General features: G+C 71.2%; 44 protein-coding genes (1 of these 44 cut by a window edge). 20 read left to right on the top strand and 24 right to left on the bottom strand.

The window, feature by feature from the left end:
- Both WJM95_RS08840 and WJM95_RS08835 read left to right on the top strand, forming a co-directional pair.
- A protein-coding gene (locus WJM95_RS08840) for an endonuclease/exonuclease/phosphatase family protein (RefSeq protein WP_339129028.1) crosses the window boundary here: on the top strand, positions 1 to 984 show its 3' portion. Its footprint begins 54 nt before the window's first position; 984 of the gene's 1,038 nt are visible here — the last part of the coding sequence; its start codon lies off the left edge, out of view; its stop codon occupies positions 982 to 984.
- Positions 985 to 1,189: 205 nt separating this feature from the next.
- Positions 1,190 to 2,410, top strand: coding sequence for an MFS transporter (locus WJM95_RS08835; protein ID WP_339129027.1), 1,221 nt, complete (start codon positions 1,190 to 1,192; stop codon positions 2,408 to 2,410).
- 46 nt (positions 2,411 to 2,456) lie between these two features.
- Here the strand turns inward: WJM95_RS08835 and WJM95_RS08830 are convergent, their stop codons facing one another.
- A complete protein-coding gene (locus tag WJM95_RS08830; RefSeq protein WP_339129026.1) occupies positions 2,457 to 4,550 on the bottom strand; it encodes an NAD(+) synthase in 2,094 nt (697 codons plus the stop codon).
- Between the two features lie 220 nt (positions 4,551 to 4,770).
- Positions 4,771 to 6,723 (bottom strand): S53 family peptidase, encoded by a 1,953-nt coding sequence (locus tag WJM95_RS08825; RefSeq protein WP_339129025.1) that lies wholly within the window; start codon positions 6,721 to 6,723, stop codon positions 4,771 to 4,773.
- A 303-nt stretch (positions 6,724 to 7,026) separates the two neighbouring features.
- On the opposite strand from WJM95_RS08825, the gene WJM95_RS08820 reads away from it, so the two are divergent.
- Together WJM95_RS08820 and WJM95_RS08815 are read left to right on the top strand one after the other, a co-directional pair.
- Positions 7,027 to 7,527 (top strand): sigma-70 family RNA polymerase sigma factor, encoded by a 501-nt coding sequence (locus WJM95_RS08820; RefSeq protein WP_339129024.1) that lies wholly within the window; start codon positions 7,027 to 7,029, stop codon positions 7,525 to 7,527.
- A complete protein-coding gene (locus WJM95_RS08815) occupies positions 7,524 to 8,162 on the top strand; it encodes a hypothetical protein (RefSeq protein WP_339129023.1) in 639 nt (212 codons plus the stop codon). Before WJM95_RS08820 ends, WJM95_RS08815 begins: the two co-directional genes overlap by 4 nt.
- A gap of 57 nt (positions 8,163 to 8,219) precedes the next feature.
- Here WJM95_RS08815 and WJM95_RS08810 read toward each other — a convergent pair whose 3' ends face one another.
- Positions 8,220 to 8,855, bottom strand: coding sequence for a DUF305 domain-containing protein (locus tag WJM95_RS08810; protein WP_339129022.1), 636 nt, complete (start codon positions 8,853 to 8,855; stop codon positions 8,220 to 8,222).
- Entirely contained in the window at positions 8,852 to 9,523 is a 672-nt protein-coding gene (locus WJM95_RS08805) for a DUF3105 domain-containing protein (RefSeq protein ID WP_339129021.1), read from the bottom strand. The genes WJM95_RS08810 and WJM95_RS08805 overlap by 4 nt, the downstream gene beginning before the upstream one ends.
- Positions 9,524 to 9,723: 200 nt before the next feature.
- Between WJM95_RS08805 and WJM95_RS08800 the strand changes: the two genes are divergently transcribed.
- Positions 9,724 to 10,158: an Rrf2 family transcriptional regulator gene (locus WJM95_RS08800; protein ID WP_339129020.1), complete on the top strand. Its 435-nt coding sequence runs from the start codon at positions 9,724 to 9,726 to the stop codon at positions 10,156 to 10,158.
- 24 nt (positions 10,159 to 10,182) lie between these two features.
- On the opposite strand, the gene WJM95_RS08795 is transcribed toward WJM95_RS08800, so the two are convergent.
- Positions 10,183 to 11,388, bottom strand: coding sequence for a globin domain-containing protein (locus tag WJM95_RS08795; protein ID WP_339129019.1), 1,206 nt, complete (start codon positions 11,386 to 11,388; stop codon positions 10,183 to 10,185).
- A 327-nt stretch (positions 11,389 to 11,715) separates the two neighbouring features.
- Between WJM95_RS08795 and glnA the strand changes: the two genes are divergently transcribed.
- The 3 genes from glnA to WJM95_RS08780 all read left to right on the top strand — a co-directional run bounded on the left by glnA (position 11,716) and on the right by WJM95_RS08780 (position 15,976).
- The gene (gene glnA / locus WJM95_RS08790) at positions 11,716 to 13,077 is read left to right on the top strand and encodes a type I glutamate--ammonia ligase (protein WP_339129018.1); all 1,362 of its coding nucleotides are present in this window, start codon (positions 11,716 to 11,718) and stop codon (positions 13,075 to 13,077) included.
- An 893-nt stretch (positions 13,078 to 13,970) separates the two neighbouring features.
- Positions 13,971 to 14,516 carry an RDD family protein gene (locus WJM95_RS08785; RefSeq protein WP_339129017.1) on the top strand — a complete coding sequence of 182 codons (546 nt, stop codon included), beginning with the start codon at positions 13,971 to 13,973 and terminating at the stop codon, positions 14,514 to 14,516.
- A gap of 224 nt (positions 14,517 to 14,740) precedes the next feature.
- Complete coding sequence (locus WJM95_RS08780; protein ID WP_339129016.1) at positions 14,741 to 15,976, top strand: hypothetical protein; 1,236 nt, start codon at positions 14,741 to 14,743, stop codon at positions 15,974 to 15,976.
- A gap of 45 nt (positions 15,977 to 16,021) precedes the next feature.
- Here WJM95_RS08780 and WJM95_RS08775 read toward each other — a convergent pair whose 3' ends face one another.
- From WJM95_RS08775 to WJM95_RS08765, 3 genes are read right to left on the bottom strand one after another with little or no spacing between them, the layout of a single operon-like run.
- Positions 16,022 to 17,041, bottom strand: coding sequence for a TolB-like translocation protein (locus WJM95_RS08775; protein ID WP_339129015.1), 1,020 nt, complete (start codon positions 17,039 to 17,041; stop codon positions 16,022 to 16,024).
- Positions 17,038 to 18,381 carry an MFS transporter gene (locus tag WJM95_RS08770; protein ID WP_339129014.1) on the bottom strand — a complete coding sequence of 448 codons (1,344 nt, stop codon included), beginning with the start codon at positions 18,379 to 18,381 and terminating at the stop codon, positions 17,038 to 17,040. Before WJM95_RS08770 ends, WJM95_RS08775 begins: the two co-directional genes overlap by 4 nt.
- Position 18,382: 1 nt before the next feature.
- Positions 18,383 to 19,273 carry an alkaline phosphatase family protein gene (locus tag WJM95_RS08765; RefSeq protein ID WP_339129013.1) on the bottom strand — a complete coding sequence of 297 codons (891 nt, stop codon included), beginning with the start codon at positions 19,271 to 19,273 and terminating at the stop codon, positions 18,383 to 18,385.
- A 264-nt stretch (positions 19,274 to 19,537) separates the two neighbouring features.
- On the opposite strand from WJM95_RS08765, the gene WJM95_RS08760 reads away from it, so the two are divergent.
- Positions 19,538 to 22,546, top strand: coding sequence for a bifunctional [glutamine synthetase] adenylyltransferase/[glutamine synthetase]-adenylyl-L-tyrosine phosphorylase (locus tag WJM95_RS08760; protein WP_339129012.1), 3,009 nt, complete (start codon positions 19,538 to 19,540; stop codon positions 22,544 to 22,546).
- A gap of 19 nt (positions 22,547 to 22,565) precedes the next feature.
- Here WJM95_RS08760 and WJM95_RS08755 read toward each other — a convergent pair whose 3' ends face one another.
- Both WJM95_RS08755 and WJM95_RS08750 read right to left on the bottom strand, forming a co-directional pair.
- A complete protein-coding gene (locus tag WJM95_RS08755; protein ID WP_339129011.1) occupies positions 22,566 to 23,420 on the bottom strand; it encodes a phosphatase PAP2 family protein in 855 nt (284 codons plus the stop codon).
- Positions 23,421 to 23,528: 108 nt separating this feature from the next.
- Positions 23,529 to 24,563 (bottom strand): LacI family DNA-binding transcriptional regulator, encoded by a 1,035-nt coding sequence (locus WJM95_RS08750; RefSeq protein ID WP_339129010.1) that lies wholly within the window; start codon positions 24,561 to 24,563, stop codon positions 23,529 to 23,531.
- A gap of 472 nt (positions 24,564 to 25,035) precedes the next feature.
- Here WJM95_RS08750 and WJM95_RS08745 point away from each other — a divergent pair, with 472 nt between their 5' ends.
- The 4 genes from WJM95_RS08745 to WJM95_RS08730 all read left to right on the top strand — a co-directional run bounded on the left by WJM95_RS08745 (position 25,036) and on the right by WJM95_RS08730 (position 30,289).
- The gene (locus WJM95_RS08745; RefSeq protein ID WP_339129009.1) at positions 25,036 to 26,313 is read left to right on the top strand and encodes an extracellular solute-binding protein; all 1,278 of its coding nucleotides are present in this window, start codon (positions 25,036 to 25,038) and stop codon (positions 26,311 to 26,313) included.
- Positions 26,314 to 26,446: 133 nt separating this feature from the next.
- Positions 26,447 to 27,451 (top strand): sugar ABC transporter permease, encoded by a 1,005-nt coding sequence (locus WJM95_RS08740; protein WP_339129008.1) that lies wholly within the window; start codon positions 26,447 to 26,449, stop codon positions 27,449 to 27,451.
- Positions 27,452 to 27,464: 13 nt separating this feature from the next.
- Positions 27,465 to 28,373 (top strand): carbohydrate ABC transporter permease, encoded by a 909-nt coding sequence (locus WJM95_RS08735; protein WP_339129007.1) that lies wholly within the window; start codon positions 27,465 to 27,467, stop codon positions 28,371 to 28,373.
- 236 nt (positions 28,374 to 28,609) lie between these two features.
- Entirely contained in the window at positions 28,610 to 30,289 is a 1,680-nt protein-coding gene (locus tag WJM95_RS08730; protein ID WP_339129006.1) for a glycoside hydrolase family 13 protein, read from the top strand.
- 106 nt (positions 30,290 to 30,395) lie between these two features.
- Here the strand turns inward: WJM95_RS08730 and WJM95_RS08725 are convergent, their stop codons facing one another.
- Positions 30,396 to 32,444, bottom strand: coding sequence for a carbohydrate-binding module family 20 domain-containing protein (locus WJM95_RS08725; protein WP_339129005.1), 2,049 nt, complete (start codon positions 32,442 to 32,444; stop codon positions 30,396 to 30,398).
- 194 nt (positions 32,445 to 32,638) lie between these two features.
- Between WJM95_RS08725 and WJM95_RS08720 the strand changes: the two genes are divergently transcribed.
- The 3 genes from WJM95_RS08720 (at position 32,639) to WJM95_RS08710 (ending at position 40,073) form a co-directional block, all read left to right on the top strand.
- Positions 32,639 to 34,021, top strand: a complete 1,383-nt coding sequence (locus tag WJM95_RS08720) for an alpha-amylase family protein (RefSeq protein ID WP_339129004.1) — start codon at positions 32,639 to 32,641, stop codon at positions 34,019 to 34,021.
- 138 nt (positions 34,022 to 34,159) lie between these two features.
- On the top strand, positions 34,160 to 39,565 hold the full coding sequence (gene pulA / locus WJM95_RS08715) for a pullulanase-type alpha-1,6-glucosidase (protein WP_339129003.1): 5,406 nt from the start codon (positions 34,160 to 34,162) through the stop codon (positions 39,563 to 39,565).
- Between the two features lie 145 nt (positions 39,566 to 39,710).
- Positions 39,711 to 40,073 carry an isomerase gene (locus tag WJM95_RS08710; RefSeq protein WP_339129002.1) on the top strand — a complete coding sequence of 121 codons (363 nt, stop codon included), beginning with the start codon at positions 39,711 to 39,713 and terminating at the stop codon, positions 40,071 to 40,073.
- A gap of 9 nt (positions 40,074 to 40,082) precedes the next feature.
- Here WJM95_RS08710 and WJM95_RS08705 read toward each other — a convergent pair whose 3' ends face one another.
- The 5 genes from WJM95_RS08705 to WJM95_RS08685 all read right to left on the bottom strand — a co-directional run bounded on the left by WJM95_RS08705 (position 40,083) and on the right by WJM95_RS08685 (position 45,439).
- Positions 40,083 to 40,784 (bottom strand): TetR/AcrR family transcriptional regulator, encoded by a 702-nt coding sequence (locus WJM95_RS08705; RefSeq protein ID WP_339129001.1) that lies wholly within the window; start codon positions 40,782 to 40,784, stop codon positions 40,083 to 40,085.
- A 9-nt stretch (positions 40,785 to 40,793) separates the two neighbouring features.
- A complete protein-coding gene (locus WJM95_RS08700) occupies positions 40,794 to 41,894 on the bottom strand; it encodes a PDR/VanB family oxidoreductase (protein ID WP_339129000.1) in 1,101 nt (366 codons plus the stop codon).
- Positions 41,891 to 42,811: a metal-dependent hydrolase gene (locus WJM95_RS08695; RefSeq protein ID WP_339128999.1), complete on the bottom strand. Its 921-nt coding sequence runs from the start codon at positions 42,809 to 42,811 to the stop codon at positions 41,891 to 41,893. Before WJM95_RS08695 ends, WJM95_RS08700 begins: the two co-directional genes overlap by 4 nt.
- A gap of 139 nt (positions 42,812 to 42,950) precedes the next feature.
- Positions 42,951 to 44,879 carry a hypothetical protein gene (locus WJM95_RS08690; protein ID WP_339128998.1) on the bottom strand — a complete coding sequence of 643 codons (1,929 nt, stop codon included), beginning with the start codon at positions 44,877 to 44,879 and terminating at the stop codon, positions 42,951 to 42,953.
- A gap of 50 nt (positions 44,880 to 44,929) precedes the next feature.
- The gene (locus WJM95_RS08685) at positions 44,930 to 45,439 is read right to left on the bottom strand and encodes a tetratricopeptide repeat protein (RefSeq protein WP_339128997.1); all 510 of its coding nucleotides are present in this window, start codon (positions 45,437 to 45,439) and stop codon (positions 44,930 to 44,932) included.
- 153 nt (positions 45,440 to 45,592) lie between these two features.
- On the opposite strand from WJM95_RS08685, the gene WJM95_RS08680 reads away from it, so the two are divergent.
- Positions 45,593 to 46,024, top strand: coding sequence for a hypothetical protein (locus WJM95_RS08680; protein ID WP_339128996.1), 432 nt, complete (start codon positions 45,593 to 45,595; stop codon positions 46,022 to 46,024).
- Positions 46,025 to 46,096: 72 nt separating this feature from the next.
- Here the strand turns inward: WJM95_RS08680 and WJM95_RS08675 are convergent, their stop codons facing one another.
- The 6 genes from WJM95_RS08675 to WJM95_RS08650 all read right to left on the bottom strand — a co-directional run bounded on the left by WJM95_RS08675 (position 46,097) and on the right by WJM95_RS08650 (position 52,792).
- Positions 46,097 to 47,650 carry a DUF1996 domain-containing protein gene (locus WJM95_RS08675; protein WP_339128995.1) on the bottom strand — a complete coding sequence of 518 codons (1,554 nt, stop codon included), beginning with the start codon at positions 47,648 to 47,650 and terminating at the stop codon, positions 46,097 to 46,099.
- 349 nt (positions 47,651 to 47,999) lie between these two features.
- Positions 48,000 to 49,004 carry an NAD-dependent epimerase/dehydratase family protein gene (locus tag WJM95_RS08670; RefSeq protein ID WP_339128994.1) on the bottom strand — a complete coding sequence of 335 codons (1,005 nt, stop codon included), beginning with the start codon at positions 49,002 to 49,004 and terminating at the stop codon, positions 48,000 to 48,002.
- Positions 49,005 to 49,116: 112 nt separating this feature from the next.
- Positions 49,117 to 49,713 (bottom strand): winged helix-turn-helix domain-containing protein, encoded by a 597-nt coding sequence (locus tag WJM95_RS08665; RefSeq protein ID WP_339128993.1) that lies wholly within the window; start codon positions 49,711 to 49,713, stop codon positions 49,117 to 49,119.
- Between the two features lie 402 nt (positions 49,714 to 50,115).
- The gene (gene glnII, locus WJM95_RS08660; protein ID WP_339128992.1) at positions 50,116 to 51,144 is read right to left on the bottom strand and encodes a glutamine synthetase; all 1,029 of its coding nucleotides are present in this window, start codon (positions 51,142 to 51,144) and stop codon (positions 50,116 to 50,118) included.
- A 437-nt stretch (positions 51,145 to 51,581) separates the two neighbouring features.
- On the bottom strand, positions 51,582 to 52,259 hold the full coding sequence (locus tag WJM95_RS08655) for a hypothetical protein (protein ID WP_339128991.1): 678 nt from the start codon (positions 52,257 to 52,259) through the stop codon (positions 51,582 to 51,584).
- A 173-nt stretch (positions 52,260 to 52,432) separates the two neighbouring features.
- Positions 52,433 to 52,792 carry an arsenate reductase family protein gene (locus WJM95_RS08650; RefSeq protein ID WP_339128990.1) on the bottom strand — a complete coding sequence of 120 codons (360 nt, stop codon included), beginning with the start codon at positions 52,790 to 52,792 and terminating at the stop codon, positions 52,433 to 52,435.
- 164 nt (positions 52,793 to 52,956) lie between these two features.
- Here WJM95_RS08650 and WJM95_RS08645 point away from each other — a divergent pair, with 164 nt between their 5' ends.
- On the top strand, positions 52,957 to 53,265 hold the full coding sequence (locus WJM95_RS08645; RefSeq protein ID WP_339128989.1) for a hypothetical protein: 309 nt from the start codon (positions 52,957 to 52,959) through the stop codon (positions 53,263 to 53,265).
- A gap of 160 nt (positions 53,266 to 53,425) precedes the next feature.
- Here WJM95_RS08645 and WJM95_RS08640 read toward each other — a convergent pair whose 3' ends face one another.
- Positions 53,426 to 54,622, bottom strand: coding sequence for a winged helix DNA-binding domain-containing protein (locus tag WJM95_RS08640; RefSeq protein ID WP_339128988.1), 1,197 nt, complete (start codon positions 54,620 to 54,622; stop codon positions 53,426 to 53,428).
- A gap of 189 nt (positions 54,623 to 54,811) precedes the next feature.
- On the opposite strand from WJM95_RS08640, the gene WJM95_RS08635 reads away from it, so the two are divergent.
- Positions 54,812 to 55,342 (top strand): FxLYD domain-containing protein, encoded by a 531-nt coding sequence (locus tag WJM95_RS08635; RefSeq protein WP_339128987.1) that lies wholly within the window; start codon positions 54,812 to 54,814, stop codon positions 55,340 to 55,342.
- A gap of 5 nt (positions 55,343 to 55,347) precedes the next feature.
- Positions 55,348 to 56,715, top strand: coding sequence for a DUF2252 domain-containing protein (locus WJM95_RS08630; RefSeq protein WP_339128986.1), 1,368 nt, complete (start codon positions 55,348 to 55,350; stop codon positions 56,713 to 56,715).
- Between the two features lie 75 nt (positions 56,716 to 56,790).
- Here the strand turns inward: WJM95_RS08630 and WJM95_RS08625 are convergent, their stop codons facing one another.
- On the bottom strand, positions 56,791 to 57,645 hold the full coding sequence (locus WJM95_RS08625) for an alpha/beta fold hydrolase (RefSeq protein WP_339128985.1): 855 nt from the start codon (positions 57,643 to 57,645) through the stop codon (positions 56,791 to 56,793).
- Positions 57,646 to 57,671 lie beyond the last annotated feature (26 nt).

Below are 57,671 nucleotides of genomic sequence, written 5' to 3'. Positions count from 1 at the left end.
AGAGAGTCCCGGCTCCGGCGCCTGCTCGACGGCTGGCGCGGCGACCGGGGCATCTGGCGGCGCGGACTGGTGCTGGCCGCCCTCGCGCTGCTGCTCGCCCTGGTGATGCTGACCCACGGGCGGATCCCGAACCGGATCGGCAACCTCGGCAGTCTCACCGAGACGTTCCTGCCGTGGCTCGGCGTGTTCATCCCGGTCCTGCTGGTCCTCGCCTTCGTGCGCAGGTCCGCCAGCGCCCTGATCGCCGTGGTGCTGACCGGCGCGGTCTGGCTGAACCTCTTCGGCGGACTGCTGACCGACAAGACGGCACCGGGCGGCGATCTGACCGTCGCCACCCACAACGTCAACGCCGACAACGCGAACCCGTCCGGCACCGCCCGGGACGTGGCCGCCTCGGGCGCCGACGTGCTCGCCCTGGAGGAGCTGACCGCGTCGGCGGTGCCGGTGTACGAGAAGGCGCTCGCGTCGACGTACAAGTACCACTCGGTGCAGGGAACGGTCGGGCTGTGGAGCAAGTACCCGCTCGGTGACGTCCGGCCGGTGGACATCAAGCTGGGCTGGACGCGCGCCATGCGGGCGACGGTGTCGGCGCCGGCCGGCCGCGTCGCGGTGTACGTGGCCCATCTGCCCTCGGTGCGGGTGAAGATGAAGGCCGGGTTCACCGCCCGGCAGCGCGACAAGAGCGCCAACGCGCTGGGCGAGGCGATCGCCGGCGAGCCCCTGAAGCAGGTCGTCCTGCTCGGTGACCTCAACGGCACGATGAACGACCGGGCCCTGAACGCGGTCACCGCGCAGATGCGTTCCACTCAGGGCGCGGTGGGCAACGGCTTCGGGTTCAGCTGGCCCGCCTCGTTCCCGATGGCCCGGATCGACCAGATCATGGTCAAGGGCATCGAGCCGGTGACCTCCTGGACCCTGCCAGCCACCGGCAGCGACCACCTCCCGATCGCCGCCCGCGTCAAGGTGGACGCCACCGCGTCTTGACCCGCCCGTCATCGCCTTTCAACCTCCTGGAATACTGGGCCCGGCAGACTTTGTTCACCGGCTAAACTTAATAGGCCGGTGCCCGACCGACCGCGTCCCGCGCACATCGCCGTGCGCGGGCGTGCCCGTACCCGCGTGCCTTCCCGCAGGCGACCGCGCCGCTACGGACTCCCGCCTCGCCCCAGCTCCCCCCGAAAGGCCCCTCATGCCTCTGGCCCTGCTCGCCCTCGCCGTGGGCGCCTTCGGCATCGGCACCACCGAGTTCGCCATGATGGGCCTGCTGCCCGACGTCGCAGGCGACCTCGGCATATCCATCCCGTCCGCCGGGCATCTCGTCTCCGCCTACGCGCTCGGCGTCGTCATCGGCGCCCCGCTGCTCGCCGCGGCCACCGCCCGCATGCCCCGACGCACCGTCCTCATGGCCCTCATGGGCCTGTTCGTCGCGGGCAACGCGCTCTCCGCGCTCGCGCCCGACGAGAACTGGCTGCTCGCCGCCCGCTTCCTCAGCGGACTGCCGCACGGCGCCTTCTTCGGGGTCGGAGCCGTCGTGGCCACCGGCCTGGTCGCGCCCGAACGCAAGGCCCGCTCCGTGTCGCTGATGTTCCTCGGCCTGACCGTCGCGAACATCGCCGGTGTCCCGGCCGCCACCCTCGTGGGACAGCACCTGGGCTGGCGGGCCACGTTCCTCGGGGTGAGCGCGATCGGCGTGGCCGCCGTGGCCGCGCTGTTCCTGCTGATCCCGCGGACCCCCGCGCACGCCCCCGCCGGCGGTCTGCGCGGTGAACTTGCCGCCCTGCGCCCGCTGCCCGTCTGGCTCGCCCTCGGCACGACGGTCGCGGGCTTCGCGGCCCTGTTCTCCGCGTACAGCTACATCGCGCCCATGCTCACCGACGCCGCCGGATACACCGAGGGCAGTGTCACGCCGCTGCTCGCGCTGTTCGGTGTCGGCGCCACGGCGGGCAACCTGCTCGGCGGGCGGCTCGCGGACCAGGCCATGCGCGGAACCCTGTTCGGCGGTCTGGCCTCGCTGGTGGTCGTACTGGCCGCCTTCCCGCTGCTGATGCGCACCGAGTGGAGCGCCGCGCTCGCGGTGGTGCTGCTCGGCACGGCCGCGTTCGTCACCGGCTCGCCCCTCCAGCTGATGGTCATGGAGAAGGCCGCCGCCGCTCCTTCCCTGGCGTCCTCCGCCAACCAGGCCGCGTTCAACCTGGCCAACGCGGGCGGCGCGTGGATCGGCGGCCTCGCGCTGGCGGCGGGCCTCGGCGCGACCTCTCCGGCCCTCGCCGGAGCGGGACTCGCGGTGCTGGGCCTCGCGGTGGCCGCGGTGGCCCACGCGGTGGACCGCCACCGGGCGGCCCCGGCCGCCACCCACGAACGGGTGGTCGCCACCCACGTCCCGGAACGGCCGGGTGCGCTCCGGGGGTGAAGGACCGGCCGCCGGCGGCCGTACGCCGACGGCGGCCGGTGCGTCGTCAGCCCCCGGAACCGGGCTTCTGCTCGGCCTGCTCCGGCTGTTCGGCTGATTCCGGGACGTCGAAGCGGGACAGGTCGCGCAGCCAGGTGCGGGCCGAGCCGTCGGAGGGGGCGCGCCAGTCGCCGCGCGGCGAGAGCGAACCGCCGGCCGAGACCTTCGGTCCGTTCGGCATGGCCGAGCGCTTGAACTGCGCGAACCCGAAGAAGCGGCGGCAGAACACGTCCAGCCAGCGCCGGATCTCCGGCAGGTCGTACGCGACCCGCTCGGCCTCGGGGAAGCCGGGCGGCCAGGCGCCCGCGTCCGGGTCGTGCCAGGCGTGCCAGGCCAGGAAGGCGATCTTCGACGGGCGGAAGCCGTAGCGCAGCACGTGGAAGAGGGTGAAGTCGTGCAGCGCGTACGGGCCGATCTTCGACTCGGTGGACTGCAACTCCTCGCCCGGCACCAGCTCGGGGCTGATCTCCGTGTCGAGGATGGCGGCCAGCGTCCGGTTCGTGTCCTCGCCGAACTGGTGGCTGCCGATGACCCAGCGGATCAGATGCTGGATCAGCGTCTTCGGTACCCCCGAGTTGACGTTGTAGTGGCTCATCTGGTCGCCCACGCCGTACGTGGACCAGCCGAGCGCCAGCTCCGACAGGTCGCCGGTCCCGAGCACGATGCCGTCGCGCTGGTTGGCGAGCCGGAACAGATAGTCGGTGCGCAGCCCGGCCTGCACGTTTTCGAAGGTGACGTCGTAGACCGGCTCGCCCGAGGCGAAGGGGTGGTCCATCTCCTTGAGCATCAGCCGCGCGGTCGGCGTGATGTCCAGCTCGGCCGCGGTGACCCCGAGGGAGCGCATCAGCTCGTGCGCGTTGCCCTTGGTGTGGTCGCTGGTGGCGAAGCCCGGCAGTGTGAAGGCGAGGATGTCGCCGCGCGGGCGGCCCGCCCGGTCCATCGCGCGGGCGGCGACGATCAGCGCGTGCGTGGAGTCGAGACCGCCCGACACCCCGATGACGACCTTCGGGCCACCGATCGCCGCGAGCCGCTGCTGGAGCCCCGCGACCTGGATGTTGTAGGCCTCGTAGCAGTCCTGGGCCAGCCGGTCGGGGTCGGCCGGCACGAACGGGAAACGCTCGACACGGCGCCGCAGGCCCAGGTCACCCGTCGGCGGGTCCAGCCGGAACGCCACCGTCCGGAAGTCGGCGGTGCGGGCCGCGTGCGTGCGCCGGTTGTCGTCGAAGCTGCCGGTCCGCAGCCGCTCCTGGCGCAGCAGGTCGAGATCGACGTCCGCCACGGCGAACTGGTCGCCGAGCGGGAAGCGGCCGGACTCGGCCAGCAGCGCCCCGTTCTCGTAGATCATGGTCTGGCCGTCCCACGACAGGTCGGTCGTCGACTCGCCGAGACCGGCCGCCGCGTAGACGTAGGCGGCGATCCCGCGTGAGGACGCCGAGCGGCACATCAGCTTGCGGTCCTCGGCCCGGCCGACCGTGATCGGGCTGCCGGAGAGGTTGGCGAGGACGGTGGCGCCCGCCAGGGCCGCCTCGGCGCTCGGCGGCACCGGCACCCACATGTCCTCGCAGATCTCCGCGTGCAGCACCAGACCCGGCACGTCCTCGGCGGCGAACAGGAGGTCGACCCCGAACGGCGCGGACTCGCCGCCCGCCCGGATCGTGCCGCCGCGCTCGTCGTCGCCCGCGGCGATCTGCCGGCGCTCGTAGAACTCGCGGTAGTTCGGCGGGTACGACTTGGGCACGACACCGAGGATCCGGCCGCGGTGCACGATCACCGCGCAGTTGTAGACCCGGTTGCGGTGCCGCAGCGGGGCGCCCACGACCAGGACCGGCAGGAGTTCCGCCGACCCCGCCACCACCGTACGGAGCGCCTCGTCGACCTGGTCGAGCAGCGCGTCCTGGAGGAGCAGGTCCTCGATCGAGTAGCCGCACAGGCCCAGCTCCGGGAAGACGGCGACGGCGACACCTTCCTCGGCGCAGCTGCGCGCCTGGCGCAGGACCGCCTCGGCGTTGGCGGGCGGGTCCGCGATGACGGTGTGGCCCGTGCAGGCGGCGACGCGTGCGAAGCCGTGCTGATAGAGCGACCGGAAGTTCAGAGGAGGCACCGGGCCAGTGTAATCGTCAGAGCGACGCGATGGGGTGGTGGGCCGACGCCGGACACCCCGGCCGACGGCCGTCGGGCGAGCACCCCGGCCGCCGCACGTCCCGCGCACCCCGGCCGCCGCACGTCAGGCCCGCGCCCCGCCCCCGTACGCGTCCCGCACGCGCGAACGCGCCCGCTCCCGAAGGGGCGGGCGCGCTCGACGGACGGCCGTGGAACGGACGTCAGTGGTGGTGCTTGGTGGTGACGTACGACTCGACGTAGCCGGGGGCGGGCGAACCCACACCGGTGACGTCGTCGTAGCCCTTGACCGCCTTCAGCGAGCTGTCCTGACCGAGGCTGCGGACCGAGGTCGCCAGGCCGTCGGCCGCGTCGAAGCCGTTGAGGAAGTCGATGCGGGCCACGGCGTACTGCTTGCCGCCGGGCGTGTCGGTGACGTCGTGGTACGTCTTCGAACCGGCCTTGGCGTAGATCGACGGGTTGGCGAAACCGATCGCCTTGCCGCCCTTGGCCTCCTGCGCCAGGGCCTGGACCGCCGCGATCACCGGAGCGGCGAGCGAGGTGCCGCCGATGCGGTACTCGCTGTACTGCTCGGTCCCGTCCGGGAAGGTCTGCGTCTGGCCGACCTTGAATCCGGTGTTGGGGTCGGCGATCGCCGAGATGTCCGGGACGACGCGGTTGCCCGCGGCGTTGTTGGCCTTGGCCAGCGCGTCCGGGACGACGCCCTTCTGGTAGTAGGGCTGCGCCACGGTCTTGCTGGTGCCGCCGCCGGCACCCGAGGTGAACGCGCCCGGGAACCCGGTCCAGCTCTTGCCGTCCGTGGACAGCGTGGCCTTCTCGGTGCCCCAGCCGGTCTCCCACAGGTACTTGTCGCCCTTGCCGACCGCCAGCGAGGTACCGCCGACCGCCGTCACCCAGGCCGAGTTGGCCGGGGTGTCGACCTGCTTCGTACCGGTATTGGCGACCTCGTCGCCGTTGTCACCGGAGGAGAAGTAGAAGCCGATGCCCTCGACCGCTCCGAACTGGAACGTCTGGTCGTAGGCCGCGGCCAGGTCCGGGGTCTGGTTGGCCTCGATGTCGCCCCACGAGTTGGAGACGATGTCGGCCAGGTGCCCGTCGACGACCTTGTTGAGCGAGGCGAGCAGGTCGTCGTCGTAGCAGGAGGCGGCACCCACGTACGTGATGCTCGCGCCCGGCGCGACGGCGTGCACGGCCTCGACGTCGAGGGTCTCCTCGCCGTACCAGCCGGCCGCCCCGCACTCCTCGGTCTTCGTGTACGACGCGGGCAGCACCTGACGGAGCTGACCGCTGGTGTACTTGGCGTCGCCGTGCTTGCCGGCGTAGGTGGCCGCGTCGAAGGCGATGGTCGGCGAGGCGTAGGCGTCGGTGATGGCGACGCGCACGTTCTTGCCGGTGCGCTTGCCCGCGCCGTACGCCGCACGCAGCTGCTTGCCGGTGTACCCCTGGACGGCGTACGGGATCTTCGTTCCGTACGCGGACGGCAGGGTGCTCGCGGTGTTCGAGCCGTAGTACGAGGAGAACGGCCCGGAGTTCTTGAACACCGCGTCCGGAGGCGGCAGTTGATCGGCGTGCTGCGCCTTGTGCGGAGCGTTGTCCAGGCCGGTGACGGTCAGGACGGCGCCGTTCAGGGAGGCGGGCGCGGAAGCCGTCTTCGACGGCGCCCGGTACGTCTTGCCGCCCTTGGCGTAGTTGTGCAGCTGCGTGTTGAACGCCTTCTCGGCGGCGGCCACGTCACCGGTGACGGTGACGTAGTGCCGCGTCGTCCCGGTGACCGTCAGGCCCGCCGACTTCAGCCAGTGGGTCACCGCGGCGACCTGGGCCTTGGTGGCACCGAAACGCGCCTGCGCCTTCTTGGCGCTGAGGTACTTCCCGTACGAAGCCGAGTGCGGGTCGGACACGGCCCTGGCGTACGCCGCCAGGCCCTTGGCGTCCCGTCCGGCGAAGTACACCCGGGCCGAGAGCCGGGAGCTGTCGGAAGCCGCCCCCTTGTCCGCGTGGGCGGTCGCCCACGCGGGCTTGGTGCCCGCGAGCGTGACCCGGCTCGGGCCGTCCGCGGCGTGGGCCGCGGGTATGCCGAGCGCCAGCGCGCCGGCGAGCAGAGGCAGCGTCGCCGCCAGGCTCACTCCGGCGCGCGCGGTGGCGCGGTTGGATCTCATAGAACCCCCTGCGATGCGATTCGTCGCATGTAGTGGTTGCGGTGATCCATGCGAGACCTCCGCGTTCCTGTCGGAGCGTGAGGAATGGATCACAGATGGGGGCAACTCTTACGGTGAACCGTTCATGCCAGGGGAATGAAAAACCCAAGGAAAGACCAAGTGAAGGCAATTGACGATCATTTGGGGTGGTTTGACGTGCACCCTCGCTCATAGTCAAGGGTTTTCCCTCTATGCCGGTCCTGGCTCTGTAAAGAGGTCCCCGTTTTCCGTAAGCGGATCGAGTCCCCGGGGCGTGTCAGTGGTGTGAAGCAGCTGGAGTTCGAAGACTTCTACCGGAGCGGACGGGACGTCTGCCTGCGGGCGGTCCTCGCCGCGGTGAGCGACCGTCAGCTGGCCGAGGACCTCGTGGCCGAGGCGTTCGCCCGGGCCTGGGCCGCCTGGCCCCGGGTCCGCGGCCATCCCGCCCCCCGCGCCTGGATCGTCCGGACCGCGCTCAACACCCGTGTCTCGTGGTGGCGTCGGCGCCGCCGCGAGGTCGCGTACGGCGACCACGACGGGCGGGAGGCCGCGGCCGCGGAGTCCGGCGGCGCCGGACTCGACCCCGCGCTGCTGGCCCTGCTGCGCGAACTCCCGCGCAGACAGCGGGAGGTCGTGGCCCTGCGGGTCTTCCTCGACCTCGACACCGCGACCACGGCACGGACGCTCGGGATCGCCCCCGGGACCGTGACCGCCCATCTGGCACGGGCCGTCGGGACACTCCGCGGCCAACTCGTCACCCTCGACACACCGGAGGCAGGATCATGAACGCCACCCACGACGACCGGGACGTCCTGGACGTCCTCAGGGGCTCCCTCGACGACATCACGATGACGGTGCCCGTGGAACGGATCGTGGCCGAGGGCCGCGCGGTCCGCCGCCGGCGACGGCGCCTGGCCGTCGCCGCCGTCGGAGTCACCGCGGCCGCGGGCCTCGCGCTCGGCGCGCCCGGCTACGGCCACCCGCCGACCGCGCCGCCCACGGGCGGCGGCACCGAGGCCGTCGCGTTCACCGTCGCCAAGCGGCCGGACGGGAAGGTCGCGGTGACCTGGACCAAGGAGCAGTACTTCAAGAACCCCGCGGGTCTCCAGAAGGCGCTGCGCGCGGCCGGATTCCCCGTCCTGGTGAAGACCGGGGTGTTCTGCAAGGGCCCGGACGACCGCACACGGGTCGACCGTCACGGCTCGGGACCGGGGGTCGAGCGGGTCGTCGAGCGGGAGCGGCGCGCCGACGGCACCGTCGTCTTCGTGTACGACCCGGCGGCCATGCCCGCCCGCACCCAGCTCTTCATCGGCTACCTGGACAAGGCCCAGCTCGCCGTCACCCAGGGCCGGCCCGGCTCGATGGAGCGGCTCGTCCCCACCGGGGTCGCCCTCACGTGCGGTACGGACTGGCGCGGCTGACCGTACGCCGGACAGGCCGAGGGGGTCCGGGGCGGCCACCCCGGACCCCCTCGGGACCTAGGCGCGCGGCTTCGCGCCGCGTGCCTTCAGCATGTCGGCCATCATCGTGATCTCCGACTGCTGGGCGTCGACCATGCCCTGCGCCAGCCGCTTCTCCACGCCGACCGTGCACTTGGCGACACAGCCCTCGGCCATGTGGATACCGCCCTTGTGGTGGTCGGTCATCAGCTGGAGGTAGAAGACCTCGGCCTGCTTCCCGTCGAGCGTGCCGAGCCGCTTCATCTCGGCGTTCGTGGCCATGCCCGGCATCAGCGAGCCGTCCTTGCCCGACGCCATGTCACCCATGCCCATCCAGGTCATCGGCGCGTCCGGGGACACCTTGGGCAGATCCCACAGATCGAGCCAGCCGAGCAGCATGCCCCGCTGATTGGCCTGCGTCTGCGCGATGTCGTACGCGAGACGCCGTACCTCCGTGTCCTTGGTGCGGTCCCGCACGATGTACGACATCTCGACGGCCTGCTGATGGTGGACGGCCATGTCCCGGGCGAAGCCCGCGTCCGCGGAGTCGGCGGCGGGCGTCCGCGTCCCGGAACCGGATCCGGAGTCGGAGCCGTCGGCGACCGCGTACGTGATCGCGCCCGCCGCGACGAGCGCGGCCGCCGCGGCGCCCGCGATCCACCCGGCGCGCCTCACTGGGAGAGACCGTTGGTGCAGGCGGCGCCCGGCTCGGGGGTCTGCTTGCCCTGGACGAACTCGGCGAGGAACGCGTCCACGTTCTTGTCGTTCGCGCCGGTCACCGTGCGCTGCTTGCCCCAGGCGCTCATCATGATCGGGTCCTTCTGGTCCTCGACCGGGCTCATCAGCGTGTACGGGGTCTTCCTGACCTTGGCCGCGAGGGCCTTCACGTCGGCCTGGGACGCCTTGCTGTTGTACGTCACCCAGACCGCGCCGTGCTCCAGGGAGTGCACGGCGTTCATGTTGTTCACGGCCTTGGTGTAGACGTCGCCGTTGCAGTTCATCCAGACCTGGAGGTGGTCACCGCCGACCGGCGGCTCCATCGCGTACGTGACGGTCTTCGTGACGTGGTTGCGGGTCAGCGTGCCCTTCCACGTCTTCACCCCGTCCGCGCCCGTGACGAAATGCCCCGACGCCTGCTTGGAGTCGCTCGCCGTGCTCTTCTTCGCGTCGTCCGACTGTGACTGGACGAGCACGACGGCACCGGCGACGAGACCGGCGACGACGACCGTGGAGGCCGCTATCACCAGGAAGCGATTGCGCCGCTCACGGGCACGCTCGGCACGGCGCAGCTCCTCGATGCGCTCCTTGCGCGATCCGGTGCTGGTGTTCTTGGCGGAACCCATGGTGATCCTTATGAGGGACGGGACGGTCGAGTCCGCCGATCGTAGACGGAAAGGGAACGGCGTCGGCAGGGAGGGCACGGGATTGGCGCGGAGTGCGCGGTGACGGCCGGGGGAGGGGCCGGAGGCGAAGGGGGAGGGGGACGGACGGGATCCGGGAAGAAAATTTGAACCGGAGATGCGCATTACCTACCCTGGCGGGTATGCGGTTGCTGCGCTCCACCGACCTGGCCCTTCGCGTCCTGATGCGACTGGCCGTCGCCGGCGACTCGACGCCCACCACGCGCGAGGTCGCGGAGGACATGCGGGTCCCGTACACGCACGCGGCCAAGGTCGTCGCCGAGCTCCAGCACCTCGGCCTGCTCGACGCCCGGCGCGGCAGGGGAGGCGGCCTCACGCTCACGGAGAAAGGGCGCGGGGAGTCCGTCGGCGCGATCGTGCGCTCCTTCGAGGGGGAGGGCGACGTCGTCGAGTGCGAGGGCGACACACCGTGCCCGCTCGTCTCCGCGTGCCGGCTGCGGGGCGCCCTGCGGCGGGCCCAGGAGGCCTTCTACGCCTCGCTGGACCCGCTGACCGTCGCCGACGTCGTCGCCGAGCCGACCGGTCCCGTACTGCTGGGCATCACCCGCAGGCCGTAGAGCCCGTCCGGCAGCTTCCGGGGCTCAGCCCCGGGCCAGCCACAGGTCCGGTCCGAACACCTCGTAGTGGATGTCGCGGGCGGGGACGCCCTTGGCGAGGAGCTGGGTCCGTACGGCGCGCATGAAGGGCAGCGGACCGCACAGGTAGGCGTGCGTGCCCGGTCGCACGGTCACGTCGGACAGGTCGGCCGGACCCGTGCGCTCGGCGGGGTGGCCCGGCTCGGGCCGCTCGTACCAGAAGTGGGTCTCCGCGTCCGGGAGTTCGCCCGCGAGCCGCTCGTGCTCGGCGCGCAGCGCGTGCTCGGCGGGGGAGCGGTCGGCGTGCACCACGGTGACGGGGGCCTTGTGGCCCGCGAGCGTCAGCTGCTCCAGCATGGCGATCATGGGGGTGACGCCGATGCCCGCCGAGGCGATGAGGAGGGGGGCGTCCGTGTCGTCGAGGACCAGGTCGCCGTAGGGCGCGGAGACCTCCAGGACGCTGCCCTCGCGGACGTGGGCGTGCAGATGGCCGGAGACCTCGCCCTCGGGGCACGGCGCCCCGGTGCCCTCGTCCGCGCGCACCCGCTTGACGCTGATCCGGCGCTCCGGGGCGCCGGGCGCGCCGGAGAGGCTGTACTGGCGTATCTGGCGTGCGCCGTCCGGGAGTTCGACGCCCACGGAGACGTACTGGCCCGCTCGGAAGTCGGGCAGGGGGGCGCCGTCGGCCGGGCGGATCCGGAAGCTGGCGACGTCCTCGGTCTCCTCGACGCGCCCGGTGACGACCCAGGGGCGCAGGGACCCGTCGTCCGCGTTCTCCTCGTACAGCCGCTTCTCGATGGCGATCAGGGCGTTCGCCATGAGCCAGTACACCTCGTCCCAGGCGGCGGCGACCTCGGCGGTGACCGCGTCGCCGAGCACCTCGACGATGGCGGCGAAGAGGTGCTCGTGCACGACCCCGTACTGCTCGGGCGCCACGCCGAGGGAGGCGTGCTTGTGGGCGATACGGCTCAGCATCGCGTCGGGCCGCTCGTCGGGGTGCTCGACCAGATGGGTGGCGAAGGCGGCGATGGATCCGGCCAGGGCCTGGCGCTGGGTGCCGGCGGCCTGGTTGCCGCGGTTGAACAGGTCGCGGAGCAGCTCGGGGTGGGCGGCGAACAGCCCGGCGTAGAAGCGCTCGGTGATCTCGCCGATGGCGGCGCCGACGACGGGGAGGGTCGCGCGGACGGTGACGGCGGACGGTTCGGACAGCATCGGGACTCCTCAAGGCCGGGGCGGGAGGGCTGGGTTGCGCCCGTCCGCCTGAGCCGCACAGTAGTAAAACTTGCATCTGAGATGCAAATTAAAACCGGGGTGACAGATGGGGACCGGACGCCCCTTACGGGTGGGTGGGTGAGCAGGCAGTATGTGCGTCAGAGCAGGACACCTCTCGTACGCGAGGCGTTCAGGCCGCGGTCGCCCGGCCGATCATGGTCGGCAACGCGCATGAAATGGTGTTGTGGTGGGATGCTCAGGTGCGCCGATCGTCTTCTAGGCGTGGGAGCAGGCGGCCTGACCAGCAAGGATGGGTGGAAGCGGAAGATGGACAAGCAGCAGGAGTTCGTGCTCCGGACACTGGAGGAGCGTGACATCCGGTTCGTACGTCTGTGGTTCACGGACGTACTCGGCTTCCTCAAGTCGGTGGCCGTGGCCCCGGCGGAGCTGGAACAGGCCTTCGACGAGGGCATCGGCTTCGACGGCTCGGCCATCGAGGGCTTCGCCCGCGTATACGAGTCGGACATGATCGCCAAGCCGGACCCGTCCACCTTCCAGGTGCTGCCCTGGCGCGCCGAGGCCCCCGGCACCGCCCGCATGTTCTGCGACATCCTCATGCCGGACGGCTCCCCGTCCTTCGCGGACCCGCGCTACGTCCTCAAGCGCGCCCTCGCCAAGACCTCGGACCTGGGCTTCACCTTCTACACCCACCCCGAGATCGAGTTCTTCCTGCTCAAGGACCGCCCGCTCGACGGCTCGCGTCCCACCCCGGCCGACAACTCCGGCTACTTCGACCACACCCCGCAGAACGTCGGCCAGGACTTCAGGCGCCAGGCGATCACGATGCTGGAGTCGATGGGCATCTCGGTCGAGTTCAGCCACCACGAGGGCGCCCCCGGCCAGCAGGAGATCGACCTGCGCTACGCCGACGCGCTCTCCACGGCCGACAACATCATGACCTTCCGGCTGATCATGAAGCAGGTCGCGCTGGAGCAGGGGGTGCAGGCCACCTTCATGCCGAAGCCGTTCTCGGAGTACCCGGGCAGCGGTATGCACACCCACCTCTCCCTCTTCGAGGGCGACCGCAACGCGTTCTACGAGTCCGGCTCGGAGTACCAGCTCTCCAAGGTCGGCCGCTCCTTCATCGCGGGCCTGCTGCGGCACGCCGCGGAGATCTCCGCGGTCACCAACCAGTGGGTCAACTCCTACAAGCGCATCTGGGGCGGCTCGGAGCGCACCGCGGGCGCCGGCGGCGAGGCCCCCTCGTACATCTGCTGGGGCCACAACAACCGCTCCGCCCTCGTCCGCGTGCCGATGTACAAGCCCGGCAAGACCGGCTCCGCACGGGTCGAGGTCCGCTCGATCGACTCGGGCGCGAACCCGTACCTGGCCTACGCCCTGCTGCTGGCCGCCGGCCTGAAGGGCATCGAGGAGGGCTACGAGCTTCCGCCGGGCGCCGACGACGACGTCTGGGCCCTCTCCGACGGCGAGCGCCGCGCCATGGGCATCGAACCCCTCCCGCAGAACCTCGGCGAGGCCCTGGCCCTGATGCAGCGCAGCGAACTCGTGGCCGAGACCCTCGGCGAGCACGTCTTCGACTTCTTCCTGCGCAACAAGAAGGCGGAGTGGGAGGAGTACCGCAGCGAGGTGACCGCCTTCGAGCTGCGGAAGAATCTGCCGGTGCTGTAAGCACAGGTCAGAGGCATTTTCCACGGCCCAGCACACGGGGCCCACGGTCGTCGAACGTGGGCCCCGTGGTCGTTCTCGCCGCTTCGGGGCGTGCGTCTCAGGTCAGGTGTCCGGGTGGCCTGGTGAGGGGGTGTCACGTCGGGTGGGTGCCTAGGTGAAGGGCTTTGTGGTGGTACGGGTGTGCTGACTGGTGGGTTTCGTTGGGATGTTGGCGCCTCGTTTCCGCCGGTCAGCGCCGTCGTGATTGAGCATGCACATTGCATGAGTCCCTCAGGGCTGCTATCAATTGCTCACGCATCAACCACTTGATCTTCACAACGTGAAGAACTTTCCTGTCGGTTCGGCGCTCAGGGCGCGGACGTACCCGTGATGTGTCCGGGTGGTCGGGGGAGTTCGCGCGTTCCACCTGTGGGCCCCCCGGGGCGCCAGTCCTTCAGGGAAGCGAATGAGTGCCTGTCCGTCCCGTGCCGAACCGATCGCCGCGGGCCCCGCGTCGCCCGGCGGTTGCGGGACCCCGGTCACGCCCGGCCCTGCGGCGGCCACCCCGCTGTCTGCTGTGACCTGCCCTTTGGCGGCCACCCCGCTGACCGCCGTGACCGGCCCCTCGGCGTCCGCCCGTGTCCGGCCTTTTTCCGGCGACGGTGACACGAGTCAGCCGGGGCGGCCGCACCACACCCGCCGTGACCTCCGGCCCCGACGGCGGCCACGGGCGGCGGCCGGCCCGGGCCGCCACCGGCTCGCCTCGCTCTGACGGCGGGCCGCTCGACGCGGCATCGGCCCGCCGCCGCGCGGCCGCCGTCACCCGAACCCCCACGCCCGCCGTCGCCCCAGCGCCACGGCAGGCACCTCTTCCCGACACCCACGCATGTCCCGACCTCTTGAGGAGCAGTGCCATGAACATGGACAAGGCGTCCACCGAAGCCCCCGCCCCGACCACGCCCGAGGCGGCGGCCGGGCCGGCCCCGACGCAGGCGCCGGGCTTCGGACCCGCTCCGAGCGTGCCCGCCGGTTACGGCGCGCCCGTCGTTCCCGCCCCGGCGCCGGGCTACACCGTGCTCGTCACGCAGACCGTGCCGAAGGAACTGCGTGTGGGCGGCGGCCCGCGTTTCCTCGCCTACCTGCTGAACCTTCTGCTGATGACCGTCACCCTGGGCATCGGCTGGCTGATCTGGGCCATGGTCACCTGGTCCACCGACTCGGCGAACCCGGGCCAGAAGCTCATGGGCCTGAGCGTCGTGAAGAAGGACACCGGCGTCCGGATGACCTGGGGCGAGCTGTTCGTCCGCAACTTCCTGCTGGGCGGCGTCGTCCTGGGCTTCCTCAGCGGCATCACGCTGAGCATCGTCGCCTGGGTCAACCTGTTCAAGATCTTCGGCAGCGAGAAGCAGACCCTGGTCGACTCGATGGCCGGTTCGGTCCTCGTCAGGCGCACCGTCTGATCCCGGTCCGGTCCTCCGGCCAGGACGTGCCCGCACCCGGGTGCGTCCTGGCCGTCCCGCCGGCACGCGCCCTTCGCGGCCGGGCGGTCCGGGCCGGTGCGGGCGCCGCCACGGCCCTCTCCTCGGGCAGCGGTACAACCCTCGCCGCCTCCCAGGTGTCCAGGACGTGGCCGGACGGGAAACCTCCGGCGGCGTCCAGACTGTTCCCACGAGGAGACCCCACCGTGCGCCAGCGCATCAGCCCCTCGCACCTTCGCAAGCCGGCGGCCTTCGTGGCCGCCGTCGCGGCCGTCGCGGCCGTGCCCGTGTTCGCCGGCTCCCCGGCGTACGCCGATCCCGGCGAGCCCTCCCTCGTGATATCGAGTCTGCCGAGCGCGTCCCCCAAGCCCGGTGAGGTGTACGACAAGTCCGTCGTCATCACCAACAACGGCACCGCGGCCGCCGACGGCGTCACCTTCCGGGTCAGGCTGAGCCGCGGGCTCGACTTCCCCGAGGAGGTGAAGGGCTGCACCTACTCGACCGTCGCGGACCAGGTCAGGCAGGCCCTCTGCGAGCTCGACACGGTCATCGAGCCGGGGGCTTCGGCCGAGACGCCCGTACGGTTCAAGGCGCTGCCCAAGGCGCTGATGGAGGAGGTCGAGTACGGCACCTCGGCCACGGGCGCGGTCCCGGGCGAGGGATTCAGCGACAGCTACCGCCGGCTGACCCTGACCGCCGACAGCTCGGCCGACCTCGTCGCCGTCGGTGACGACACCGAGGCCCTCGCGGGAGGTCAGCAGTCCGTCTTCGTGCAGCTCCGCAACGACGGCCCCGGCTGGATCCGGAACCGGACGAGCGACGACCAGCCGGCGCTCATGGTGCGCATCCCCAAGGGCACGACCGCCTCCGTCGTCCCCCACGACTGCGCGCCGTTCGGGATCGACGGCCCGGACGCGCCCGGGGGGACGCCGCGCAGGGCCGTGTACGTCTGCACGCCCGACGACCACACCATCGAGGTCGGCCAGTCCCTGGAGTACGCCTTCACGCTGGACGTGGCCAAGGGCACGAAGACCACCGACGGCCAGGTCAAGGTGACCTCCGTCTACGACATCCACCCGGACTTCGACAAGAACCCCGCCAACGACACGGCCAAGATCCACGTCGCCATCCCCACCGACAACGAGGAGGACCCCGGCCCGTCGGCCTCCGCCACGCCCCCGGGTTCCTCCACGGGCGGCGGCAACGACCCCGCGGGCCAGTCCACCGGCGGCTCCGGTGGCTCCGGCACCACGGGCGGCACCGGCTCCACGTCGGCCGGGTCCACCACCGGCGGCTCCACCACCGGTTCCACCGGCGGCAGCCTGGCGAGCACCGGCTCCGACGGCACCCCGCTCGTCGCCGGGACCGCCGCCGCCACGGCCGTTCTCGGAACCGGCCTGGTCCTGGCCGTCCGCCGTCGCCGCGCCGGCGCGGAGTCCTGACGGCCCCCGTCCCCATCCGGGCCGGACCGGCCGTCCGGCGCCGACCTAGCGCGGATACGCGGGTGACACGGCCGCGGTGCTGACGCGCCGCGGCCTGCCCGTGCCGTCGGCCGGGAGCGTCCACAGGTCGGCGCCGTAGTCGCCGGGGAGCGCGTAGACGAGGGTGCGGTCGTCGCGCCAGACGACCTGGTCGTCGACGCTGCGCGGTTCGGCGAGCGCCGTCTCGCGCCCGGTGCGCAGATCCAGGACGTACAGATGCCAGGGGGCGTCCTTGGGCAGGCCCTCGACGCGCTTCTTGAAGGCGACGCGCGTGCCGTCGGGGGAGAGGGACGGGCACTCGACGTTGGTGTGCACGGTGGTGACGGTGCGGGTGGCCAGGTCCCCGCGGATCAGATAGGTCGTGCCGTGCGTGGCCATGGTCGCGTAGAACGTGCGGTCGTCGTCCGCGAACGTCACGCCCCAGAAGTTGACGTCGGACGAACGGTAGGTGCTGCCGTCCTTCACCACGCGGTACGCCTCCAGGGACGGCGTCAGTCTCCCCGTGCGGGTGTCGACGATCGCCGCGCGGGTGGAGAAGTTCGTGCCCGCGTACGAGTCGCCGCCCACGAAGGCCGTCCAGGCGGCGTAGCGGCCGCTGGGCGAGACGCGGGCGCGGGACGGGATGCCGGGCACGTCGTAGCGGGCCCTGACCCGCAGGGCGGAGTCGAGGATCACCGCGCGGTAGGTGTCCTGGACCGTTCCGTGCACCGCCTGGAGGCACACCCCGGTGCCCGAAGCGGCGTAGAAGCGCAGGCACTTGACCTTGGACGCGGTGCGCGGGCCCGACGGGTCGGAGGCCGGCACGGACGTCAGCTCGTCGCGGTGCGGGCCCCACGCCATGTTCCGGAACACCAGCCGCCGGGAGTCGGTCAGCGCGACCGTCCCCGTGGTGATCAGGGGACCGCCGGGCTGCGCCTGGTTCCGGCGCTCGGCGCGCGCGGAGGCGTGCAGCACGGAGGCCGTCGCGACGCCCGCGAGGACGACCAGTGCCGAGACCAGGACCAGGATGCGGGTGCGCAGCGTCATGCGAGGCCTTCCGCGGAGGTGGCGGGGGTGCGGCGGACAGGGCGCAGGATCGTCGAGAACAGCGCGCACAGGGCCAGCGCCACGGCCGACACCATGAGCGCCGTACGGTCGCCCCACGCCGTCCAGGCCGCGCCGAAGGCGAGCGAGCAGGCGAACCGGGCCAGCGCCTGGCCCGTCTGGACCAGCGCGAGCCCGGACGACCGCAGTTCCACGGGCACGCTGTCCGAGGCCGCGGCCATGAGCACGCCGTCCGTCGCCGCGTAGAAGCCGCCGTGCAGGAACAGGACGGCGAACGGCAGCGCCGTACCGTGCCAGGAGGTCAGCAGCAGCCCGTACGCGAGGAGCAGGGCCCCGTGGCCGGCCAGGAACACCCGCCGGCGGCCGGCCCGGTCGGCGAGCCGACCGAGCGGGACGGCCAGCAGCAGGAACGCGGCGGCGGTGCCGACGGGCAGCAGCGCGAACCAGCGGTCCGGCACCCCGAGCCTGCGCTGGAGCAGCAGGAACACGAACGAGTCGCTGACCGTGGCGAGGCCGAGCAGGAGCGCGCAGAGCGTGATCCCGCGCAGCTCCCGGCGACGCAGCAGAGCGAGGGCGGCGAGCAGGGTGGGGCGGGGCACGGCGCGTTCGGTGGGGGCGGCGCCGGGCGCGGCCGGTGTCTCCGCCCCGGCCGCGGGCCGAGTGACCCCGCCGCCCGGTACGAACAGCACCAGGACCAGCACGCCCACGACGGCCACGCAGAAGCTCACGGTGAAGACCGCGTCGTAGCCGTCGACGGTCTCGCGGAGGATCAGGAAGGCGACGAGCGGACCCAGCAGGGCGCCCGCGGTGTCCATCGCGCGGTGCACGCCGAAGGCGCGGCCGCGGGTCTCGGGGCTGCTCGACAGGGAGATGAGGGCGTCGCGCGGGGCGGTGCGCAGGCCCTTGCCGGTGCGGTCGACGGCGAGGACCAGGCCGATGGGGGTGAGGGTCCTGGCCACCAGGAGCAGCGGTTTGCAGAGGGCCGAGAGGGCGTATCCGGCGCCCGCCACCCACTTGTGACGCCCGCCGCCCCGGTCGGCGAGATGCCCGCCGGCCAGGCGCACCAGCGCCGAGAAGCCGTTGTAGATCCCGTCGAGGAGTCCGAAGCCGAGGGGGGACAGACCGAGGCCCGCCACCAGGTACAGGGGCAGGACGGCCGTCACCATCTCCGAGGAGACGTCGGTGATCAGGCTGACCGTGCCGAGGGCCAGCACCGTGGGCCCGACCGCGGTGAGGCGCCGCCCGGCACGGGACCGGGCGGCGCTCTCCGCGGACGCCGCCGCGGCCTCGGGTGCACCGGCGCGGCTGTCCGCTACGTACATGTCAGGACGTCCAGATGCCCGTGATGTCCTTGCCGGAGGCCGCGTTGCCCGCGTGCGACGTGAGGCCCTGCGTGTCCTCCAGCGTGCGCAGCAGGTCGTAGTGGTTGTACGTGGTGGCGGACGACGATCCCGGGGTCACCTGCTGGCCGTAGAGGACGGTCGGGATCTTGTTCCCGGCCAGCCGGTTGTCCTCGTCGAAGGTGACGACGAGCAGGCTGTTGTGGGTCTTGGCCCAGGTGGCGTACGCGCTCAGGTTGTTCTTGAGCCAGGTGTCACCGGTGGACACCGAGCAGTCGTGCATGTCGCTGCACAGGTTCGGGACGACGAAGGAGACCTGCGGAAGCGTCGTGTAGTCCGTCGGGAACTGGGCGAACGTCTTCGCGCTGGACGTCGGCACGTTGCTGAAGCCGAACCAGGGGTTGTGCTTGCGCGCGTAGTCGCCGTTGCTGCACGTGGTCGAACCCTGGCTGGGCAGCGTCTCGTTGTAGCTGCCCCAGCTCCTGCCCGCGGCGATCAGCTCGGAGGCGAGGTTCGGGGCGGAGGAGAAGCCGGGGGTGTAGCAGCTGTCGTCCGTGATCCCCTGGGTGGAGCCGGAGAACAGGGCGAAGTAGTTGGGCTGGCTCGGGTGCGTCTCGGCGTACGACTGGGTGAGGTTGGCCCCGCCGGTCTTCAGCGAGTTGATGTACGGGGCGCTGGAGGAGCCGATCACCTGGCTGTACGCGTGGTTCTCGAAGACCACGACGACGACGTGGTCCGGGGCCGGGACCGTGGCCGCGGCGTGCGCGGGGGCCGAGCCCGCGAGCCCGCTCCACAGTCCCACCGCGGCCGCGGTGAAGGCGAGGGCGGATGCCACGACGGCACGGCTGCGGGTGTACACGTTTCTGCCGGACACTTCTGACCTCCGGTGGGGGGAGAGGCGACGGTGGCGGTGCAGACAGAGCATGTGCACGCCAACATTCCCCGGGTTCACATCCCTCAACCCGAGGGGTGAAGATCGGATGAACTGCTGCCTCTCCCTCCTTTGTACCGCCCCGCACGGCCGTCGGCGCAGGGCGCAACCGTGCGAACGGGGGTTAGGCTCGGGCTCGTAGGGCCTTGATCGGACCGGTGTGCGGGACGGGACCGGGCGTACGGCATCGATCGACAGGAGGCCGGGATGACGGCGCCGGGGCGCAGGAGCAGTACCTTCACACGGCTGCTGCGGCACGGCTTCACCGATCCCTCGGCGGCCGAACGGCTCCTGGAGGGGCCCGAGCTCGCGCCCGTACGGTCCGACCCGGTCCTCCTGGACGCCCTGGGCGTCACGGCCGACCCCGACCTCGCCCTGCTCGGACTCGTCCGGCTCGTCGAGGCGCAGGACGGGCACTCCGCCCAGCGGGAACTCCTCGACACCCTGATCGCCGCCAAGCCGCTGCGGGACCGGCTGCTCGGGGTCCTCGGAGCCTCCGCCGCGCTCGGCGACCATCTCGCCCGGCACCCCCAGGACTGGCAGGTCCTCGTCACCTACGAGGCGCGGGACCTGCACCCCGGCGTCGAGGAGTTCGAACGCGGGCTGGCCGACGCCACCGACCCCGTCTCGCTGCGCGTCGCCTACCGCCGCTGCCTGCTCTCCATCGCCGCCCGCGACGTGTGCGGCACCACCGACCTCGCCCAGACCGCCGCCGAGCTCGCCGACCTCGCCACCGCGACCCTGCGCACCGCGCTCGCCATCGCCCGGACCGCCGCCCCCGACGACGCCGCCCTGTGCCGGCTCGCCGTGATCGCCATGGGCAAGTGCGGGGGACACGAGCTCAACTACGTCTCCGACGTCGACGTCATCTTCGTCGGGGAGAGCGCGGAGGGAGCCGACGAGGGCAAGGCCCTCCAGGCGGCCACCCGGCTCGCCTCGCACATGATGCGGATCTGCTCGGAGACCACCGTCGAGGGCAGCATCTGGCCGGTCGACGCCAATCTGCGCCCCGAGGGACGCAACGGCCCCCTCGTGCGCACGCTCAGCAGCCATCTCGCCTACTACCAGCGGTGGGCCAAGACCTGGGAGTTCCAGGCGCTGCTCAAGGCCCGCCCGGTGGCCGGGGACCTGGAGCTCGGCGAGGAGTACGTCGCCACCCTGGCCCCGCTCGTCTGGCACGCCGCCGAGCGGGAGAACTTCGTCGCCGACGTGCAGAAGATGCGGCGCCGGGTCGTGGAGAACATCCCGGCCGCCGAGATCGAACGCGAGCTGAAGCTCGGCCCCGGCGGACTGAGGGACGTCGAGTTCGCCGTCCAGCTCCTTCAGCTGGTGCACGGCCGGGCCGACACCTCCCTGCGCAGTGGCACCACCCTGGACGCCCTGAAGGCACTCGCCGCGGGCGGCTACGTCGGCCGGGCCGACGCCGTCCAGCTCGACGACGCCTACCGCTTCCTGCGCTCGATGGAGCACCGCATCCAGCTCTTCAGGCTGCGGCGCACCCATCTGGTGCCGCAGGACGAGGCCGACCTGCGCCGGATCGGCCGGTCACTGGGGCTGCGAGCCGACCCGGCCGTCGAACTGAACCGGGAGTGGAAGCGGCACGCGGCCATGGTCCGGCGGCTGCACGAGAAGCTGTTCTACCGGCCGCTCCTCGACGCCGTCGCCCAACTGGCGCCCGGCGAGACCCGGTTGAGTGCCGACGCGGCCCGCGAGCGGCTCGTCGCGCTCGGGTACGCCGATCCGGCCGGGGCCCGGCGCCATCTGGAGGCGCTGGCCTCCGGGGTCAGCCGCAAGGCCGCCATCCAGCGGACCCTGCTCCCGGTGCTGCTCGGCTGGTTCGCGGACTCCGCCGACCCCGACGCCGGACTGCTCAACTTCCGCAAGGTCTCGGACGCGCTGGGCAAGACCCCCTGGTATCTGCGGCTGCTCAGGGACGAGGGCGCCGCCGCCGAGAATCTCGCCCGGGTGCTCTCCGCGGGCCGGCTCGCCCCCGACCTGCTGATGCGCGCCCCCGAGGCGGTGGCCCTGCTGGGCGACGGGGAGGGCGGCGGCCTCGAACCGAGGGGCCGGGTCCAGCTGGAGCAGGAGATCCTCGCCGCGGTGCGGCGGGCCGACGGCGGCGAGCAGGCCGTGACCGTCGCGCGCGGGGTCCGGCGGCGCGAGCTGTTCCGTATCGCCGCGACGGACATCGTCGCCAGCTACGGGACCGAGGAGACACCGGCCGTCGCCGATCAGGGGGCGCTGGTCGACCTCGTGGGCGGAGCGGTCTCGGACCTGACGGCGGCGACGCTCGCGGGCACCCTGCGGGCCGTGGTGCGCGACGGCTGGGGCGACACCCTGCCCACCCGGTTCGCGGTGATCGGGATGGGCCGCTTCGGCGGCCACGAGCTCGGCTACGGCTCCGACGCGGACGTGCTGTTCGTGCACGAGCCCCGCGAGGGCGTGGACGAGCAGGAGGCGGCGCGTGCCGCGAACGCCGTGGTCTCCGAGATGCGGCGGCTGCTCCAGATCCCCAGCGCCGACCCGCCGCTCCTGATCGACGCGGACCTGCGGCCCGAGGGGAAGTCCGGGCCGCTGGTACGGACACTGAAGTCGTACGAGGCCTACTACCGCCGCTGGTCGCTCGTGTGGGAGTCGCAGGCGCTGCTGCGGGCCGAGGTCGTGGCCGGGGACGCCGGCCTGGGGAGCCGCTTCGTCGAGCTGATCGATCCGCTCCGGTACCCGGCGGAGGGTCTCGGTGAGGAGGCCGTACGGGAGATCCGGCGGCTCAAGGCCCGCATGGAGTCGGAGCGGATGCCGCGCGGCGCCGACCCGACCCTGCACACCAAGCTGGGGCGCGGAGGCCTGTCCGACGTGGAGTGGACGGTCCAGCTGATGCAGCTGCGGCACGGCTGGGCCGAGCCGGGCCTCAGGACGACCAGGACCCGCGAGGCGCTGGCCGCGGCCCGCGCGGCGGAGCTGCTGTCCACGGAGGACGCGGCGACACTGGACGAGGCATGGGTGCTGGCCACCCGGGTGCGCAACGCCGTGATGCTCGTCCGGGGCAGGGCCGGTGACACCTTCCCCTCGGACGGGCGGGAGCTGGCCGCCGTGGGCCGCTATCTGGGCTACGACCCTGGGCACGTCGGGGACATGCTCGACGACTACCGGCGCACCACCCGGCGGGCCCGTGCCGTGGTCGACGAACTGTTCTACGGAGCACCCGGCGGTCACTGAGCGTGACGGCGGGTGCCCGTCAGTCCTCCCCGAGGACCGGTGTCCCGCGGGTCCCCGGAACCCACTGCGGCAGCGCGTAGGGCAGCGCGCCGTACCACAGGCGCGCCACGGTGAAGCCGAAGGCGAGGCAGATCAGGCCGCCCACCGCGTCCAGCCAGAAGTGGTTGGCGGTGGCGACGATGACGACGAGGGTGGCCGCCGGGTACAGGACGCCCAGGATCCGCGCCCAGGGGGTTCTGGCCAGCGCGACCAGGGTCAGCCCGCACCACACGGACCAGCCGATGTGCATGGACGGCATCGCCGCGTACTGGTTGGACATGTGCTTGAGATCGCCGGAGGCCATGGAACCCCAGGTCTCGTGGACCATGACCGTGTCGACGAAGGTGCTGCCGGTCATCAGACGGGGTGGCGCGAGCGGGAAGAAGTAGTAGCCGACGAGGGCCACCGCCGTGGTGGCGAAGAGTGCGAGACGGGCCGCCGCGTAGCGGCCGGGATGACAGCGGTACAGCCAGACCAGAACACTCAGCGTCACCACGAAGTGCAGGGTCGCGTAGTAGTAGTTCATCCCGATGATCAGCCAGCCCACCGAGTTCACCGCGTGGTTGACCGACTCCTCGACGGCGACACCGAGCTGGTGCTCGAGCCGCCAGATCCAGTCGGCGTTGCGGAGCGCCTCGCGTCTCTGCTCCGGCACGGCGTTGCGGATCAGCGAGTACGTCCAGTAACTCACGGCGATGAGCAGGACTTCGAACCAGAGGCGGGGGCGACGCGGGGTACGCATACGACGCAGGAGCGCGTTCCCCGCCTTCTCCTCCGCGACGGGCTGTGGAGTGGCCTGGCGGCCTTCCAGTGACGTCACGGTCGAATCACCCATAGGCACAGAGTCTGCCAGAAAAGGCTTCCCCCACCGATGATCCCCGGGTCGGGTCCCGGCCGCATTTTCTACACCTGTGGGAGTGCTTCGCTCCCTTTGTCGTCCTGCTCAGGGACGATTCCGGTCCCCAGGGGCAGAAGCGGTCGAACCGCGCACCACGAGTTCCGGCATGAACACGAACTCGCTGTGCGGCGCGGGTGTCCCGCCGATCTCCTCCAGCAGCGTGCGCACCGCGGCCTGGCCCATCGCGGGGACCGGCTTGCGGACCGTCGTGAGCGGCGGGTCGGTGAAGGCGATCAGCGGCGAGTCGTCGAAGCCCACGACCGAGATGTCCGTCGGGACCTCGAGACCGCGCTGGCGTGCCGCCCGTATCGCGCCGAGCGCCATCATGTCGCTGGCGCACACGATCGCCGTGCAGCCGCGGTCCATCAGGGCGCTCGCGGCGGCCTGACCGCCCTCCAGCGTGTACAGCGAGTGCTGGACCAGTCGCTCCTCGATGTCGGCGGGGTTCAGGCCCAGCGTCTCCTGCATCGAGCGCACGAAGCCCTCGATCTTGCGCTGCACCGGCACGAACCGCTTGGGGCCGAGGGCGAGTCCGATGCCGGTGTGCCCGAGCGAGGCGAGGTGGGTGACCGCGAGGGCCATCGCCGCGCGGTCGTCAGGCGAGATGAACGGCGCCTGCACCTTCGGCGAGAAGCCGTCGACCAGGACGAAGGGGACGCCGCGGCCGCGCAGTTGCTCGTAGCGCTGCATGTCCGCCGAGGTGTCGGCGTGCAGACCGGAGACGAAGATGATGCCGGCGACCCCGCGGTCGACCAGCATCTCGGTCAGCTCGTCCTCGGTGGAACCGCCCGGGGTCTGGGTCGCGAGCACCGGGGTGTAGCCCTGGCGCGTCAGAGCCTGCCCGATCACCTGCGCGAGCGCGGGGAATATCGGGTTCTCCAGCTCGGGGGTTATGAGGCCCACCAGGCCCTCGCTGCGCTGCCGCAGCCGCACCGGGCGCTCGTAGCCCAGGACGTCCAGGGCGGCGAGGACTGACTGGCGGGTGGTCGCGGCGACGCCCGGCTTCCCGTTCAGGACGCGACTGACCGTCGCCTCACTGACCCCCGCCTGGGCTGCGATGTCGGCAAGCCGTGTGGTCACAGGATTGGACTGTACCGGTCGCATCTCACCCTGCCCACCAACCAGACGCCGTGTGCGGGCGGTTGATCGGCCCGCTCCGGGCTGCTGCGTCATCGCGCTCCCTCGTGATTCTGGTCGGCTCGGTGTCCCGTGCGTGCGTCGCGCGGGAAGGGGGTGGCTCCTGCAAGACGCTGACGGGCTGATGATCCCTGTATGCGACATCCGTGGCAAGAGCTTGCAGAGTCTTGCACAGGGCGCGGGAGGTGTGCTGAGCGGCACAGCAGCAGGGTTTCGGGAAGGATGCCGCGAGGTCACGGGCGCATAACTGTCGTCAGGTCTTGCACTTTTTTGCTGCAAGGTCTTTCGCGTCGCTTACATCGCTGTTACGTTCACGTCGCCCGGCGGACGCAACGGCGCAGTCGGCAAGTCGGCAAGGGGACCGGGCGGGACCGGTTTCCCCACCTACTCGGGCTTTCACCCTCAAGGAGAACTCATGCGGCGTGGCATAGCGGCCAGTGCGCTGGTGGCGTCTTTCGCCCTCGCGGCGACGGCCTGCGGCGGCAGCGGCAGTGACAGCAGCGACAAGGCCAGCGGGCCGGTCACCATCACGTGGTGGGACACGTCCAACGCCACCAATGAGGCGCCGACGTACAAGGCCTTGGTCAAGGAGTTCGAGGCCGCCAACAAGAACGTCAAGGTCAAGTACGTCAACGTGCCCTTCGACCAGGCGCAGAACAAGTTCGACACGGCCGCCGGTGCCTCCGGCGCCCCGGACATCCTGCGCTCCGAGGTCGGCTGGACCCCCGCCTTCGCCAAGAAGGGCTACTTCCTCCCGCTCGACGGCACCGCCGCCCTCGCGGACCAGGCGAAGTTCAAGCCCAACCTGATCGAGCAGGCCAAGTACGACGGCAAGACCTACGGTGTGCCGCTCGTCACGGACACCCTGGCGCTCGTCTACAACAAGGCGCTGTTCAAGAAGGCCGGCATCTCCGAGGCACCCAAGACCTGGAGCGACCTGAAGAAGGACGCGGCCACGATCAAGGGCAAGACCGGCGTCGACGGCTACTGGGGCTCGACCCAGGCCTACTACGCGCAGAACTTCCTCTACGGCGAGGGCACCGACACCGTCGACGCCTCCGCGAAGAAGATCACGGTCAACTCCCCGGCCGCGAAGAAGGCGTACGGCACCTGGCTGGGCCTCTTCTCCGGCAAGGGCCTGCACAAGGCGGACACCACCGCCGACGCGTACGCCCACATCCAGGACGCGTTCGTCAACGGCAAGGTCGCCGCGATCGTCCAGGGTCCCTGGGAGATCACGAACTTCTACAAGGGTTCGGCGTTCTCGGACAAGACGAACCTCGGTATCGCCACCGTCCCGGCCGGCTCCACCGGCAAGGCGGGCGCCCCGACCGGCGGTCACAACCTCTCGGTCTACGCCGGCTCGGACAAGGCCCACCAGGCCGCGTCGCTGAAGTTCGTCAACTTCATGACCTCGGCGAAGTCCCAGGCCACCATCGCGCTGAAGAACTCCACGCTGCCCACGCGTGACGACGCCTACACCGACGCCGTCAAGGCCGACCCGGGCATCGCCGGCTACGGCACGGTCCTCTCCGCCGCCCAGCCGCGCCCGGCGCTGCCGGAGTACAGCTCCCTGTGGGGCCCGCTGGACACCGAGCTGCCCAAGATCGCGGGTGGCAAGGAGTCCCTGGACAAGGGTCTGAGCAACGTCGAGCTGGCCATCGCCAAGCTGGTGCCGGACTTCAGCAAGTGAGCCCGTGTGGCCGCCGGATCCCTCCCCGGCCCGACTTCGGTCGGGCCGGGGGGACCCCCGAGAACGGGGACACGGACCCGGCGGCCACCGGCTGTGTGCGCCCAACTCCTGATCTTGCAGAAGGTGTCGAACCATGACAGTCGCCATCGACCGCGCGACCGGCAAGCGCCGCGGTGACCGAGCACCGCGTCCCGGCCGGGCGCAGCGTCTCAAGCACTCGTACCAGAAGTACTGGTACGCGTACGCGATGATCGCCCCGGTCGTCGTCGTACTCGGCGGATTGGTGCTCTATCCGCTGGTTCGGGGCCTGTACCTCACGCTCACGGACGCCAACAGCCTCAACTCGGCCCGCACCATCGGCGTCAACCACATCGACGCCACGTACAAGTTCATCGGCCTGGACAACTACAAGGACATCCTGTGGGGTCCGACGTCGTACGACCGCTTCTGGTCGCACTTCATCTGGACCATCGCCTGGACCGTCATCTGCGTCGCGCTGCACTACTGCGTCGGCCTCGGCCTCGCGCTGCTGCTCAACCAGAAGCTGCGCGGCCGCACGCTCTACCGGCTGATCCTGGTGCTGCCCTGGGCCGTGCCCACCTTCGTCACCGTCTTCGGCTGGCGCTTCATGCTCGCCGACGGCGGGATCATCAACTCGATGCTCCACGCGGTGCACCTGCCGGCCCCCGCGTGGCTGGAGGACACCTTCTGGCAGCGGTTCGCCGCGATCATGGTCAACACCTGGTGCGGTGTGCCGTTCATGATGGTGTCGCTGCTCGGCGGACTCCAGTCCATCGACACCACGCTGTACGAGGCAGCCGAGATGGACGGCGCGAACAAGTGGCAGCAGTTCCGGTTCGTGACGCTGCCGGGCCTCAGGTCGGTCAGCTCCACAGTGGTGCTCCTCGGCATCATCTGGACCTTCAACCAGTTCGCCGTGATCTTCCTGCTGTTCGGCAACACCGCGCCGGACGCGCAGATCCTCGTCACCTGGGCCTACTACCTCGGCTTCGGACAGCAGCCGCGTGACTTCGCCCAGTCGGCGGCCTACGGCATGCTGCTGCTGGCCATCCTGATCGTCTTCACCTCCTTCTACCGCCGCTGGCTGAACCGCAATGACCAGCAGCTCGCGATCTGAGGCAGGAGTCTCCATGAGCACCACCACACTTCAGACGCCTCCGGCCGACCAGACCGCCGAGGCCGACGCGTCGCCCCGTCCGGCGCGAGCGCGCGGCCGGCGCAGCCTCGCCGGCTCGCTCGCCTCCCACGGCATCCTGACCGTCGCCAGCCTGGTCGCGCTGTTCCCGATCGCGTGGCTCGTCTTCCTGTCCCTCGGCCCGGAGCAGGACGACTACCTGCACCCCGGACGCATCTGGCACACGATGACGTTCGGCAACTACTCCTTCGTGCTCCAGCACACGAACTTCTTCGAGTGGATGAAGAGTTCGCTCATCGTGTCGCTCGGCACCACGGTCATCGGCGTGATGGTCGCGGCCACCACCGGCTACGCGGTCTCGCGCATGCGCTTCCCCGGCTACAAGAAGTTCATGTGGGTCCTGCTGGTCACCCAGATGTTCCCCATCGCCGTGCTGATCGTGCCGATGTACCAGATCCTCTCGGACCTCCGGCTCATCGACTCCTACTTCGGCCTCGTCCTCGTCTACTGCTCGACGGCGGTGCCCTACAGCGCCTGGCTGCTCAAGGGCTACTTCGACACGATCCCGTTCGAGATCGACGAGGCCGGCCGGGTCGACGGGCTGAGCCCCTTCGGCACCTTCTTCCGGCTGATCCTGCCGCTCGCCAAGCCGGGCCTCGCGGTGGCCGCGTTCTACAACTTCATCACCGCGTTCGGCGAGGTCGCCTTCGCCTCGACGTTCATGCTGGACGACTCGAAGTACACCTTCGCCGTCGGCCTCCAGAGCTTCGTCAGCGAGCACGACGCGCAGCGCAACCTGATGGCGGCCACCGCCGTCCTGGTCGCGATACCCGTCTCCGCCTTCTTCTACCTCGTGCAGAAGAACCTGGTGACAGGTCTCACCGCGGGCGGCACCAAGGGCTGATCCGCGAGGACGCCCCACAACGCCCCAGACTCCCGCGCGCTCGTCGCGCGCGGGCGGCGGCCGCGGTGCCCATCCGACCCCGCCAGTACCGCGGCCGCCTCTTTTCTCCCCCCGCCCCGAAGCCTTTCGCCCCGTGCTCCCGGCCTCGCGCGAGCAGGGGTATGCCCCCACAGCCGATTTCCTCCCCCTGCCCGGCCGCGTCCGGACGCGGGGACCCTCATCGCATCAAGGACGCCATGAGCCAGCACCCCGCCGACCAGGCCCCGAACTCCGTTCTCGCCACCGTCGCCGCGCATCGCGACTGGTGGCGCGACGCGGTGATCTACCAGGTCTATCCGCGCAGTTTCGCCGACAGCAACGGCGACGGCATGGGCGACCTGGAGGGCGTACGCTCCCGACTCCCGTACCTGCGCGACCTCGGCGTGGACGCCGTGTGGCTGAGCCCGTTCTACGCCTCGCCGCAGGCCGACGCCGGCTACGACGTGGCGGACTACCGGGCCGTCGACCCGATGTTCGGCAACCTGCTGGACGCCGACGCCCTGATCCGTGACGCCCACGGCCTGGGCCTGCGGATCATCGTCGACCTCGTGCCCAACCACTCCTCCGACCAGCACGAGTGGTTCAAGCGCGCGCTGCGCGAGGGCCCCGGCTCCTCCCTGCGCGACCGCTACCACTTCCGCCCCGGCAAGGGCGAGGACGGCGAACTGCCGCCCAACGACTGGGAGTCCATCTTCGGCGGCCCGGCCTGGACCCGGGTCACCGAGCCCGACGGCACCGCCGGCGAGTGGTACCTGCACCTCTTCGCGCCCGAGCAGCCCGACTTCAACTGGGAACACCCGGCCGTGGGCGACGAGTTCCGCTCGATCCTGCGGTTCTGGCTGGACATGGGCGTCGACGGGTTCCGTATCGACGTCGCGCACGGCATGGTCAAGGCGGAGGGCCTGCCGGACCTCGGCGGCCACGACCAGCTGAAACTGCTGGGCAACGATGTCATGCCGTTCTTCGACCAGGACGGCGTGCACGACATCTACCGCCAGTGGCGCACGATCCTCGACGAGTACTCGGGCGAGCGCATCTTCGTCGCCGAGGCGTGGACGCCCACCGTCGAGCGCACCGCGAACTACGTGCGCCCCGACGAGCTGCACCAGGCCTTCAACTTCCAGTACCTGGGCTCCCACTGGGACGCGGCCGAGCTGCGCGCCGTGATCGACCGCACGCTCGACGCGATGCGTCCCGTCGGCGCGCCCTCCACCTGGGTGCTGTCCAACCACGACGTGACCCGGCACGCCACCCGCTTCGCCAACGAGGCCGGCCTCGGCACCCAGATCCGCACCGCGGGCGACCGCGAACTCGGTCTGCGCCGGGCCCGCGCGGCGAGCCTGCTGATGCTGGCGCTGCCCGGCTCGGCCTACGTCTACCAGGGCGAGGAGCTCGGCCTGCCCGACGTCGTCGACCTGCCGGACGAGGCCCGCCAGGACCCGGCCTTCTTCCGGGGCGCCGGACAGGACGGCTTCCGCGACGGCTGCCGGGTGCCGATCCCGTGGACCCGCACCGGCTCCTCGTACGGCTTCGGCGACGGCGGCAGCTGGCTGCCGCAGCCGGCGGAGTGGGCCGAGCTGAGCGTCGAGGCGCAGTCCGGCGTGGCCGGTTCCACCCTGGAGCTGTACCGCGACGCGCTCGCGGTCCGGCGTGAGCGGGCCGACCTCGGCGCGGGCGACGCCGTCACCTGGCTGACCGCACCCGAGGGCGTACTCGCCTTCCGGCGCGGCGACTTCGTCTGCACCGCCAACACGGGCGACGCGTCCGTGACCGTTCCCGCCCACGGCCGGGTGCTCGTCGCCAGCGGCGAGGTGACCGTGTCGCAGGACGGCACGGCGCTGCTGCCCGCCGACACCACCGTCTGGTGGGCACTCTGACCCACGCGTGACCTGACCCGCGCGTGATCCGACCCGCGCGGAAGCGGTACCCCGGTCCTGACCACCGGAGCACCGCTTCCGCGCGGGTCTCTCCTTTCCGCCTCCGCTACTTCCAGGTGTCGCTCACCGCGTACCCGGCGCCCGAGCCCGTCGTGTAGGCGCGATTGCTCCCGGACTCCCAGGTCACCGTGCCCGACGCGTCCTTCTTGATGTACTTGTACGTGAAGGACGTCGACTTGGGCACGATCGCCGCCCGGCCCCAGTACGGGTACGAGGCCGAGGACAGTGGAATCGCGTCGGCGGTGTTCCACGAGCCGAGCGCCGGGACCGAGCCGACGACGTACACGTTGGTGCCGTAGACGGTCGTCGCGGTCACCCCGAAGGTCAGGTCCGTGGCGTCGGCGTCAGCCAGGTTCCAGGAGTTCTGCGCCGTCACCGCCGCCGTGCCGGTGGTCAGGGTCCTGTTGGCGTTGGACTCCCAGGTGACGTTCCCCGAGGCGTCCTTCTTGATGTACTTGTACGTGATCGCGCTGTTCGCCGGGACGGAGACGTCCGCCTTCCAGACGGGGTAGCCGGACGCGGACAGTTTCACCGCGTTCGCCGCGTTCCAGCCGCCGAGCGCGGCGGCCGAACCCACGACGTACACGTCCGTGCCCGAGGTGGTAGAGGCGTACTCGTCGAAGGTGGCCGTGACCGTGCCCGGGTCGGTGCCGCCGCCTCCGCCGCCGCAGTTGACGGTGCAGACGTAGTGGGGGTCGTAGAACGCGACGGCGCCCTTGGCGGGCACGGTCAGCGAGGCCCTGCCGCCGGTGACGGTGACCGAGGTGGCGCCGCCGTCGATGACGTTCGGGTAGGTGCCGTCGGCGAGGCCGGTCGTGTACGTGTACGTGCTGGCGCCCGAGCTGTTGTTGATGGCGACGAAGCCGGCGCCGCCCCGGCCGAAGCCGATCACGTTGGACGCGGGGGACTGCCAGTTGGCGACGGCGTAACCGGCGGCCGCGTTGTGCCAGCCGATCATTCCGGAGACCGCCGGGTCACGGTCCAGGCAGTACCAGCCCGAGGAGCAGTCCGTGTCGGTGACGAATCCGTTGCCGGAGTTCGGCGGGGCCTGGTCGCTCTGGCTGAAGGTCCAGCCGGAGTACACCGACGGCCGGCCGTAACCGCGTGCCAGCTGGTAGACCTTGGCGAGCACGGCGGTGGCGCCGTCCTTGTAGCTCAGCGAGTAGCCGTTGCGTTCGGTGTCGTGGTTGGTGACCATGGTGTTGGAGTGCGCCTCGGCGACCAGTCCCCAACTGCTGCCGAGACCTGCCAGGTTGGCGATGTCGCCCTGGAACTGCGCCTTGATCTGGGAGGCGAAGGAGAAGTCGAGGACGTCACCGGTGCCGTAGTACTCGTCGACGGAGGGCGGGGTGCCGGGATAGACCTCCTGGGTGATGAACGGCGCCGAGCCCGAGGTCGTGGTGTGCAGGGCGGCGACGATGGCGCTCATGTCGGCGGCGTCGATGTGCTTGGCCGCGTCGACCCGGAAGCCGTCGACGCCCAGGTCGATCTGCGCGTTGAGAAAACCGGTGATCTTCGAGCGCACGTTGCTCTCGGCGGTGTCCAGGTCGGGCAGGCCGAGCAGTTCGCAGTGCTGCACCTGATAGCGGTTGGTCCAGTCGGTGATGGTCGTGGTGCAGTCGTCGCTGTCGGCCGGGTCGTAGTCCGGGGTGTCGTACTTGTTCGTGATGACCGTGCCGTTGTAACCGGTGCCGGTCTGGGCGGCGGTGTGGTTGATCACCGCGTCGGTGTAGACCTTGATGCCGGCCGCGTGACACGTGTCGACCATGGACCTGAAGGCCGCCGCCGTGCCGAAGCGGCTGTTCAGGCTGTAGGAGTAGGGCTGGTACACGTCCCACCAGTAGGAGTTGGACTGCTTCAACGACTCCTCGGGCGGGGCCACTTGGACCGCCCCGTAGCCGGCCGGGTCGAGCACGTTCGTACACTCGGAGGCGACCGACTTCCAGTTCCACTCCCACAGGTTGGCGATCACGTCGCCGTTGGGGATGCCGGTGTCCGCCGCCGCTGCCTGCTGTGCGGGCAGCGCGGCCAGGCCGCCGAGCGCCAGCGCCACGGTCACCAGCAGCCGGGGGACCCTTCTTCGTCGTAAGGCCATCGGGGATGCGGCTCCTCTCCGGATCGGTCAGCGCGGCCGCGGGGGTGCGGAGCTGACCCGTGTGGAGCGTGGAACCGCCGAACAGGGCGCGTCAATAAGGGAGTTGGAAATTCTTTCGACATCTTGCTGAAACTTGTCTGCAAGCGGTACGTTCCGATCCCCCCACCCGCACGACGTAGTGCAGGAGTACACACATGGCAAGGAAGACGCTTGCCGCCTCGTTCGCCCTCGCGGCGGGCCTGGCGGTCTCGGTGACCGTTCCCCCCGGTACGGCCGTGGCCTCCCCGCCCGGCACCAAGGACGTCACCGCCGTCCTGTTCGAGTGGAAGTTCGACTCGGTCGCCAAGGAATGCACCAACACGCTGGGCCCCGCCGGGTACGGCTACGTCCAGGTGTCCCCGCCCGCCGAGCACATACAGGGCTCGCAGTGGTGGACCTCGTACCAGCCCGTCAGCTACCGGATCGCCGGACGGCTCGGCGACGCCACCGCCTTCAAGAACATGATCAACACCTGTCACGCGGCCGGTGTGAAGGTCGTGGCGGACACGGTGGTCAACCACATGGCGGCCGGATCCGGCACCGGCACGGGCGGCTCCTCGTACACGAAGTACAACTACCCGGGCCTCTACACGTCCGCCGACATGGACGACTGCACGGCCGCCGTCAGCGACTACACCAACCGCGCCAACGTCCAGAACTGCGAACTCGTCGGCCTCGCGGACCTGGACACCGGCGAGGAGCACGTCAGGGCGACCATCGCCGGCTACATGAACAGCCTGCTCGGCTACGGCGTCGACGGGTTCCGCGTCGACGCCGCCAAGCACATCCCCGCGGCCGACCTCGCCAACATCAAGTCCCGGCTGAGCAATCCGTCCGTCTACTGGAAGCAGGAGGTCATCTACGGCTCGGGCGAGGCGGTCCAGCCCACCGAGTACACCGGCAACGGAGACGTCCAGGAGTTCCGCTACGCCTACGACCTCAAGCGGGTCTTCAACAACGAGAACCTCGCCTACCTGAAGAACTACGGCGAGGGCTGGGGCTACATGAGCAGCTCCGTCGCGGCCGTCTTCGTCGACAACCACGACACCGAGCGCAACGGCTCGACGCTCAACTACAAGGACGGGGCGAACTACACCCTCGCCAACGTCTTCATGCTCGCCTACCCCTACGGAGCCCCCGACATCAACTCCGGCTACGAGTGGTCGGACGCGGACGCCGGACCTCCCAACGGCGGTACCGTCAACGCCTGCTGGCAGGACGGCTGGAAGTGCCAGCACGCCTGGCCGGAGATCAAGTCGATGGTCGCGTTCCGCAACGCCACCCGTGGACAAGCGCTTTCCAACTGGTGGGACGACGGCAACGACGCCATCGCTTTCGGCCGCGGCACCAAGGGCTTCGTGGCCATCAACCACGAGACCTCGTCGCTGAGCCGGACCTACAGCACCTCCCTCGCCGCGGGAACGTACTGCAACGTCCAGAACAACACGAGCATCACGGTGAACAGTTCGGGCCAGTTCACGGCGACGCTGGGCGCCAACACGGCACTCGCGATCTACGCGGGCAAGTCCAGCTGCTGAAAACCCTTTCCGCATGTTGCAAGACTCTTGCTGTAAACCTTGCGTGAGCGATACGGTCACGCGGGCGTTCGGCATCGTGGCCGAAACGCTGCGCGGGGTCGGACCCGAGTACGCCGTAATCGCTAGGAGTTCACGACTGTGGACCTGATACCGAGAGGGCCGGCGAGCCGCTTCAGCCGCCCCAGGCTGCGTGCAGCCGTCCTCGCCGCCGCACTGGCCGTATCGCTTGCGCAACCCCTTGTGGCGCGGGCCCAGACCCCGCCCGCACCGCCGTCGGACGCGAAGCTCGCCGCGACGCCGTCCCGGCACGACTCCACCCGTGACCAGTTCTACTTCGTCATGCCGGACCGCTTCGCCAACGGCGACACCTCCAACGACGAGGGAGGACTGACCGGCTCCCGGCTGTCGACCGGCTACGACCCCACCGACAAGGGCTTCTACCAGGGCGGCGACCTCAAGGGCCTGACGAAGCGGCTCGACTACATCAAGGGCCTCGGCACCACCGCCATCTGGATGGCGCCGATCTTCAAGAACCAGCCCGTCCAGGGCACCGGCAAGGACGCCTCGGCCGGCTACCACGGTTACTGGATCACCGACTTCACCAAGGTCGACCCGCACTTCGGCACCAACAAGGACCTGGAGACGCTGATCTCCAAGGCCCACGCCAAGGGCATGAAGGTCTTCTTCGACGTCATCACCAACCACACCGCCGACGTGGTCGACTACAAGGAGAAGTCCTACGACTACCTCTCCAAGGGCGCCTTCCCGTATCTGACCAAGGACGGCAGGCCGTTCGACGACGCGGACTACGCGAACGGCACCAAGGGCTTCCCGTCGGTCGGCAACGGCTCCTTCCCCCGGACACCCACGGTCCCCGCCGCCAAGAAGAACGTGAAGGTCCCGTCGTGGCTCAACGACACGACGATGTACTCCAACCGCGGTGACTCCACCTACGCGGGCGAATCCGCCACCTACGGCGACTTCTCCGGCCTCGACGACCTGTGGACCGAGCGTCCCGAGGTCGTCAGCGGCATGGAGAAGATCTACGAGCGCTGGGTCAAGGACTTCGGCATCGACGGCTTCCGGATCGACACCGTGAAGCACGTGAACATGGAGTTCTGGACGCAGTGGGCGACCGCCCTCGATGCCTACGCGGCCCAGCACGGACGCAAGAACTTCTTCATGTTCGGCGAGGTCTACTCCGCCGACACCTCGATCACCTCGCCCTACGTCACCCAGGGCCGGCTCGACGCCACCCTCGACTTCCCGTTCCAGGACGCGGCCCGCTCCTACGCCTCCCAGGGCGGCAGCGCGCAGAAGCTCTCGTCCCTGTTCGCGGACGACTACAAGTACACGACCGACAAGGCCAACGCCTACGAGCAGGTCACCTTCCTCGGCAACCACGACATGGGCCGCATCGGGTACTTCCTGGACCAGGACAACCCCAAGGCCACCGACGCCCAGCTGCTGAAGAAGGACGAACTCGCCAACGAGCTGATGTTCCTCAGCCGCGGCAACCCCGTCGTCTACTACGGCGACGAGCAGGGCTTCACCGGCTCCGGCGGCGACAAGGACGCCCGCCAGCCGATGTTCGCCTCCAAGATCACGGACTACCTCGACGACGACGAGATCGGCACCGCCCGTACGGCCGCGAGCGACGCCTACGACACGAACGCGCCGCTCTACAAGACGATCAGCGCCCTGTCGAAGCTGCGCAAGGACAACCCGGCCCTCGCCGACGGAGTCCAGACGGAGCGCTACGCGGCCGACGGCGCCGGCGTGTACGCCTTCTCCCGCACCGACGCGAGGACCGGCACCGAGTACGTCGTCGCCGTGAACAACGCCGACGAGGCCAAGACGGCCACGTTCGCGACCGGTTCGGCGAACATGAACTTCCGTGCCCTGTACGGGACGACGGACTCGGCGACCAGCGACGCGGACAAGAAGGTCACCGTCACGGTCCCGGCCGGATCGGCGATCGTCCTCAAGGCCGCGGGCCGGCTCGCCGCCCCCGCGACCAGGCCCACGCTGACGCTGAAGGCCCCCGCCGCGGGCGCCACCGGCACCGTCGAACTGTCGGCGGACGTCACCGGCGGACAGCTCGACCGCGTCGTCTTCGCCGCCCAGACCGGCAACGGCGCCTGGCACACCCTCGGCTCCGCCGACCACGCCCCGTACAAGGTCACCCAGGCCATCGGCAAGGGCGTACCGGCCGGAACGGCCCTGCGCTACAAGGCCGTCGTCGTCGACTCGGCCGGACACACCGCGAGCGCGACGGCCGGGTCCACCACCGGCACCGCGCCCGCCGCCGAGGTCCCGACGGCCTCCTCGCGCGACTACGCGGTCGTCCACTACAAGCGCACCGACGGCGACTACACCGACTGGCGCCTGTACGCCTGGGGCGACATCGCCGACGGCGAGGCCACCACGTGGCCGGCCGGCCACGACTTCGTCGGCCGGGACGCCTACGGCGCCTTCGCCTACGTCAAGCTGAAGCCGGGCGCCTCCAGCGTGGGCTTCCTGGTCATCGACAAGGACGGCAACAAGGACGTCGCGAGCGACCGCACGATCGACGTCACCAAGACCGGCGAGGTCTGGGTCGAGCAGGGCAAGGACACCGTCCTGACCGAACAGCCCGACCTGCCCGCCCAGGACAAGACCAAGGCGGTCGTCCACTACCACCGCGCCGACGGCGACTACACCGGCTGGGGCCTGCACGTGTGGACCGGGGCCGCGACGCCCACGGACTGGACGAAGCCCCTGGAGCCGGTGCGCACCGACGCCTACGGAGCCGTCTTCGAGGTGCCGCTCGCCGAAGGCGCGACCAGCCTCAGCTACATCATCCACAAGGGCGACGCCAAGGACCTGCCCACCGACCAGTCGCTCGACCTCACGGCGAACGGCCACGAGGTGTGGCTGCTGGACGGCCAGGAGAAGTACCTGCTGCCGCAGCCCAAGGGCAGCGCGGCCGCGCTCGACCTGACCACCTCCAAGGCGGTCTGGATCGACCGCGACACGGTCGCCTGGAACGGCTCCGACGCTGCCGTCTCCACCCAGCTCCTCTCCTCCCGCGACGGCTCCATCGCCGTCAAGGACGGCGGGCTGACCAGCGACGACGAGCGCTGGCTGCGGCTGGAGAAGACCACCCTCACCGACGCCCAGAAGGCCAAGTTCCCCTATCTGAAGACGTACACCGCCTGGTCCGTCGACCCGCGCGACCGCGCCCGGGTGCGCTCCGCGCTCGGCGGCCAGCTCGTCGCCTCGCAGCGGGCCGCCAACGGCGCCGTGCTCGCGGCGACCGGCGTGCAGATCGCCGGAGCCCTCGACGACCTGTACCCCGCGACGAAGGCACACCTCGGACCGGTCTTCCACAAGGGCGTCCCCACCCTCTCGGTGTGGGCCCCCACCGCCCAGTCCGTGAGCCTCGACCTCGCCGGCTCCACCGTCGCCATGAAGCGCGACGACGCCACCGGCGTCTGGTCCGTGAACGGCCACAAGTCCTGGACGAACAAGCCCTACCGCTACGTCGTCAAGGTGTGGGCGCCCAGCGTCCGCAAGATCGTCACCAACAAGGTGACCGACCCCTACTCCGTCGCCCTGACCGCGAACTCGGAGCGCAGCCTGGTCGTCGACCTGGACGCCAAGTCCCTCGCCCCGTCCGGCTGGTCGGCGCTCAGGAAGCCCAAGGCCGTACCGCTGCGGGACGCGCAGATCCAGGAACTGCACGTCCGCGACTTCTCGGTGGCGGACAAGACCGTCCCCGCGAAGGACCAGGGCACCTATCTCGCCTTCACCGACAAGAACAGCGACGGCTCCAGGCACCTGAAGCAGCTGGCGAAGTCCGGCACTTCGTACGTGCACCTGCTGCCCACGTTCGACATCGCCACCATCCCCGAGAAGAAGGCCGACCAGCAGAGCACCGACTGCGACCTCCCCTCCTACGCCGCCGACTCCGACAAGCAGCAGGAGTGCGTGGCCAAGACCGCCGCCAAGGACGCCTACAACTGGGGCTACGACCCGTACCACTACACGGTCCCCGAGGGCTCCTACGCCACCGACCCCGACGGCACCGGCCGCACGGTCGAGTTCCGCAGGATGGTCAAGTCGCTGAACGAGGACGGCCTCAGGGTCGTCATGGACGTGGTCTACAACCACACCGCCGCCAGCGGCCAGGCCGACACCAGCGTCCTCGACAAGATCGTCCCCGGCTACTACCAGCGGCTCCTCGCCGACGGCAGCGTCGCCAACTCCACCTGCTGCTCCAACACGGCGACCGAGAACGCCATGATGGGCAAGCTGGTCGTCGACTCGATCGTCACCTGGGCCAAGGAGTACAAGGTCGACGGCTTCCGCTTCGACCTCATGGGACACCAGCCCAAGGCCAACATCCTCGCGGTCAGGAAGGCCCTCGACGGGCTGACCCCCGCCAAGGACGGCGTCGACGGCAAGAAGATCATCCTGTACGGCGAGGGCTGGAACTTCGGCGAGGTGGCCGACGACGCCCGCTTCGTCCAGGCCACCCAGAAGAACATGGCCGGGACGGGCATCGCGACCTTCTCCGACCGCGCCCGTGACGCCGTCCGCGGCGGCAGCCCCTTCGACTCCGACCCCGGGATCCAGGGCTTCGCCTCGGGCCTGTACACCGACCCCAACTCCTCGACCGGCAACGGCACCCCGGCCGAGCAGAAGGCCCGCCTGCTGCACTACCAGGACCTCATCAAGGTCGGCCTGACCGGCAACCTGGCCTCGTACCGCTTCACCGACTCCGACGGCAAGGAGGTCAAGGGCTCCGAGATCGACTACAACGGCCAGCCCGCCGGCTACGCGGCAGCGCCCGGCGACGCGCTCTCGTACGCCGACGCGCACGACAACGAGTCGCTGTACGACGCGCTGACGTACAAGCTGCCCGCGACGACCAGCGCCGCCGACCGGGCCCGGATGCAGGTCCTGGCGATGGCCACGGCCACCCTCTCGCAGGGTCCGTCCCTCTCCCAGGCCGGCTCCGACCTGCTGCGCTCCAAGTCGCTCGACCGCAACTCCTTCGACAGCGGTGACTGGTTCAACGCCATCCACTGGAACTGCCAGGACGGCAACGGATTCGGGCGCGGACTGCCGACGGCCGCGGACAACTCCTCGAAGTGGCCCTACGCCAAGCCGCTGCTGACCTCCGTGAAGGTCGGCTGCGACCAGATCGACGGCACCTCGGCCGCCTTCCAGGACCTCCAGCGGATCCGTTCGACGGAGAAGGTCTTCTCGCTCGCCACGGCAGCCCAGGTGCAGTCGCGGCTCTCCTTCCCGCTGTCGGGCAAGGACGAGACCCCCGGAGTCATCACCGCGCGCCTCGGCGACCTGGTGATCGTCTTCAACGCGACCCCGGAGCAGCAGAAGCAGACCGTCGGTTCCCTGGCCGGGACCGGCTACCGGCTGCACCCGGTGCAGGCGAAGGGCTCGGACTCCGTCGTCAAGTCCTCGTCCTACGCGAAGGGAACGGGCTCCTTCACCGTTCCCGCCCGCACGGTGGCGGTGTTCACCCGGACCCCGTGACCACGGCCCGACCCGGTGGGGCGGCCCCGGACACCCTGAGCACGACGGGTGTCCGGGGCCGCCCCCGTTCTCCGTCCGCCGCCGTCCGGGTCCCGCCGGGCGGGGCGGCTAGGGTGAGCCGGAGACCCCCGGAACAGGAGCACCCATGCCGCAGATCACCGTCGAGTTCTCCCCGGCACTCGACCACGTCGACTGGCGCGCGTTCGCGCTCGCGCTGCACCCCGTGGTCGTCGAGACGGCCGCCGCACGGCTGGAGGCGTGCAAGACCCGCACGCTGCGGACCGCGGACGAGATCGTGGGCGACGTGGTGGGCGGCGGCACGGGCCCGGCCGTCGTGCACGTCACGCTCGCGCTGCTCGCGGGCCGCAGCGAGGAGACCAGGGCGAAGCTCTCCGAGGCCCCGCTGGAGCTGCTGCGCAAGCACATCGAGCCGGTCGACGGGGTCACGCTGCACGTCTCCACCGAGGTGCGCGATCTCGACCCGTCGTACCGGAAGTTCGAGGCGTAACCCCCGCTCCTACGCCTCCGGCGGCGCGGCGAGCGCGAGCAGCCGGACGACGAGGTCGGTGAAGGGCCCGTCGCCCGGCTCGTCGCTCAGTCCCTTGCGCAGCAGCGCGGCGACCTCCGGGTCGTAGGCGGCGCTCACCGCGGCCAGGGCCGCGAAGTCGTGGACGAGCTGCACCTCCAGCTCGCCGCGCTCGATCCGCCGTCCGTCCAGCCAGATCAGCGCCGTCGACTCGACGAGCGAGATCCAGGAGCGGATCACCAGCTCCAGCCGGGCGGGCGGGTCCTCGACGTCCAGATGCGACACGATCTGGAGATAAGCCGCCTGCCGTACGCCGTCCACGAGCGCGTTGGTCGTCGACGAGCCGACGGCCGGGCCGCCCCGCATCAACGCGGCGAAACCGGGCCCGTGGTCGTCCACGAAGTCGAAGAAGCGGCGCATCACCCGCAGCAGCCGCGCGCCCAGCGGGCCCTCGCGGGGCTCCACGAAACGCTCCGCGAGATCGTCGGAGGCACGCTGCAACGCCGCTTCGTACAGGCTGAGTTTGCCCGGGAAGTAGTGATAGACCAGGGGTCGCGAGATGCCCGCGGCCGAGGCTATCTCGTCGATGGAGACCTCGTCGGGCGAGCGTCGGCTGAACAGTTCGAGGGCGACACCGATCAGCTGCTGCCGTCGCTCCTCGACACCCATCCTGCGGCGTACCCCGGTTGTCATGCGGATACTTTACCGATCGGATCCGGCCCGGAACGGGCCGGTCCGGGCGGCGGACGTCCACATGTCCAGCACGATGCGCTCGCCGCGGGTCCGCGAGACGCAGATCAGCATCGAGTCGTCACGCTCCGCGTCCGTGAGCAGTTCGTCGCGGTGCTCGACCTCCCCCTCCAGGACCCGCTGCCGGCAGGTTCCGCAGAATCCCTGCTCGCAGGAGTAGAGCGTGCCGGGCAGCGCCTCACGGACCGCCGCGAGGACCGTCGAACCGGCGGGCACGGTCACCGTGCGTCCGCTGCGCCGGAGTTCGACCTCGAAGGCGGTGTCGCCCGCACCGGGCGCGGAGGCGGTGAACCGCTCCAGGTGCAGTGCGACCCCGGCCGGGATCCGCGCCTCGACGGCCGCCATGAGCCCGTCCGGTCCGCAGCAGTAGACCGCCGTCCCCGGCACGAGGTCCGCGAACAGCGCGTCCAGGTCCGGCAGTCCGTCCTCGTCCTCGGCGACGACGGTGACCTTCGTGCGGTCCTGCTTCTCGATCTCCTCGAGGAACGGCATCGAGGCGCGCGTCCGGCCGCCGTACAGCAGCCGCCGGTCGGCGTCCTCCGGGAGGGCCCGCAGCATCGGCAGCACCGGGGTGATCCCGATGCCGCCCACGACGAAGACGTAGGCGGGCGCCGCCACGAGCGGGAAGCGGTTGCGCGGTCCGCGCACCTCGACGCCCACGCCCTCCCGGAGCTGTTCGTGCACCTCGCGCGAACCGCCCCGCCCGTCCTCGACGAGCCGGACCGCGACGGTGTACGAGGAGCGGTCCTCCGGGTCCCCGCACAGGGAGTACCGCCGCACGAGCCCGGAGGGCAGCACCACTTCGAGATGGGCTCCCGGCTCCCAGGGAGGCAGGTCCGTGCCTTCCAGCCGCAGCAGGACGACACCGTCGGCGACGGTCTCGTGGCGCCCGACCCGCAGTCGCAGGGTCCGTGAGCGTGGCCGGCCCGAGACGGGGTCCTCCAGCGCGGGCAGCGGCCACAGCGGTGACGCCCCGATCCGGCGGCGCAGCGCACGCCGTACGAGCACGGCCGCCCCGGCGACGGCGACGACGGTCCCGAGCCTCGGCGTCACGCGGCACCTGCGGCCTTCTCGGCGGCCGAGGCGGCCGTCGCGGCGGGGGAGACGGCCAGATAGGCGGCGGCCTGCTCGGTGGAGCCCTCCTGCGAGGGGTGGTAGGCGCGGCTGAGATAGCGGGGGACGGACCTCAGCAGGGCGCCGGTCGGCGGCAGCACGCCCCGCTTCCCCGCGGTGTGGAAGGCCTTGAAGCTCGCCCGGCCGTTCACGAGCGTCGGGTCGTTCTCCATGAAGAACCGGGCCCCGCGCTGCCACAGGAAGACGAGCGCGGTGAACGCCGTCGCCCAGGTCCGCGCGCGCCGCCGGTAGCTGCCGTCGAGGTGCACGAACAGATCGAAGGCCACCGAGCGGTGCTCGACCTCCTCGGCGCCGTGCCAGCGCATCAGGTCCAGCATGACCGGGTCGGCGCCGCGCCGGTCCAGCTCCTCCGAGTTCAGGATCCAGTCGCCGAGGAAGGCGGTGTAGTGCTCGATCGCGGCGATCAGGGCGACCCGCTCCAGCAGCCACCAGCGGCGCGCCCTGCCCGGCGGCAGGGTCCGGTCGCCGAGGAGCTTCTCGAAGAGCCAGTCGACCTGCGCGGTGTACGGCGTCGGGTCGAGCCCCAGGGCCGCCAGATGGGGCAGCACCTCGTCGTGGGCCTGCGAGTGCGTCGCCTCCTGCCCGATGAACCCGATGACGTCCTGGCGCAGCCGCTCGTCGCGGATGAGGGGCAGGACCTGCCGGTACACATGGACGAACCACCGCTCGCCGGCCGGCAGCAGCAGATGCAGCACGTTCATGGTGTGCGTGGCGAAGGGCTCTCCCGGCACCCAGTGCAGCGGGGTGTCCTCCCAGGAGAACGACACCTTCCGTGCCTTGAGGGCCGTCCGCTCGGACTCGACCGGCCGGGGCAGCCGGCCCTGCGTGTTAGACATGGCGTCAATGTACTGACGGGTAGGCGCCCGGAGAAGCCCTCTGCGCCCACTTGTTTACGTCTCTGTCAGCAAAGCGGGCCGGTGTGCCCGTACCGAAGCCGTCGTCCCCGTGCCGGGCCCGCGGCCGGTGTCCCGGCGGTCAGCGCAGCCCGGTGATGTCACGGCCGTCCGTCAGGGTCCCCTTCAGCTCGGCCTGCGCTCCCTGCGTGGCCCGCACGGTGAGCAGGGGGCCCGGCGCGGAGCCGCTCACCCCGCCGGTCGCCCGGACCGACGCGGTGCCCTTGCCGCCGGCCGCGAGGAGATACCAGACCCCGCCGCCCGACTTCCACAGCACACCGGCCAGCACATGAGGATCGCGGGAGCCGCACGCCGGGGAGTTCTCGGCCTTCGCGGCCACCGCCCCGTACACCCCGCCCGGGGTACGGAACTGGGCCAGCACCCGGGTGCCGCCGCCGCGCCAGGTGTCGGCACGCGTGCACACCCAGGCCGCCGATCCGCTCGCGTCGGGCAGCGGCTGGCGCGCGTACTCCCAGGCGTTCACGCTCCGCACGCCCTGCGAGCGCATGGTGGCCAGCGAGCACGCGAACGGCGCCCACTCCCGCAGGTTCTCCGCCCCCGCCGCCTCCCGGGGCGCGGCCGGCCTGCCCGCGGTGAGGTGGGCCGGGATCAGCTCGCCGAGGTCGGTCAGCAGCCGGGTGCCGGTGGCGTCCTGGACCTGGAGCACGTTCCACGACGTGCACGCGCCGGTCTGCGGCGGACCGGCCAGCGGAGAGGTGGTGCCGTCCGCGGACCGGGTGAGGTCCATCGCCCCGGCCGAGGGCTTGAGCAGATCGCGCTCGGCGGCCTTGGTCACCCAGGGCGCGGTCAGATAGCGGACGTTGCCGTCGGCGCGGCCCAGCACCACCGCGCTCGCCTCCGCCCCGTCCGCCCCGTCGGCCCGCGCGAAGTCCAGGGCCGCGCCGCCCGTGCCGTCCTTCGGCTCGGCGTAGCGCGCGATGCGCAGACCGTCGTACAGGAGCACCACGCGCGCCTGGTCGACGACCCCCGCGTACAGCAGCTGGGGCGGTCCGGGCGGAGCGCCGGAGGGCGTGCCGGGTGTCGCCGAGACCTGGACGGACTCGCCCGGCCTCGCCCAGACCGCGAGCGCGCGGCGCAGCAGCGCGGTGTCGCCGACGAGGCCGCCGCGGGCCGGCCAGACGGAGAAGTCGGTGCGCGCGGAGGACTCCCAGGCCGCGGGCGCCACCCGCTCCAGCCGGGCCGGGTCCAGCGCGGCCTCGGCGGCCGGGTTCTGCGCGTACGAGGGGGCCGCTGCGCCGTCCGGCCCCCAGCCGTCGCCCGGCAGTGCCAGCAGCGCGCCGCACACGGCCGCGGCGGCGGTGGCGGCGAACGCGGCCTTCATGTGCTGCCTGCGCCGCATCAGATCGGTGGGCCGGGCCTGGAGCGAGCAGGGGTCGAACTCGGGGGACTCGAGCAGCGCGTCCCGTGCCTCGACGCCCGAGGCCTCCCGCAGCGCCGCGGCCGGGTCGCCCACCCCCGCCGCCGCCAGCACCCGGCGCAGCGGCGCGTCGGCCAGCTTCTCCAGACCGCGCAGCACGTAGGCGGCGCGGGCCGGCCCGGAGAGCGCGGACAGCCGCTGGTCCAGGGCGAGTTCGTCGGCGCCGCCGGAGCGGGGGAACAGTCGCAGGCCCCACACCTGGGGGAGGAGCGGAGGCAGCTGGGACCGCTTGGGCCACGCCCGCCGCCGCAGCGGCAGTCCCGCCTCCAGCGCCGCGCGCACCACCTGGAGGCGTACGAAGGCGTAGCCCGGGTCGCCGTCACGGCCGCCGCCGCTCTGCTGGGCCGGGATCGCCGACGTGTCGCCCGCCGCCCTGCCCCGCGGCAGGGCGCGCTGGGCCAGGGCGTGCGCGGTCAGCACCCGCCGGTTGCGGCCGAGGCTCGGCGCGAGCATCAGATAGGCGAGCCGGACCAGCCGCGGGTAGTGCTCGACGAGCGCGGCCTCGGCCTGCTCGACGTCGACGACCGCTCCGGAGGAGGGTGCGGGGCGCGGGGCTACATCCTGTGACTGCACGTTCAGCAGAACGAGCGAATCGGCGGATGGTCACCGGCCCCGCGGGGGACTCAGCCCGCGGATTCCCCGGGTTCGACGAGCAGGCGGGCGTAGTTGGCCATCGACCGCTGGTAGCGCGGCAGATGGGGGGCCAGCGCGCCGATCACCAGGGCCAGGCCCTCGCGTTCGCGGCCGAGATCGGCGAGACAGAGCGCCAGGCAGGCACGGACCGCGTCGTCCAGTTCGTCCGAGGGCGCGACCAGTTCGGGGGTGAGGAGCTTGACGCCCTCGTCCGCCTGGCCGATGTTGCGCAGCGAACTGGCGAGCTGGATCCGCGCCCGGCGGCCCTTGTAACCGCTCAGACCCCGGGCAAGAGCCTCCCGGTACAGGGGGACGGCCTTGTCGGAGTGGCCCGTCGAGTCCCAGGCGCAGGCCTGCTCGAAGGGGCCGAGGGGGCTGTCCGCCGGCAGTTCCGCGACCAGCGCGTCGATCACCCCGCGGAAGTCCGCCGCCCGCTCCTCCTCGTAGTCGTCGAAACGGGCCCAGGCCGCCGCCGTACGCTCTTCCCAGTCTTCGTTCACGGGTGTCACCCTCGCACAACCGTGTCCCGGGCGGTACCGGGTTCCCCGTCCGCGGGGGCGGATTGAGCACCGGGCCGCCCGGAGCCGTATCGAAGGCAGAGCCCTCGCCGGGGCTCTTCTCGGCGTGAACGCCGACAGGTACCGGAGGAACGTATGAGGTTGACACGCGGGAAGCTCCTGACCGGGGCGGCCGTGGCCGCCGCCCTGCTGGCACTGACCGGCTGCGGCGGCGGATCGGACGGCAAGAGCGCGGCGGCGAAGGAGACCGTGCCGCCCACGGCCACCGGCAGTCTTGAGGAGCTGGCCGCCGAGGTGAAGTGCAGGCCGAGCATCCAGACCGACGCGGACGAGATCCGCCAGGGCGTCTGCAAGATCAGCGCGGGCAAGTTCATCCTGGCGACCTTCGCCACCGACCGCGGTCAGCGCGAGTGGCTCAACGGGGCCAAGGACTACGGCGGTTCGTACCTCGTGGGCGCCAAGTGGGTCGCGGTGGGGGACCAGAAGATGGTCACGACGCTGCGCGGCCGGCTGGGCGGGACGCTGGAGCAGGGGGCCTCGCACTCGGGTCATCAGCACAGCGGCTGACCGCGCGGGACCCGGGCGGGCACACAAGAAGGCCGGTGGCGGGAGATCCCGCCACCGGCCTTCTCGGTGGGGCTACCTACAACGCTGGCCGTTGTTGATGCAGGTGACCATCTTGTTCATCAGGGCGTCGTCGAAGACGTTGATGAAGTCGTCGTGGTCGGTGGCCGGCTTGTGCAGCTGCTCCGGGAAACCGTCCACCGCGTAGGCGTTCTTGATCTGCCCGTTGGTGAGGGTCGGGGCCCGGAAGTTGTAGACGAGGCGCATCGTCAGCTGCGGGATCGCCTTGAACCCGTTGGCGCAGTTGCCCTGGGCGTCGGCGAAGGCCACGTGCGTACGGTGGTTCGCGCTGTCGATGTTCACCCCGTCCCAGCAGCTCTGGAAGGCGAAGGTGCGGACCACGGTGCTGCCGCGCGGGCAGATCGGGTACTGCTGCGTCAGCTGCACCTTGTTCTCGAAGCCGGTGCAGCTCCAGTGGGCGTTGGCGTTCGCGAGACCGTTGGTCGTGGTCTTGGCGTCACCGGTGATGATGCGCAGGAACTTCGGCATCGCGACGACCTTGCTGGTCGGGCTGCCGACGAACTTGATCTGCGCCTGCTTCACCCGCTGGATCGCGCCGACGTTGAGTTCCTTGCCGCCGCCCAGGTTGTTCTGGTCGAAGTCCTGGGTGCCGTTCTGGATACGCACGACCGGCCAGTAGTACGTCGACTTGTCGCCCTGGTTGGCGCAGGACGTCTGCGCCGCAGCGAACGTGTCGTTGGTGGCGAAGGCGTCGTTCGACTGGTTGCCGACGTAGTCGTGCAGGTGGTGCGCGCCGTTGGAGACACCCGGCGCCACGATCACGTTGTCCGTGTTGAACTTCTTGTTCGCGTTGACACCGCAGGACGACGAGAACACACCGCGCGAACCGGCGGCCCCGACAGCGGGCTTGGCGGCGACGTTCGGCTGGACCTTCGTGATGTCGACGAAGTCGGTGGCGAGCGGACCGTTGCCGGCCTGTCCGCCGTTGTTCGCCTGGGCACCACCGGCCGGTGCGCTCGCGCTCGCGGAGGCACCCGCACCGGCACCGGCACCCGCACCGGCACTCGCGCTCGCGGCGGCGGACGGAGCGGCCGTGGCCGTGGCGCCGCCGTTGTTCTGGCCGCCGTTGGCCTGACCCGCGGCGGGCTGGCCCGTACAGGTGGAGAGCCCGTCGAGCCAGCCCGGAGCCCTGCCGCCGACGCGGTTGATCTCCAGCTTGATCCGGTCGATGATCACCGACCGGTTCTGCTTGAGCGGCGTGAGGATGGAGTTCTGGACGAAGCTCGCGTCTCTCACCTGCGCGTCACGCGTGGTCGCGAGTCGCTGGTAGGCGGCGGTGATCTGCTGGTCGAGTGTCGCCAGCTCCCCGTCGACCTGGCCCCGCGCCTGGTTCGGAACGTTGGACAGCTTCTGGCCGACGTCCGGGCAGCTGATGGTGGCCACCTGGGCGGGCGCGGACTTGGTGGTGTTGCGCCCCGAGTTGGTCTCGTGCGCCGAGGCGTAGAAATTCGCCCAGACCAGCCCACCCCCACCGATCGCGAGCGCTGCCGACGCGGCAACGGCGCGAACCGCCAGCGGCGAACGGCGTTTTCGAATGTTGCGTCCCATGGAACTCCTCTGACTTCCTTGCGGGGCAGCGAGGCGCCCGACAGGAGTGAAGCGGCTCCATTCCATACGCGGGAGGTGCCAGAGGTGTTCAGGTGTCTCGGAAGAATCTTGGAAAGTCCTGAGACCAATTCGGTCACAATGGACCCAGAAGCCCGCGAATTTCCGGGAGTTGATCTCGGAATTCAGGTTTGAGGGCGGTTTTCTTGACTCGTATTCAGTAACCGTCCGAGGTCCGCGGAGCACCGTGGGCTGCCATCGGACGGCCGTCCACGGTGCTCCAACTTCCCTTCCTCGCAACCGAGTTCGATCCGGCACGGCCGAACTGCCGGAAGCGGGGAATTCCCGGGTCTCAGATTCCGAGGACCTTCGCCTCCACCGCGGGATCCAGTCCCACCGCGGGCCGGTCGGCGCGCCGGGGGCCGGGGCCGCCGAGCGACCTGAGCCAGTTCCAGGTGGCGTCGACGGTCTCCTCGACGGGCCGGCACCGCAGGCCCGTCCGCAGGGCCCGTGACACATCGCCCGCGTACACCGAGGCGTGCAGTTCGGAGTCCGGCGGCACCCACACCGGAAGCTGCGTCCACGGCTCGATCCCGGCGCCGAGCACGGTCGCGGGGTCCGTCCAGCGCAGCTCGGCCCGCGACCCGGTGGCCTCGACGCAGGCGTCGAGCAGCGCCCCCATGGTGCTGTGTCCCGGGGCGCTCACCAGGTTGTACGGACCGGCGAGTTCGGCCTCCACGGCGCCGAGCGTCCATTCCGCCAGATCCCGGACGTCGACGTACTGGAGCGGCAGATCACGGGGCCCGGGGGCCAGCACCGGACCCCCGGCCGCGATCCGGTCCAGCCACCACGGAAGCCGTCCGACGTTCTCGTACGGCCCGAGGATCAGTCCGCACCGCACGAGCAGCGACCGGTCGGCGCCGAAGGCATCGGCGGCGGCCAGTTCCCCGCCCCGCTTGTCCCGGGCGTAGTCGGTCGCGTCGGCGCCCGCCGACGCGCCCTCCACGAGCGGGGCGTCCTCGGCGAACCCGGCGGCGCGCGGCCGGGCGTACACCGAGCAGCTCGACACGTACACATGGCGGGACGCCCGTCCGGCCAGCAGTCGCGCCGCGTCCCGGACGGGGCGCGGGGCGGCCGACCAGGTGTCGACGACGGCGTCCCAGGTGTCCGTGGTGCCCGCGAGCGCCGCGAGGCCGTCCGCCGTGGTGCGGTCGCCGAGCAACGACCGTGCACCGGAAGGGGGTTCGTGGCGGCCCCGGTGGAAGACGGTCACGTCCCACCCCCGGGTGAGCGCCGCCTCCACGACCGCGCGCCCCACGAACTCCGTACCGCCCAGCATCAGAAGTCTGCGTGTCATACGGACGACTGTGCCCGCGCGGGCCGTCCGGCGGAACTCCGATCTGCCGACAGGAGATTCGCCGGACGCCCCGGACGCGGCCGCAGCCGTACGGGATTGCGGTCCGTGGAGGTCAGCGGCCGGTCGGCGGCGTGTACTTGTAGCCCACCCGGCGCACCGTCTGGATCGCCTGCCGGTGCCGGGCGCCGAGCTTGCGGCGCAGCCGCGCCACATGGACGTCGACGGTCCGCCCGTCACCGACGTGGCCGTAGCCCCACACCGTGGAGACCAGCTGGTCGCGGGTGTGCACCCGGTGCGGATGCCGGACGAGATGCGCAAGCAGCTCGAACTCCAGATAGGTGAGGTCCAGGGCCTGCCCGTCGACCTCGGCGGTGCGCTGCACGGTGTCGACGCGCACCAGCGGATCGGCGGTCCCGGTGCCGTCGGCGGCGCCGCCGACGGGCTCGGCCGGGGCCGTGACGGCGACCGGCAGCAGGGGCTGCTGATCGGCCGGTACGAGGACCAGGTAGCCGATCATCGGGGGCTGTCCCGGCAGGACGGGCAGCGCGTTCTGGGGAGCGGGCAGCCAGGTGGCGCCCGGGGGGAGGAAGGTCGCCACATCGGCGACCTCGTCCCGGTCCACGGCACGCAGCCGGTGCCGCGCGGGGGCGGCCGGGGGCGCGGGAAGGGGGGAGGTCGCGACGGAGGAGAAGGAACGGGTGGTCGCCATGAGAGGTCAGCTCTTTCGCGCGAGAAGTTCGTCGGGAGGTTCGACGGCCGCGAGTTCGTGGTCGGGGCGGTCGAGGACGTACGTCGTGCGCGCTGGCCGAAGGCCGGGGTGTACGGCTTTAGAGGGCCGGCGCGTTCGTCGCGCGACAACACACCCGGTCGAAGTCGTGGTGCTGACGGGAAGGCCAGAAGGGCTCGAGGTCATGGCGACCCGTCGCGACGCACTTCTGGAAGTTGGCCATGAACCCATTGAAGCAGACACGGCCCCGTAACAGGAGCCTGTGCCCACTGCTCGGACGCCTCCTTGGCGTGAAGTCGACCTCGTGCGGCCGCCGTTCCCCCGGGCGACGCGAAGAGGCGCCCACCGCGACGGTGGACGCCTCTTCGGAAGTGCTGGGCGGGATCAGACCTGGCCGGCCTTCTCCAGCGCGGTGCAGCAGGTGTCGACGATCAGACGCGTCACGACGTACGGGTCGACGTTGGCGTTCGGACGGCGGTCCTCGATGTAGCCCTTGCCGTCCTTCTCGACCTGCCACGGGATGCGGACCGAGGCGCCGCGGTTGGAGACGCCGTAGCTGTACTCGTTCCACGGGGCGGTCTCGTGCAGGCCCGTCAGACGGTCGTCGATGCCGGCGCCGTAGTTCTTGACGTGGTCCATCGGCTTGGAGCCCTCGCCGAGCGACTCGCACGCGGTGATGATGGCGTCGTAGCCCTCGCGCATCGCCTTGGTGGAGAAGTTGGTGTGCGCGCCCGCGCCGTTCCAGTCGCCCTTCACCGGCTTCGGGTCCAGCGTCGCGGAGACGCCGAAGTCCTCGGCGGTGCGGTAGAGCAGCCAGCGGGCGACCCACAGCTGGTCCGAGACCTCGAGCGGCGCGAGCGGGCCGACCTGGAACTCCCACTGACCGGGCATGACCTCGGCGTTGATGCCGGAGATGCCGAGACCCGCCTTGAGGCAGTTGTCCAGGTGCGCCTCGACGACGTCACGGCCGAAGATCTCGTCCGCGCCGACACCGCAGTAGTAGCCGCCCTGCGCGGCCGGGAAGCCGCCCTCGGGGAAGCCGAGCGGGCGCGAGCCCTTGAAGAAGGTGTACTCCTGCTCGATGCCGAAGATCGACTCCTGGGCGGCGAACCGCTCGGCGACCTCGGCCAGCGCGGCACGGGTGTTGGACTCGTGCGGCGTCATGTCGATGTTCAGGACCTCGCACATGACGAGGATGTCGTCGCCGCCGCGGATCGGGTCCGGGAAGCTGGCCACGGGCTTGAGTACGCGGTCCGAGGCGTGACCCTCGGCCTGGTTCGTCGAGGAGCCGTCGAAGCCCCAGATCGGCAGCTCCGCACCCTTGGCGTCGTCGCCCAGGATCTTCGTCTTGGAACGGAGCTTGGCCGTCGGCTCGGTGCCGTCGATCCAGATGTACTCAGCCTTGAAGCTCACGGGCCACATCCTTCGGGGTGGGTCTTGATCGCACTTGCGGGTGCTGCGGCGCTGCGGCACTGGGGCGCCGCCGGGGATGACCGGAAGCCTGTCAACCAGCGATTTCCCGAGCGTTGCCCGAATGTGAACCCCGTGTTACCTGGGTCGTATGTGCCCGGTCTCACACGGCCCGCATGACCGTCTCCGACCGCTTGTGATCGTTCGCGCTCGCGATCGCCCGACCCGTCGCCCGCCGCGGCCGCGGAGCTCCGGCGGGAGTTCCTCGTATGCGATCCGGGTGAAGCCGCCTGGGGGCATTCGCCCTGATGTCAGGTGTGTTGACCGTTCCGGGGTGAGGGCGGCCGTCCGTGCGGAGGGCCGCCCGCGCAGGCGAAAGCCCTGCCGCCTCCGACCCGGGGCAGGTCGGCGACGACAGGGCTTTCGTGGCGATCCGCCCGTTATCCCACCTTCTCGATACGGGCCCGGCGGATCAGGAACTTGCCCGGCTCACGGACCTGTTCGAAGGCCGCGTTGTTGAGCAGGACGCAGCTGCCGGAGACCGAGGTGACCTGAACGGTCGTGGACTTGTTGTTGTCCAGGTTGGTCACCTTGAGCTTCGTACCGGCCGGGAACTGGTTGCTGGACGCGGCCGGAGCGCCGCCCTCGCCGGAGAGCGTGACGGTCGAACCGTTGCAGACCTGCTGCCCGGTCGCCGCGCCGCCGCCCGCGTTGTTCGCGGGGGCGCTCTGCGCCGGAGCCGCGGGGGCGGCCTGGGCCGGAGCGGACTGCGCGGGCTGCTTGGCGGCCTGCTGGCCGGTCTGGGAGCCCTGAGCCGACTCCCCGACAGCGCAGCCCGAGGCCTGCTGCTGAACCTTGATCTGCGCGACGACCGCGTCGCGGTTCGCGATTCTGGCCGCCGACTGGGAGTCGGGGTGGGCCTTCTGGTCCGCGATGAAATTCAGGTTGTTGCCGAGCGCGGTGGCCAGGCCCTGGCACACGACAGAAGTCTGAGCGGTCTGCACGGACGCCGCGTTCGAGGTGGCGGCCAGGGCGAAGGCCCCGCCGCCGGCCACGGTCGCCGCGCTGACCAGCAGAGCGATCTTCTTCTTGGTGCTGAGAGTTCTCCTACGCGACATGCGCGCCTCCAGAGAGTGGGGGAGCGTTACGCCGCTATGTACGAGATGCCGAACGCAGTTACTCAACGGTTACGGCATTCACTTAAGTAACCTGGATCACAGGGGAGTTGGCGAGGGGGCCCGCCTCCTGCCGCTGCCGGACCGTCGGGCGACCCGGCCGTCGGGCCGCCGGGCTAGCGGGACATGGCGTCCCGTACCGCCTCCTCCGTACGGCCCACCAGCGCCGTCCCGTCGTCCGCGGTGATGATCGGCCGCTGGATGAGCTTCGGGTGCTCGGACAGCGCGGTGATCCACCGGTCCCGTGAACCGGCGTCCCGCGCCCACTCCTTGAGCCCCAGCTCCTTCGCGTCGGCCTCCCCGGTCCGGGTGATGTCCCACGGTTCGAGGCCGAGACGGTCGAGGACGGCACGGATCTCGTCCGCGCTCGGCACGTCCTCCAGGTACCGGCGGACGGTGTACTCGGCGCCCTCCGCGTCGAGCAGGCTGATCGCGCTGCGGCACTTCGAACAGGCCGGATTGATCCAGATCTCCATGCCGCACACGTTACGCCAGAGCCCTTTTCCCCCGGCTGTCACGGCGCCCCCAAAGCGCTTGTGGCCAGCGGCTTTTGTCAGTGCCCGGCGGTAGAATAGAAGCAGTGTTCGAGGGTGTCGCCGGGGGGTCCGGACGGCGCCCTGACCGCGACAGGAGGATGCCTGTGCCCGCTGCCGCACTGAAGCCGCTGCCCACCCAGTCCACATCCAAGACGGCGGTTCCGCTGGATCTGCCGTACGAGCCCGTGGAGAAGCGCCCGCTGCCGCCGGGGCGCCCCCGCGACTGGTACGTCACGCACAACCGCCGGCTCAAGGCGATGCGACTCGCCATCGCCCTGCTCGACTCCGGCGTGTACGTGCCGAACCAGGCCCGCGACGAGAAGATCCGCAGCACCGCGCTCCTCATCGGTGTGCACCCGCCGTCGGACACCACGTGTCACATGGTGCGTGCCCTGATGAGGTACGCGCGCTGAGAGACCGGGCGCGTCGACCGGCGCGGGGTGGCTCCGCCTCGCGGCGGGGCCGCCCGGCACCGGTTCCGGCGCCGGCACCCGCCCGGGTGCCGGCGCCGACCCGTGCGGCCCGGACCCGGACAGCGCCGTTCCGGGGCGCCGGTCCCGGTGTCGCCGTGCTCTACTCCGCCGACAACTCCCGTTCCAGGGGCGTCCGGAAGCGCGGGGTGACGCGCGTCTCGCCCACCCAGCCCCGCAGACGTTCGGCCTCCGCCGTGATCGCGGCCAGGGCCTCGCGGCCGACGCCCCCGGTCTCCAGCAGCCGCCAGACGATCTCGCCGTCGGGCCGCTGCGCCCAGCCCCCGACCACCCGGCCGTCCCACCACACCGTCGGGCCGACGTTGCCGCTGCGGTCGAAGAGGGCGGGCCGCAGGGACGGTTCGAGGAACCAGTCCCGCTCCGGCCGGCTCATCGGCGTCGGATCGAGGCCGGGCAGCAGGGCGGCCCAGGGCGCGTCCGGCCCGTCCACGGCCTCCTCGTCACCCGCCGCCACGTACCCGGTGACCCCGTCGTCCAGCGAGACGGCCACCGCCCCGCTCGCGGCCAGCGCCCGCCGTACGTCGGTGACCTTCCACCCCGTCCACCACTTCAGGTCGGCCTCGGTGGCGGGCCCGCACGCCCTGAGCCAGCGGTCCAGCAGCTCGGAGCGGGCCTCGGCGGGCGCGACCGGGGGATGCGGCGGCGCGACCGCCCAGCGGAACTGCGTCGACGTCCAGGATCCGAGCGGACGCCCCCGCACCACCCGGCCCTCGACCCCCAGGACACGCATCAGACGGGACGAGACGGTGTGCACACCCTCGTAGCTCTTCCCGGCCGCGTAGGCGAACTGCTCCTTCAACCGTGGCTCGTCCACGCTGAGTTCACTCACCGTGGCCTCGCCGTGCCGGGCCAGCGCGGCGAGCGCCGACGCCTCGACCTCGTCGAGCCACGGCCCGGTCAGCCGCCCGCCGCTTCCGGCGACCAGGTCCTTGACCAGTGCGGCACGGGCCTTCGCCGCGATGTCGAGCGCCGTCGAGGCGTGCACGACGGCAGCCAGATCGGTGGGGAACACGAACACCGTGTGCCGCATGCCGTGCATCCGTACGAGTGAACGGTCCTCGTACAGGGCCCGCTCCACCCGCGCCACCGTGCCGCCGGCGTCTGCGAGCCGGGCACCCACCGCCAGATACACCGTCGCCGGATCGGTGCCGTGCAGCGCGACCAGGGAGTCCGCCACCTCCTCGGGACCCGCCGCCCGCGCGGAGCGGGCCAGCCGCTGCCGCAGCCCGAGCCGTGCCCGCCGCTCCGCCACCCCGATGTGCCGCGGCTTCCCCGTCACGTCGTCTCCGTCCGGTCGCTCCGTACTCGCACTCCGCCCCTGTCATCCTCCAGGACGCACCCCCGTCACGGGACGAGGTTCACCCGTTGGACGCAGCCGGGCATGCGGCGGACCGGCCCGCGGCCTTGACTTGGGCCACCGCGAGGAAGCGGGATCCGGAGGCGAACCAGGACCACGTGGGGAGAGACGATGCAGCAGAGGGACGGCATACGAGGACCGGTCCGGCTGATTCTGGCCGTGTCCGTGGTGGCGGCCCTGGCCGCGCAGCTGACCGCCTGCTCGGACGACAGCAGCCCCTCGGGCACCGCGTCCAAGGCGGCGTCCGCCGCCTCCCGGGCCGCCTCCGCCGTCTCGCAGGCCGCGTCCGCCGCCACCGAGGCCGGTGACGCCCTCGCCTCCGCGACCGCCGAGGCCGGCCGGAAGTTCGACGAGTTCAAGAGCGGCGCGGACGCCAAGGGCGAGGTGAAGCTCGACGGGACCGCGACCGCCGACTCCGACGGGCGCGCCACGGTCAAGGTCACCGCCGCCAATCCGACCTCCTCGGCGAAGTCGTACGTCGTCCAGGTCGACTTCCGCGACGCGAGCGGCAACCTCCTCGACACCACCGTCGTGACGGTGGACGACGTCGCCGCGGGCGGCTCAAAGGACGCCACCGCCCGCAGCAACCGCTCCCTCACCGGTGACGTCAAGGCCGACGTCGCCCGGGCCGCAAGGCACTGACGGCCGTGCTCCGCGACAGCGTCACGGCCGGTACGGCCGGTACGGCGGACCGCGCCGCCCGCGGCCGGGCGGCCCGCAAGCGGGTACGCCGTTCCGCGCACGGCAGCTGGATCCCGGCCGCGGGCCGCCCCGACCCCGTCGGGATCCTCCAGACACAGGGCAGGGACCGGCTTCCGGAACTCCTGCCGATCAGATACGCCCGGATGGCGGCCTCCCCCCTCGCCTTCCTGCGCGGGGGCGCCGCCGTCATGGCGGCCGACCTGGCCGCCCAGCCCCACACCGGGCTCACCGTCCAGCTGTGCGGCGACGCCCACCTGCTGAACTTCGGTCTCTACGCCGCTCCGGAACGCCCCCTGCTCTTCGACCTCAACGACTTCGACGAGACCTTCCCCGGCCCCTTCGAGTGGGACGTCAAACGGCTCGCGGCCAGCGTCGCGGTCGCGGCCCGGGAGAACGGACACAAGGAGGAGCACGTCTTCGGAGCGGCACGGGCCGCCGCAGGGCAGTACCGCGAGGCCGTACGGCGGCTGGCCCGGCAGGGCGAACTGGCCGTCTGGTACCAGCACATCGACGCCGGTCTGCTGCTGCCCCTGGTCCGCTCGGGCCGCCGCGGCCGACGCGCCGAGGCCACCCTCACCCGGGCCCGCCGCCGCACCAGCCTGCTGGCGCTCGGCAAACTCACCGAGACCGTCGGGGGCCGCCGCCGCATCGTCCACGACCCGCCCCTCCTGGAACCGGCCGGAGCCATGGACATGGCCTCGCTCCGCAAGATCTTCAGCGACTACCGCTCCACGCTCCCCGAGGAACGCCGGCTGCTGCTCGACCGCTACCGGTTCGTCGACGCCGCCCGCAAGGTCGTCGGCGTGGGCAGCGTCGGCACCCGCTGCTTCATCGTGCTGCTCGCCGGACGGGACGCCGACGACCCGCTGTTCCTCCAGATCAGACAGGCGGGACGGTCCGTCCTCGAAGAACATCTGCCCAGCGGCCCCTACGTCCATCCCGGGCGCCGGGTCGTCGCGGGCCAGCGGCTCATGCAGGCCGCCGGTGACGCCTTCCTCGGCTGGACGACCGGCCCAGAAGGACGCGCGTTCTACTGGCGCCAGCTGCACGACATGAAGGAGTCGGCGGACATCGCCGGCATGGGCCCGGGCGAGCTGCGCGCCTACGCCCGGCTGTGCGGCACCGCCCTGGCCCGCGCGCACGCCCGCTCCGGCGACCGCGTCGCGATCGCCGCCTATCTCGGCGGCTCCGACACCTTCGAGCGGGCCGTCGCGGAGTTCGCGCTGCGCTACACGGACCGCAACGCCGCCGACCACGCGGCGCTGGGGGCGGCGGTCATCGCGGGCGTGGTCCCGGCGGCACCGGGCGTCTGAGGCGGCGGCCGGCGGTACGGACCGCCGACGGGGAGGTACGGCGTCGTCGCCCGCTCGGGCCGTGTCCGCCGTCGCTCAGGCCCCCTCGGCCTCGGGGACTGCGCCGGCCTGGTGGGCCCCGGCGGGCTCATCGGCCGGGGCGGCCGGGCGGACCGCCGTGGACTCACCGGCCGGGGTGCCGAGTCCGGTGAGGGCGAGGTCCACGAGCCGGCGCCGGTCCTCGGCGTGGTCGCGGAACCAGAGGCCCAGGAAGTGATCGGCGTCCGGCAGTTCGAGGCGGGTGAAGTCCGCGCGAGCGCCCAGCGCCTCCGCGACAGCCTGCGTCACGGCGGGCGGGATGACCGCGTCCGTGGCGGGCACGACGAGCACGGCGCGGCCCTCGTAGTCCCGCAGCACGTCGAGCGCGGACGTCCGCCGCCAGCTGTCCGGCGTACGGAGGATCCCGCTGAACCGGCTCTGCGCCGCCGCACCGTCCTGCCGAGGGGTGCTCTCCGGGTCCTCGAACGGGAGGGGCCAGGCCTCGGCGGCGTACACCGCGGGCGCGCACAGGACGAGGGCCACCGCCCGTTTCCCGTAGTGGCGTACGAGATCGGCCGCCGTCTGGCCGCTCATGCTGAACCCGACCAGGATCAGCGGGGCATCCGCCGGAACCGTCGCGTCGATCACCGACACGGCCTGCTCGAACCGCAGCCGAAGGCTCAACTCGCCCAGCGTGCCGGTTCTTTCGCCGTGTCCGGAGAAGTCGAACGCGAGCCCCGCGCAGCCGCGGGCGGCGAACTCGCCGAGCAGCGGGAGCAGCCGCTCCTTGCTGCCGTTGCCCGCGCCGTGCAGCAGGACGGCGGTCGCGACGGAACCGTCGGCAGGGGCACCGTCGCTGGAGACGCAGCTCAGTCGTTCGTCGTCGTGGTCGTGCGTGAAGGCGGAGAGCATCTCCCCATTCACGCACGCGGACCGCA

It is taken from the genome of Streptomyces sp. f51 (assembly GCF_037940415.1).
In the GTDB taxonomy this organism is placed as follows: domain Bacteria; phylum Actinomycetota; class Actinomycetes; order Streptomycetales; family Streptomycetaceae; genus Streptomyces.
The sequence above is the reverse complement of the archived record's forward strand: the minus strand, read 5'-3'. Positions and strand labels throughout refer to the sequence as shown.

What these genes read in the sequence shown, in the direction of transcription:
- WJM95_RS08835 (WP_339129027.1), top strand. Translation starts at nt 1,190, where the DNA reads ATGCCTCTGGCCCTGCTCGCCCTCGCCGTGGGCGCCTTCGGCATCGGC.
- WJM95_RS08825 (WP_339129025.1), bottom strand. Translation starts at nt 6,723, where the DNA reads ATGAGATCCAACCGCGCCACCGCGCGCGCCGGAGTGAGCCTGGCGGCG.
- WJM95_RS08815 (WP_339129023.1), top strand. Translation starts at nt 7,524, where the DNA reads ATGAACGCCACCCACGACGACCGGGACGTCCTGGACGTCCTCAGGGGC.
- WJM95_RS08805 (WP_339129021.1), bottom strand. Translation starts at nt 9,523, where the DNA reads ATGGGTTCCGCCAAGAACACCAGCACCGGATCGCGCAAGGAGCGCATC.
- WJM95_RS08800 (WP_339129020.1), top strand. Translation starts at nt 9,724, where the DNA reads ATGCGGTTGCTGCGCTCCACCGACCTGGCCCTTCGCGTCCTGATGCGA.
- WJM95_RS08795 (WP_339129019.1), bottom strand. Translation starts at nt 11,388, where the DNA reads ATGCTGTCCGAACCGTCCGCCGTCACCGTCCGCGCGACCCTCCCCGTC.
- glnA (WP_339129018.1), top strand. Translation starts at nt 11,716, where the DNA reads ATGGACAAGCAGCAGGAGTTCGTGCTCCGGACACTGGAGGAGCGTGAC.
- WJM95_RS08785 (WP_339129017.1), top strand. Translation starts at nt 13,971, where the DNA reads ATGAACATGGACAAGGCGTCCACCGAAGCCCCCGCCCCGACCACGCCC.
- WJM95_RS08775 (WP_339129015.1), bottom strand. Translation starts at nt 17,041, where the DNA reads ATGACGCTGCGCACCCGCATCCTGGTCCTGGTCTCGGCACTGGTCGTC.
- WJM95_RS08770 (WP_339129014.1), bottom strand. Translation starts at nt 18,381, where the DNA reads ATGTACGTAGCGGACAGCCGCGCCGGTGCACCCGAGGCCGCGGCGGCG.
- WJM95_RS08760 (WP_339129012.1), top strand. Translation starts at nt 19,538, where the DNA reads ATGACGGCGCCGGGGCGCAGGAGCAGTACCTTCACACGGCTGCTGCGG.
- WJM95_RS08755 (WP_339129011.1), bottom strand. Translation starts at nt 23,420, where the DNA reads ATGGGTGATTCGACCGTGACGTCACTGGAAGGCCGCCAGGCCACTCCA.
- WJM95_RS08745 (WP_339129009.1), top strand. Translation starts at nt 25,036, where the DNA reads ATGCGGCGTGGCATAGCGGCCAGTGCGCTGGTGGCGTCTTTCGCCCTC.
- WJM95_RS08740 (WP_339129008.1), top strand. Translation starts at nt 26,447, where the DNA reads ATGACAGTCGCCATCGACCGCGCGACCGGCAAGCGCCGCGGTGACCGA.
- WJM95_RS08735 (WP_339129007.1), top strand. Translation starts at nt 27,465, where the DNA reads ATGAGCACCACCACACTTCAGACGCCTCCGGCCGACCAGACCGCCGAG.
- WJM95_RS08730 (WP_339129006.1), top strand. Translation starts at nt 28,610, where the DNA reads ATGAGCCAGCACCCCGCCGACCAGGCCCCGAACTCCGTTCTCGCCACC.
- WJM95_RS08725 (WP_339129005.1), bottom strand. Translation starts at nt 32,444, where the DNA reads ATGGCCTTACGACGAAGAAGGGTCCCCCGGCTGCTGGTGACCGTGGCG.
- WJM95_RS08720 (WP_339129004.1), top strand. Translation starts at nt 32,639, where the DNA reads ATGGCAAGGAAGACGCTTGCCGCCTCGTTCGCCCTCGCGGCGGGCCTG.
- WJM95_RS08710 (WP_339129002.1), top strand. Translation starts at nt 39,711, where the DNA reads ATGCCGCAGATCACCGTCGAGTTCTCCCCGGCACTCGACCACGTCGAC.
- WJM95_RS08705 (WP_339129001.1), bottom strand. Translation starts at nt 40,784, where the DNA reads ATGACAACCGGGGTACGCCGCAGGATGGGTGTCGAGGAGCGACGGCAG.
- WJM95_RS08695 (WP_339128999.1), bottom strand. Translation starts at nt 42,811, where the DNA reads ATGTCTAACACGCAGGGCCGGCTGCCCCGGCCGGTCGAGTCCGAGCGG.
- WJM95_RS08680 (WP_339128996.1), top strand. Translation starts at nt 45,593, where the DNA reads ATGAGGTTGACACGCGGGAAGCTCCTGACCGGGGCGGCCGTGGCCGCC.
- WJM95_RS08675 (WP_339128995.1), bottom strand. Translation starts at nt 47,650, where the DNA reads ATGGGACGCAACATTCGAAAACGCCGTTCGCCGCTGGCGGTTCGCGCC.
- WJM95_RS08670 (WP_339128994.1), bottom strand. Translation starts at nt 49,004, where the DNA reads ATGACACGCAGACTTCTGATGCTGGGCGGTACGGAGTTCGTGGGGCGC.
- WJM95_RS08665 (WP_339128993.1), bottom strand. Translation starts at nt 49,713, where the DNA reads ATGGCGACCACCCGTTCCTTCTCCTCCGTCGCGACCTCCCCCCTTCCC.
- WJM95_RS08655 (WP_339128991.1), bottom strand. Translation starts at nt 52,259, where the DNA reads ATGTCGCGTAGGAGAACTCTCAGCACCAAGAAGAAGATCGCTCTGCTG.
- WJM95_RS08650 (WP_339128990.1), bottom strand. Translation starts at nt 52,792, where the DNA reads ATGGAGATCTGGATCAATCCGGCCTGTTCGAAGTGCCGCAGCGCGATC.
- WJM95_RS08635 (WP_339128987.1), top strand. Translation starts at nt 54,812, where the DNA reads ATGCAGCAGAGGGACGGCATACGAGGACCGGTCCGGCTGATTCTGGCC.
- WJM95_RS08625 (WP_339128985.1), bottom strand. Translation starts at nt 57,645, where the DNA reads ATGCTCTCCGCCTTCACGCACGACCACGACGACGAACGACTGAGCTGC.